Below are 54,555 nucleotides of genomic sequence, written 5' to 3' on the forward strand. Positions count from 1 at the left end.
CGCACTGTTTGCCGCGCTGGCGCACTTGATCCAGCGCAAATGGTCGCTGACGGCCTTTGTCGCACTGTCGTTTCTGCTGATTCTCAACCTGGGCTACTGGCAGGAAACCATGGAGACCCTCGCCCAGGTCACCTTCGCCACGGTGGTATGCGTTGCCATCGGCGTGCCGGTGGGCATTCTTGCCGCGCACAAACCGATGTTCTACACCGGCCTGCGCCCGGTACTCGACCTGATGCAGACGGTACCCACCTTCGTCTACCTGATCCCAACCCTGACCCTGTTCGGCCTGGGCGTAGTGCCGGGGCTGATCTCTACCGTGGTGTTTGCGATTGCCGCGCCGATTCGCCTGACCTACCTGGGCATCTGCGACGTACCGCAAGAGCTGCTCGATGCCGGCAAGGCCTTTGGCTGCTCGCGCCGGCAACTGCTGACGCGCATCGAACTGCCGCACGCAATGCCGAGCATTGCCGCTGGCGTCACCCAATGCATCATGCTGTCGCTGTCGATGGTGGTGATCGCCGCCCTGGTCGGCGCTGACGGCCTGGGCAAACCTGTGGTCAACGCACTGAACACCGCTGATATCTCCCTGGGCTTCGAAGCAGGCCTGGCGATCGTGCTGCTGGCAATCATGCTCGACCGTATCTGCAAGCAACCTGAAGCTACGGCAAGGAGTGAGGCATGAGCATCATTCGATTCGAAGACGTCGACGTCATCTTCACCAACAAGCCGCGCGAGGCGTTGTCGCTGCTCGACCAGGGCCAGACCCGCGAGCAGATTCTCAAGCAGACCGGCCTGGTGGTCGGCGTCGAAAAGGCCAACCTGGACATCCAGAAAGGCGAAATCTGCGTGCTGATGGGCTTGTCCGGTTCGGGCAAGTCGAGCCTGCTGCGCTGCATCAACGGCCTTAACACGGTCAGCCGCGGCAAGCTGTTTGTCGAGCACGAAGGCAAGCACATCGACATCGCCCACTGCACCCCGGCCGAACTGAAGATGATGCGCACCAAGCGCATCGCCATGGTGTTCCAGAAGTTCGCCCTGATGCCGTGGCTGACGGTGCGGGAAAACATCAGTTTTGGCCTGGAGATGCAAGGCAGGCCCGAGAAGGACCGGCGCAAGCTGGTGGACGAGAAGCTCGAGCTGGTTGGCCTGACCCAGTGGCGCAACAAAAAACCTGATGAGCTCTCCGGCGGTATGCAACAGCGTGTCGGCCTGGCCCGCGCCCTGGCCATGGATGCCGACATTCTGCTGATGGACGAACCGTTCTCGGCCCTCGACCCGCTGATCCGCCAAGGCCTGCAGGACGAGCTGCTGGCGCTGCAGAGCAAGCTGAACAAGACCATCGTGTTCGTCAGCCACGACCTCGACGAGGCGCTCAAGCTGGGCAGCCGCATCGCGATCATGAAAGACGGCCGGATCATCCAGTACAGCAAGCCCGAAGAAATCGTGCTGAACCCAGCCGATGAATACGTGCGCACCTTCGTTGCCCACACCAACCCACTCAACGTGCTGTGCGGACGCAGCCTGATGCGCACCCTGGACAAGTGCAAGCGCGTCAATGGCTCCGTGTGTCTGGACCCGAGTGGCGACTCCTGGCTCGACCTGGGCGAAGGCAACTCGTTAACCCGCGCACGCCAGGGCCAGAACGGCATGGACATGCAGAACTGGGCGCCGGGGCAGGATGTGGCGTTGCTCGACCGTCGCCCGACCGTGGTGCACGCCGATATCGGCATGCGCGAAGCGCTGCAGATTCGCTATCAGACCGGCAACAAGCTGGTGTTGCAGGATAACGACAAGGTGGTCGGGATTCTTGGCGATACCGAGCTGTATCACGCGTTGCTCGGCAAAAATCACGGTTGACTGCTATTGGGGCTGCTTCGCAGCCCTTCGCGGGTAAACCCTTCCCACAGGTTTTGCAGCGCCGCCGTGACCCTGTGGGAGCGGGTTCACCCGCGAAGGGCCGCAAAGCGGCCCCAATACAATGGCTCAGCGAACGACGATACCGCGCGCGGCCATGTAAGCCTTGGCCTCGGGCACGGTGTATTCGCCAAAGTGGAAGATACTCGCTGCCAGCACCGCGCTGGCATGCCCTTCCAGAATGCCGTCCGCCAGGTGCTGCAGGTTGCCCACACCACCTGAGGCAATCACCGGAATCCCCAGCGCATCGCTGATGGCCCGGGTCACGCCCAGATCAAAGCCGTTTTTCATGCCGTCCTGATCCATGCTGGTCAGCAGAATCTCACCGGCACCCAGGCCTTCCATCTTCTTCGCCCACTCGACTGCATCGAGCCCGGTCGGCTTGCGCCCGCCGTGGGTGAAAATCTCCCAGCGCGGGGTTTCGCCCGGGCCAGAGACCTTCTTCGCGTCAATGGCGACCACGATGCACTGCGAGCCAAAACGCTGCGCAGCCTCGCCGACGAACTCGGGGTTGAACACCGCCGCGGTATTGATCGAGACCTTGTCGGCACCAGCATTGAGCAGGTTGCGAATATCCTGCACGGTGCGCACGCCACCGCCCACGGTCAGCGGGATGAACACCTGGCTGGCCATGCGCTCGACGGTATGCAAGGTCGTGTCACGGCCATCGACACTGGCGGTGATGTCGAGAAAGGTGATCTCGTCGGCGCCCTGCTCGTCGTAACGACGGGCGATTTCCACCGGGTCACCGGCATCGCGGATGTTCTCGAACTTGACGCCCTTGACCACCCGGCCGTTGTCCACGTCCAGGCAAGGGATGATGCGCTTGGCCAGTGCCATGGGTTGCTCCTCAGCCTTGGTAGGTGTCGCAGAAGGCCTGGGCCTCGGCGACGTCCAGGGTACCTTCGTAGATCGCCCGGCCAGTGATGGCACCGACGATCCCCGGCGCCTTGGCGTCGAGCAGGGCACGAATGTCACCCAGGTTGTGGATGCCGCCCGAGGCGATCACTGGGATGCGCGTGGCTTCGGCCAGGGCTTTGGTGAAGGGCACGTTGCAGCCCTGCATCATGCCGTCCTTGGCGATGTCGGTGTAGACGATTGCCGACACGCCATCAGCCTCGAAACGCTTGGCCAGGTCGATCACCTGCACCGAGCTGACTTCAGCCCAGCCGTCGGTGGCGACGAAACCGTCCTTGGCGTCCAGGCCAACGATGACCTTGCCCGGAAACGCCTTGCACGCTTCGGCGACGAACTCAGGCTGCTTGACCGCCTTGGTGCCGATGATCACGTAGCTGACGCCAGCCTTGATGTAGTGCTCGATGGTTTCCAGCGAACGGATACCGCCGCCGATCTGGATTGGCAGTTGTGGGTAGCGTTTGGCGATGGCAGTAACCACTTCGCCGTTGACCGGCTGGCCTTCGAAGGCGCCGTTGAGGTCAACCAGGTGCAGGCGGCGGCAGCCACCCTCGACCCATTTGGCGGCCATGCTCACCGGGTCATCGGAGAACACCGTGGAGTCTTCCATGCGGCCCTGACGCAGGCGCACGCAAGCACCGTCCTTGAGATCGATAGCGGGAATAATCAGCATCTTGGCAACCTGTCTAATCGTTGGGGTTCAGGGCTTCTCGAGCGCCCACAGGTCGCTTTCGATGCTCTCGAACCGCTCCTTGAGGTGCAGCTGAACATCGGCAATCGCCCTGTTGTAGTAATACGGAGCCACTTCTCGGGAAAACAGGTCGAGGACCTCGGCCACCTCGAACGACCCCAGTTCAAGCTCGAAGCGGTCTTCAAGAAAGCGCTTGAGCTTGTCCAGGGCCTCGCGCTCCTGTTCGGGGGCGAGGGTCAGGATCGGTGGCTTGGTCCGCGACTTGCTCATTTACCAGCGGCCATCCCAGGCAGCGAAGTTCTGCAGCAACTGCAGGCCATGGGTATGGCTCTTCTCCGGGTGGAACTGCACGGCAAAGCGCGAGCCTTCGGCCAGCGCAGCAGCGAAGTCGACGCCGTAGTGGCCGCGACCGACTACCTGGCCAGGCTTGCCGGCATTGATGTAGTAGCTGTGCACGAAGTAGAAGCGGGCACGGTCTGGGATGTCATGCCAGAGCGGGTGCTCGATGGCATGGCTGACTTCGTTCCAGCCCATGTGCGGCACCTTGAGGTGCTCGCCCTGCTCTTGCAGGTCCTTGCCGAAGAAGCGCACCTGGCCGGGGAACAAGCCGATGCAATCGACGCCGTCGTTTTCTTCGCTGTGCTCGAGCAGCGCTTGCATGCCGACACAGATGCCGAGAAACGGCCGGTCCTGGCTGACTTCACGGACCAGGCTGTCAAAGCCCAGCCGGCGAATCTCGGCCATGCAGTCGCGAATAGCGCCTACACCGGGGAACACCACGCGATCGGCCTCGCGGATCACCGCAGCGTCGCTGGTGACCAGCACCTTGCCGGCGCCAACGTGCTCAAGCGCCTTGGCCACCGAGTGCAGGTTGCCCATGCCATAGTCGATTACGGCTACGGTCTGCATTTACAGGCATCCCTTGGTCGACGGCATTTGCCCGGCCATGCGCTCGTCCTGCTCGACCGCCATGCGCAGGGCACGGCCGAAGGCTTTGAACACGGTCTCGATCTGGTGGTGGGTGTTGTGCCCGCGCAGGTTGTCGATGTGCAGGGTGACCAGCGCATGGTTGACGAAGCCCTGGAAGAACTCCTGGAACAGGTCGACATCGAAGCCCCCGACCGAAGCCCGGGTGTAAGGCACGTGCATCGACAGGCCTGGGCGGCCGGAGAAGTCGATGACCACACGCGACAAGGCTTCATCGAGCGGCACATAGGCGTGACCGTAACGATAGATGCCTTTTTTGTCGCCAACGGCCTTGGCAAACGCCTGGCCGAGGGTGATGCCGACGTCTTCGACGGTGTGGTGATCATCGATATGCAGGTCGCCCTTGCATTCGATGTCCAGATCGATCAGCCCGTGCCGGGCGATCTGGTCGAGCATGTGTTCAAGGAAGGGCACGCCGATATCGAATCGGGCCTTGCCACTGCCATCGAGGTTGATCGAGGCCTTCACCTGGGTTTCCAGGGTATTGCGCTCGACGGAAGCCTTACGTTCGACCATCACCAGCTCCGCAAAATCATTGGGCGAAAAGGTCGACATTATAGGCCTAGAACGCGCCAGCTTGAAACGCGGATGACATATGGCAACTCACCGGGGCAAATGCAAACGCGGGTAAACCCACTGGCACCAGGGCTATAAGCACCCTGCGACAGCGAATTTACCCGCGTTTTACCCGGTTTGGCTGGCATGCAAGCCAGCCAGCGCGGTTGTCAGTGGAACAGTACGGCAGTCTTTTGCAGGGTAATCCAGATACCCCACGCCAGCGGAATCACCACCACGGCCCAGGCCAGCAGCACCAGCGGCAGGCTGCCCGGCGCGGCGTGCCATTCCAGCGAGCGAGCATTGTCGACGCCTTTGTCGTGGCTCAGCGCGCGCTCGGCCGCAAGCTCGGCATCGGTCATGAAGTACTTGTCGGCCACCGGACGCACCAGGGCGTTGCAGATAAAGCCCAGCACCAGCAGGCCGGCGAGGATGTACAAGGTCATGTCGTAGGCCGCCGCACGGGCAACCCCGGCCGCCAGTTGCGACTCGCGCAGATAGGTGATCAGCACCGGGCCGAGCACGCCAGCAGCAGCCCAGGCGGTCAGCAGGCGACCATGGATTGCACCGACCATCTGCGTACCGAACAGGTCAGCCAGGTAAGCCGGCACCGTCGCGAAACCACCACCGTACATCGACAGGATGATGCAGAACGCCGCCACGAACAGCGCCACGTTGCCCAGATGGCCCATGTTAGGCACCAGGCTGTAGAGGCCGACGCCGAGGGCGAAGAAGGCAAAGTAGGTGTTCTTGCGGCCAATGTAGTCGGAGAACGAAGCCCAGAAGAACCGCCCACCAATGTTGAACAGGCTGAGCAGGCCGGTGAAGCCGGCGGCGATTGCCGCGATCTGCGCCAGTTGCGCGCTGTTCAGCTCGCTGAAGCTCAGCTCGTTGCCGATCAGCTTGCCGGCGAACACTTCCTGCAGCAGTGGCGAGGCCATGCCGAGGATGCCGATACCGGCCGAAACGTTCAGGCACAGCACCAGCCAGACCAGCGCGAACTGTGGGGTTTTCCAGGCAACGCTGACATGCACGTGACGGTCGGTGACCATCGCGTTGGCTTTTTTCGCCGGCGGCGTCCAGCCCTCAGGCTTCCAGCCGGTTGGCGGTACGCGGTAAGTCAGAGCGCCAGCCGTCATGAACACGAAGTAGATCGCCGCCATGACCACAAAGCTCTGCCACACGCCGACTTCGACCGAGCTGCCGAAATGGCCCATCAGCGCAGTGGCCAGGGGAGCGCCGACCATCGCGCCGCCGCCAAAGCCCATGATCGCCATGCCGGTAGCCATGCCGCGCTTGTCCGGGAACCACTTGATCAGGGTCGACACTGGCGAGATATAGCCCAGGCCCAGGCCGATACCACCGATCACCCCCGAGCCGAGCCACATCAGCCACAGCTGGTGGGTCTTGATGCCGATCGCCGAGATCAGCAGGCCACCGCACCAGCACAGCGCCGAAACCAGGCCAGCCTTGCGTGGGCCGGCGTGTTCCAGCCAGCCGCCGAGCACGGCAGCCGAGCAGCCGAGGAAGACGAAGAACAGCGTGTAGATCCAGCTCAGCATCGAGATCGGCCAGTCACACTCGGCGCTGAACATCCGCGCGATGAAGCCCATGTCCGCCGAACAGGCAACCGGTGCGGTGATGCCGATGGCTTGCGACAACGGCAGCCAGAACACCGAGAAACCGTACGCCATGCCGATGCACAGGTGGATTGCCAGCGCTGCTGGGGGCACCAGCCAACGGTTGAAGCCCGGCCGGGCGATGATGCGCTCCTTGGACAGGAAGCCCGGCGCGCGCGCCGCTTCTCCCGCAGTACTGCTGCTCATGGTGTTTCCTCTTGTAAGTAGACGTTGCCTTCGGCTCTTCGGCCTGGTTGGCTGCACGCACGCTGCGATCGGACATTCACGGCATCCGCGACAATCGGTCGCGTAATGCGGCGAAAGCGGCGCAAGGTTAACCAGCTGAAACGCTCAATGGAAGCAATCTGACATCGTTATTTTTTGCCACCTGCGCAAGCCGGCTGAACTGTAGAGTAGCTGGCGGTCAGAAACTGATAAGCCTGAGTAGAACCAGGCTGCGCAACCCGGCGAAACCGATACTTAGGCAGGAAATAACCTATATCTACTGGCGGGTACTCAGGCTAACCAGCCACGGCGCTATACTCTGGCGCTTGAATTTTCATTTCGGACTACAAGGACTCGCCCATGAAAGCGTTCGGCAAAATCCTGGGGCTGGGGCTTCTCGGGTTGCTGCTGATCATCGTGGCACTGGGCTTTGCCCTGACCCACCTCTTCGATCCCAACGACTATAAAGACGAGATTCGCCAGCTGGCACGGGACAAGGCTCATGTCGAGCTGACCCTCAACGGCGACATTGGCTGGAGCCTGTTCCCATGGCTGGGCCTGGAGCTGCATGAAGCCAGCATCGCCACCCTGAACAAACCCACCGAACCGTTTGCCGACCTGCAGATGCTCGGCCTGTCGGTGCGCGTGCTGCCATTGCTGCGCCGTGAAGTGCAGATGAGCGACGTACGCGTCGAGGGCCTCAACCTGAGTCTGGTGCGTGACGAAAACGGCCACGGAAACTGGCAGGACATCGGCAAACCACTGCCGACCCAGGCCAGCACCACGCCTGGCCAGCCTGCGCCGGCGCCGAGCGAACCAACAGGCAGCGAAGAAAGCGCCAGCGAGCGCTCGGTCAAGCTGGATATCGACAGCCTGACCGTGAACAACGCCCGCGTGCAGTACACCGATGCCAAGACTGGCCAGAGCCTGACCGCCGAGAGCATCCAGCTGAGCACCGGCGCGGTCCACGAAGGAGCGAACATCCCGCTCAAGGCCAGCGCCTTCATAAGCGCCGCGCAACCGAACATCAAGGTGCGCAGCGAACTGGCCGGCGAACTGCGCTTTGATCGCAAGCTCAAGCGCTACAACCTCGAAGACATGCGCCTGTCCGGCGAAGCCTCGGGCGAGCCGTTTGCCGGCAAGAGCATGACCTTTGCTGCTCAGGGCCAATTGCTGGTCGACATGGCTGCCAATGTCGCGTCCTGGAATGGCCTGAAGGTTTCCGCCAACCAGTTGCGTGCACTGGGTGAGCTGAACGTGCGCGAGCTGGACAAGACGCCGCTGGTCGGCGGCGGTATCTCCATCGCCCAGTTCGACCTGCGCACCTTCCTCGACAGCATTGGCCAGCCATTGCCAGCCACTGCCGACCCGGCCGCCTTCAGCAAACTGGAGCTGGTCAGCCGGCTCAGCGCCAGCCCGACCAGCCTGGCTCTGGAAGGCCTGGCAGTGAAACTGGATGACAGCAGCTTCAGTGGCCGCGTAGCGGTTGAAGACTTCGCCAAGCAAGCCCTGCGCATTCAGCTCAAAGGCGACAAGTTCGACGCCGATCGCTACTTCCCGGCCAAAAGCGAGCAGGCCAAGGGCGCCAAGGCGGCGCGTCAGGCCGAGGTCCAGCAGCAGGAAGCAACCGCCGTTGCCGGTGCCGGCAGCTCGCCGCTGCCAAGCGCACCGACCCAGGTTGCCTGGAGCACCGACAAACTGCTGCCGGTCGACCGTCTGCGTGCCCTCGACCTGCAAGCCGACCTGAGCTTTGGCGCACTGACCCTGGACAAACTGCCGATCAACGATGCCCAACTCAAGGCCAGCGGCCAGGGCGGTTTGATTGCTCTGCAAAGCCTGCGCGGCGAGTTGTATAACGGCACCTTTGAAGCAACGGGCAGCGTCGACGTACGCCCGGCCGTGCCGCAGATCGGCATCAACACCAAGATCAACCGGGTCCCGGTCGAGCACTTCATCAAGTCCGACAACCCGGAACAGGCGCCGCCGGTCAAAGGCCTGCTGACCCTGAGCAGCGACCTCACCGCCAGCGGCAACAGTCAGAAAGCGCTGATCGACACCCTCAACGGCAACGCCAACTTCACCATCAACGATGGTGTGCTGGTCAATGCCAACCTTGAGCAGCAGCTGTGCCAGGCCATCGCCACCCTCAACCGCAAACAGTTGAGCGGCGACCCGCGTGGCAAGGACACTCCATTCCAAGAGCTGCGCGGCAGCCTGGTAGTGCGTAACGGCGTGGCCAGCAACCCTGACCTGAAAGCGCGCATTCCCGGCCTGACCGTCAACGGCCAGGGCGACCTAGACCTGCGCGTGCTCGGTATGGACTACCGCGTTGGCGTGGTGGTCGAAGGTGACCAACGCGCCATGCCGGACCCTGCCTGCCAGGTCAACGAGCGCTTTGTCGGCGTCGAGCTGCCACTGCGCTGCCGTGGCCCGCTGGAACTGGGTGCCAAAGCCTGCCGCCTGGATCAGGACGGCCTGGGCAAGGTCGCCGCCAAGCTGGCCGGCAACCGCCTCAAGGACAAGATCGACGAGAAACTCGATGAGAAGCTGGGCGACAAGGTCAGCCCGGAACTCAAAGACGCGCTCAAGGGGCTGTTCAAACGATGAGCCCCGAGCAATTCTCCGGCGCCGTGCTGGCATGGTATGACCAGCACGGCCGCCACGACCTGCCCTGGCAGCAAGACATCAACCCATACCGGGTGTGGGTCTCGGAAATCATGCTGCAGCAGACCCAGGTCAGCACCGTGCTGAACTACTTCGACCGCTTCATGCAGGCCCTGCCCACCGTGCAGGCCCTGGCCGAAGCGCCGGAAGACGAAGTGCTGCACCTGTGGACCGGGCTCGGTTACTACACCCGCGCCCGCAACCTGCAGAAGGCCGCGCAGATCGTCGTCAGCCAACACGGTGGCGAGTTCCCGCGCAGTGTCGAGCAGCTCACCGAGCTGCCCGGCATTGGCCGCTCCACAGCCGGCGCGATCGCCAGCATCAGCATGGGCATCCGCGCGCCGATCCTCGACGGCAACGTCAAGCGCGTGCTGGCCCGTTTCACCGCCCAGGGCGGTTATCCGGGCGAACCCAAGGTTGCCAATGCCTTGTGGGCGACAGCCGAGCGCTACACCCCACAAGCCCGGGCCAACCACTACACCCAGGCGATGATGGACCTTGGCGCAACCCTGTGTACCCGCAGCAAGCCCAAATGCCTGATCTGCCCGCTGCAGCGCGGCTGCGAAGCGCACCTGCTCGGCCAGGAAACCCACTACCCCGAGCCCAAGCCACGCAAGGCGTTGCCACAGCGGCGCACGCTGATGCCGATGCTGGCCAACCGCGAGGGCGCCATCCTGCTCTACCGGCGCCCGTCTAGCGGCCTGTGGGGCGGTTTGTGGAGCCTGCCTGAGCTGGATGACCTCAAGCAGCTCGATGACCTTGCCTATCAGCACGGCCTGCGCCTGAACGGCACACAGGCGCTGGACGGCCTTACCCATACCTTCAGCCATTTCCAGTTGGCCATCGAGCCCTGGCTGGTGCGCGTCGACCCACTGGGTACGCACGTGGCCGAGCCTGACTGGCTCTGGTATAACCTCGCCACCCCGCCGCGCCTGGGCCTCGCCGCCCCGGTCAAGAAGCTGCTGAAACGCGCGGCCGACGAATTGATTGCAGGAGAGCCGCAATGACCCGCACCGTGAACTGCCGCAAATACCACCAGGAACTGCCCGGCCTCGAGCGCCCACCGTACCCGGGTGCCAAGGGCCAGGACATCTTCGACAACATCTCCCAGCAAGCCTGGGGTGATTGGCTCAAGCACCAGACCCTGCTGATCAACGAGAAGCGCCTGAACATGATGAACGCCGAGGACCGCAAATTCCTCCAGGTGGAGATGGACAAGTACTTCTCCGGCGAGGACTACGCCAAGGCCGAAGGCTACGTTCCGCCTAGCGAATGACCCCGTAAAAGCGTAAGCGACGGAATTAATTTAAAAAATTTTCAAAAAGTCGTTGACGCAAACCTGAAAAAGTCTTTTAATGCGCCCCGTTGCCCAGATAGCTCAGTCGGTAGAGCAGAGGATTGAAAATCCTCGTGTCGGCGGTTCGACTCCGTCTCTGGGCACCAAAACACTAAAACCCTGAATCAAAAGATTCAGGGTTTTTTTATGCCTGGGATTTAATCAGCAGGCCGCAGAGCATGTGTGGCCCCGTGCTATCATCCGCGCCGAATCTGCCCTCCCTGAGCAGATAGCCCCCAAGGACGATGGTTGAGCATGGACTGCCTCCCAAGACACGCAATGTCTCAGCCCGTTTTTCACACTCGAAAATCGGAAGCGCTATGACATCCCCAAGCGAACTCATGAACAAGGTCAACCGCAAGACGCTGCACATGGTGCTGCTGACCATGGCGACCGGCGGCCTGTACCTGCTGCTGTGGCTGTACAAGACCAATCAGCACCTGCGTGAAGCCACCGGCCAAGAGGCGTGCAGTGAGACCTACATTATCTGGATGTTTGTCTGCACGGGCCTGAGCGGCCTGTTCATCAACGATGAGCAACTGGCCTTGGAAATTGCAGCCGGCTTGCTGAGCATTGCTGCCCTTGTGCTGCAAATCGTCTGGGCATTCAATGCCCGACGCATACTGCTGGCCTTCGCCCACGGCAACAACCAGATCCACTTTCGCATGAACGGCTTCAACACCTTCGTCCTCAACCTGTACTACATCAACTACTGCATCAACGAGTTGGGCGAGACTGACCAACGCCAGCAGCCCGTATACAGCCAGGCCATGCAGCCTTGACCAGCCAGTAACAGCGTATCCGCTGCGCCCGTCTGCCTGGCAGCCGTGGCGCAACGCACGCGTCGTTGACCAGTATCAACAAGCCATTGGCGCAATATCCTTAGCATGATCGGTGGACACTCGAACCGACCCGCAAGGATTTCCATGAGCGACGAATCCACCCCGCTTCTCTCCCCCGCCCCTGCTGCCGACACCAGCGCCACCCTCAGCGCAAGCGCCACACCGGCCCCGCGCAGCCGTCGCCCACGCCAGCGCAAGCCGGCCGCCAAGGTCAGCGCCGAACCGACGATTCTCAGCATCAGCCAGCAGCCCGCTGCGCTGCAGGTGGCCAGCGCACGCAAAGGCAGCAACGAGGACAGCACCTCGGCGCGCCTGCCCGCCAGCTACCCGTACCGCACCCGGCTGCGCCGCAACGAATACGAGAAGGCCAAGACCGAGCTGCAGATCGAGCTGCTCAAGGTGCAGAGCTGGGCCAAGGACACCGGCCAGCGCATTGTGGTGCTGTTCGAGGGCCGTGACGCGGCCGGCAAGGGTGGCACCATCAAACGCTTCATGGAGCATCTGAACCCCCGTGGCGCGCGCATCGTGGCGCTGGAGAAGCCATCCGAGCAGGAACAGGGCCAGTGGTATTTCCAGCGTTATATCCAGCACCTGCCGACCGCCGGGGAAATGGTCTTCTTCGACCGCTCCTGGTACAACCGCGCCGGGGTCGAGCGGGTCATGGACTTCTGCACCCCGATGCAATACCTGGAGTTCATGCGCCAGGCGCCAGACCTTGAGCGGATGCTCACCAACAGCGGCATCCTGCTGTTCAAGTACTGGTTCTCGGTCAACCGCGAAGAGCAGCTACGCCGTTTCGTCTCGCGCCGGGACGACCCGCTCAAGCACTGGAAGCTGTCGCCGATCGATATCAAGTCGCTGGACAAGTGGGACGACTACACCGGCGCCAAAGAGGCGATGTTCTTCCATACCGACACCGGCGATGCGCCGTGGACGGTGATCAAGTCGGATGACAAGAAGCGCGCGCGGATCAACTGCATCCGCCACTTCCTGCATTCGCTGGAGTACCCCGGCAAGGACCTGCGCGTGGCCCATGCGCCCGACCCGCTGCTGGTCGGCCGGGCATCGCGTGGCTTTGAAGAAGATGAGGCGCCGGCGGCCTGATCGCGACGCGTGCCTCTTGGGTTTGTCGGGCAAGTGCGATTCAATACGCGCACTTTTGCCCCTCCAAGGATTTCAGGCCCCATGGCTTCCAACACCAAGCAGCAAAAACGCGCCAAGCGCGCCGCCAGCAAAGCCAAGCAAAACCGCATGGTGCGCAGCGGCCAGGCAGTCAAGGCGAGCGCCGGTGACAGCGCCAGCGTCGAGCAGATCTTCAACAAGGCGCTGGAGTCGGACAGCTACAGCGAGCTGTTCAGCAAGATGAAAGCCGCCCAGGAGACCGGCCTGGTGGCGATGATCGCGGTGTTCCTGGTCGACCCGCTGCTGACCCTGGTGCTCAAAGGCCACAAGGAAGAGCACGCCACCGACTACATCGTGCTGGTGTTTACCGCCTACCGCACCTGGCTGGACGGCGCCGACGAAGAAACTACCATGGCCTGGCTGGAGAGCGACGAGTTCCAGGAAGCGTACGTAGCGGCCTCTGAAGTGGTAGCCAAGCAGCAGCTGCAACAGAAGCAGTTCGGCTAACTCTGCCTCAGCGGCCCCTGTAGGAGCGGCCTTGTGTCGCGAAAGGGCTGCGCAGCGGCCCCGGATTCTCAGCTTCGCCGCGGAAATTGCCGGGCCCGCTACGCGGGCCTTTCGCGACACAAGGCCGCTCCTACACCGGCAGCGTTGCGACATTAAAAAAGGCCGCGCCCTGAACCAGAGCGCGGCCTTTTTGCATTCAGCTCAACGAGCCGGCAGATCAGTTACTCAGCACAACCCGCCCAGCTGCCACGGCGGCCTTGCGCTTGCGCTGCACCAGCAGGCCGGCAGCGACCACAGCCAGGCTCAGCAGCGCGGTGGCGATGATCTCGATGCGGTGGTCTGGACGAATCGCCATCACCACCAGCACGGCGACGATAAAGGCGATGGTCACCCAGGTCAGGCCCGGGAACAGCCACATCTTGAACTCGATCTTCTCGCCGCGTGCTTCACGCTGGCTGCGCATGCGCAGTTGCGACACGGCGATCACCAGGTACACCAGCAAGGCGATCGCGCCGGAGCTGGCCAGCAGGAACTCGAACACCTGCGCTGGCGCGACGAAGTTGGCAAATACGCAGAGGAACGCCGCAGCGGTCGACAGCAGCACTGCCCAGTGCGGCGTACCCGCCTTGGTGGTGCGCTGGGCAACGGCCGGCGCATCGCCACGCTTGCTCAGCGAGAACAGCATGCGCGAGGAGGTGTACAGCGCCGAGTTGAGGCAGCTGGTCACGGCGATCAGGACGACGATGTCGACGATCAGCTTGGCATTCGGCACGCCGATCATGCTCAGCACGGTCTGGTACGAACCGGTGGCCGCCAGGGCTGGGTCGTTCCATGGCACCAGGGCCACGACCAGGAAGATCGACACCAGGTAGAACAGGCAGATCCGCCAGATCACCGAGTTGGTGGCCTTGCTGATCTGTTTGCCCGGGTCTTTCGATTCGGCGGCGGCGATGGTGACGATTTCAGTGCCCATGAACGAGAACATGGTGGTCAGCATGGCTGCCAGCACTGCGCCGAGGCCGTTGGGCATGAAGCCCTGGGTGTCGAACAGGTGGCTGACGCCACTGACCTGGCTGCCCGGCACCATACCGAACATGGCCGCGCAACCGACCACGATGAAGCCGATGATCGCCAGTACCTTGAGCAACGCGAACCAGAACTCGAATTCGCCGTAGTTCTTCACACTGAACAGGTTGGTAACGGTCAGCGCCAGAGTGATCAACAGCGAGAACGCCCACAGATCAACCGCGGGGAACCAGGCATTGAGGATCGCGGCCGCGGCGTTGGCTTCGAGCGGGATCACCAGCACCCAGAACCACCAGTACAGCCAGCCGATGGTGAAGCCGGCCCAGTGGCCGATCGAGCGATCAGCGTAAGTCGAGAACGAACCGGTGTCGGGCGATGCGATCGCCATTTCGCCAAGCATACGCATCACCAGCACCACCAGGGTACCGGCTGCCGCGTAGGCCAACAGCACAGCAGGGCCGGCCGCCGCAATGGCGTGGCCGGAGCCAACGAACAGCCCCGCGCCGATCACACCGGCGATGGACAACATGGTGACGTGACGCGATTTGAGCCCCTGAGCGAGGTCATTGGAATTGTGCTTACCGCTCATAAAACTACCTTTGTAAGGAGGTGGACTACCTGAATGACTGGCCAGCGCACCCGGGATTTAGGTAGGCGTCGCTGCATTCTGGAAATCTCCTGTGGCAATTACCGCGCCATCTCCGTGCTTGGCTCATCAGCGCCAGGCCCGACATCAATCCCGGCGGGGCCTGCAGGGCATCTGGCCAAGGCTTGACCGAATGCACATCAAACCGGCTTGTGCCGAGCAGATTACTGAAATACCCACTTACAAATGCACCAAAGGTGCTCCTTGGTAACACCCGCGCACAAAATCGAAGCGCCCAGGTGCAACCGTCAGCGCAACCTCCATTCAAGCGAAAAAGAGGGCAGTAGCCACTACGGCTAAAAACGGCTTCCCAGTGCGGTACAAAACTGGCACCATCGCGCCTTTTTTCATCAAGGCTCTGGTGCTGGGCACAAGGCCGGCGGACATCCTCGCGACGTTGCACTGCAACGATGCGACAAACTGCCCCGCCAGCGACCTGAGCCCCTTGCGACCCCGTTGGCTGTCAATGAGCCGCTATGCTAGCGTGGCGCTCGCCAGGAAGGCCGCCAACAGCTGGGAACGCACCCGAACCGAAGAGGACCGCACATGGCCCAGGCCACGCCCGCGCTGGAAATCCGCAATCTGCACAAGCGCTATGGCACCCAGGAAATTCTCAAGGGCATTTCCCTGACCGCGCGCGATGGTGACGTGATCTCGATCCTCGGATCGTCCGGTTCCGGCAAGTCCACCCTGCTGCGCTGCATCAACCTGCTGGAAAACCCGCATCAAGGGCAGATCCTCCTGGCCGGTGAAGAGCTCAAGCTCAAGGCCGCCAAGAACGGCGACCTGATCCCGTCGGACAACCGCCAGATCAACCGCCTGCGCAGCGAAATCGGTTTCGTCTTCCAGAATTTCAACCTGTGGCCGCACATGTCGATCCTCGACAACATCATCGAGGCGCCGCGCCGCGTGCTTGGCCAGAGCAAGGCCGAAGCCACTGAACATGCCGAAGCGCTGCTGAACAAAGTCGGTATCTTCGACAAGCGCCACAGCTATCCCGCGCAGCTTTCCGGTGGCCAGCAACAGCGTGCTGCCATTGCCCGTACCCTGGCCATGAAGCCCAAGGTGATCCTGTTCGACGAGCCAACTTCGGCGCTCGATCCGGAAATGGTCCAGGAAGTGCTTAACGTTATCCGCGCATTGGCCGACGAAGGCCGTACCATGCTGCTGGTAACTCACGAGATGAACTTTGCCCGCCAGGTGTCCAGTGAAGTGGTTTTCCTGCACCAGGGCCTGGTTGAAGAGCAAGGAACGCCGCAGCAGGTCTTCGAAAACCCGAACTCGGCGCGTTGCAAGCAATTCATGTCCAGCCACCGCTAACGGAGCAATACATGCAGACCTACAAGAAGTTTCTCCTGGCCGCTGCCGCCACTTTGGTGTTCTCGGCCAATGTCCTGGCCGCAGACAAACTGCGCATGGGTATCGAAGCGGCCTACCCGCCGTTCAACAACAAGGATGCCAGCGGTAACGTGGTCGGCTTCGACAAAGACATCGGCGACGCCCTGTGCGCCAAGATGAAAGTCGACTGCTCGGTCGTCACCTCCGACTGGGACGGCATCATCCCCGCCCTGAACGCGAAGAAGTTCGACTTCCTGGTGTCGTCGCTGTCGATCACCGACGAGCGCAAGCAAGCGGTTGAATTCACCGACCCGTACTACTCGAACAAGCTGCAGTTCATCGCACCGAAGAACGTCGACTTCAAAACCGACAAGGCCTCGCTCAAAGGCAAGATCATCGGCACCCAGCGCGCGACCCTGGCCGGCACCTGGCTGGAAGACAACTACGGTAGCGACGTGCAGATCAAACTGTACGACACCCAGGAAAACGCCTACCTCGACCTGATCTCGGGCCGCGTCGACGCCATCCTCGCCGACAAGTACGTGCAGTACGAGTGGCTCAAATCCAACGACGGCAAAGCCTATGAGTTCAAAGGCGAGCCGGTGATGGACAGCGACAAGATCGGCATTGCCGTGCGCAAGGGTGACGACAAGTTGCGCGACCAGCTCAACGCTGCCCTGAAAGAAATCAAAGCCGACGGTACGTACAAGAAGATCAACGACAAGTACTTCCCGTTCAGCATCGAATGATTCGCCCGACCGGCACGCCCTAGCGGCGTGTCGGTCCCTAGAACGCACCTAATCAATGAATATTGACCTGCACGGATTCGGTCCGGCCTTGATGGCTGGCACCCTGATGACGGTAAAACTGGCGCTCTGCGCCTTGCTGCTGGGGCTGATCCTGGGCCTGCTCGGCGCCCTTGCCAAGACTTCTGCCATCAAGCCACTGCAATGGCTTGGCGGCTTCTATTCGACCCTGGTGCGCGGGATTCCCGAGCTGCTGTGGGTATTGCTGATCTATTTCGGCACCGTCGGCCTGGTCAACAGCCTCGGCGACGCCCTGAACATGCCCGGCCTTGAGCTGAGCGCATTTGCCGCCGGCGTGATCGCGCTGGGCCTGTGCTTTGGCGCCTACGCCACCGAAGTGTTCCGCGGCGCGATCCTGGCGATCCCCAAGGGCCACCGCGAAGCCGGTCTGGCCCTGGGCCTGTCCAAAGGCCGCATCCTCTCGCGGATCATCCTGCCGCAGATGTGGCGCATTGCCCTGCCGGGCCTGGGCAACCTGTTCATGATCCTGATGAAGGACACCGCGCTTGTGTCGGTGATCGGCCTTGAAGAAATCATGCGCCACTCGCAGATCGCCGTGACCGTGAGCAAGGAGCCGTTCACCTTCTACATGGTTGCCGCGTGCATCTACCTGAGCCTCACCGTAGTGGCGATGGCCGGCATGTACTTCCTGGAAAAACGCGCCGCTCGCGGCTTCGTGAGGGCTGAATAATGAACTGGGAAGTCATCATCAAATGGCTGCCACGCCTGGCCCAGGGCGCGACCCTGACCCTGGAGCTGGTGGCCATCGCCGTAATCGCCGGTTTGATCCTGGCGATCCCGCTGGGCGTCGCCCGCGCCTCGCGCCACTGGTACGTGCGCGCCCTGCCCTACGGCTACATCTTCTTCTTCCGCGGCACGCCGCTGCTGGTGCAGCTGTTTCTGGTGTATTACGGCCTCGCCCAGTTCGAAGCCGTGCGCAACAGTGTGCTGTGGCCGTACCTGCGCGATCCGTTCTGGTGCACCGTGCTGACCATGACCCTGCACACCGCCGCCTACATCGCCGAGATCCTGCGTGGCGCGCTGCAGGCCATCCCCAAGGGTGAAATCGAAGCAGCGCGGGCGCTGGGCATGTCCCGCGGCAAAACCCTGTTCTACATCATGCTGCCACGCGCCTCGCGCATCGGCCTGCCGGCCTACAGCAACGAAGTGATCCTGATGCTCAAGGCCAGCGCCCTGGCCAGCACCGTGACCCTGCTCGAACTCACCGGCATGGCCCGCACGATCATCGCCCGCACCTACCTACCGGTTGAGATCTTCTTCGCGGCCGGTTTGTTCTACCTGGTCATCTCGTTCCTGCTGGTGCAAGGCTTCAAGCTGCTGGAGCGCTGGTTGCGGGTGGACGCCTGCCAAGGGCGCTAAGGCGCCCATGGCCATCCTCGAAAGCGACCAGCTACACGCTCGCTTCCACGCCCTCGACCAGTTTCTGGTCGAGCATCAAGCGCTGTGGAAGCCCAGGCCCTTCACCGCCTTGCAGCTCGACTGGGAACAGCAGTACCCAGAACTGGCCAGTTGGCTGCGCCAGTGCACCCTCGAAGACGCCGAAGCCAACCTCGACCCAAACCTGCCACCCGCACCTTATCCACAGCTGGCCGCCCAGGCTCAGCAACTGACCGCCCTGGATGAGTTGCCCGACGCAGGCTTATCGCCCGCCGGCCACCGCCTCGACGTCAACGTGCCCGGTCGCAAGTGGCAGCAGATCGAAGCCTTCAGCCGCCGCCTCGGCTTTCGTCAGCAGACCCAGCACTGGCTCGACTGGTGCGCCGGCAAAGGGCATCTCGGCCGCCGCCTGCTGCAGCCCGGCCAGCAACTGACCTGCCTCGAGTACAACCCCGAGCTGGTCGCCGCCGGCCAGGCCCTCAGCGACCACCACAAGCTGCCCGCCCAGCACCTGCAACAAGACGTCATGGCCGCCGACAGCGCCTGCTGCCTCGACCAAAGCAAAAGCGTGGTCGCCCTGCACGCCTGCGGCGATCTGCACGTGCGCCTGCTGCAGTTAGCCGCCAGCCAAGGCTGCCAACACATCGCGTTGGCGCCCTGCTGCTACAACCGCATCCAGGCCAGCGCCTATCAGGCCTTGTCCAGCCACGCTCGCGCCTCGACTCTGCAGCTCGACCACGACGACCTCGGCCTGCCCCTGAGCGAAACCGTCACCGCCGGCGCCCGCGTCCGCCGCCAGCGCGACGCCTCGATGGCCCGCCGCCTAGGCTTCGATCTGCTGCAACGCGAACAACGCCAGAACGACAGCTACCTGCCGACGCCATCGCTGCCGGTCAGCTGGCTGGACAAGACCTTCGCCGCGTACTGCCAGGACCTCGCCGCACTCAAACAGCTGCCCCTTGCCGGCAACCCCGACTGGGAGGCACTCGAAGCCGCCGGCTGGCAACGCCTCGCCCAGGTGCGCAACCTGGAGCGCGTACGCAACCTGTTCCGCCGCCCGCTGGAGTTATGGCTGGTGCTCGATCGAGCGCTGTACATGCACGAACAAGGCTACAACGTGCGCGTTGGGCTGTTCTGCGACTACGCCCTTACACCCCGCAATTTGCTCCTTTTGGCCGAGCGCGGGCGATGAGCAACCTGTGGATAAGTCTGTGCACAAGCTTTTGATGAAATTGGTAGATTTGTGGATCCAACTGGCTATTTAGGGCCGTCTGCTTATTCGCTTAAACCTTCAAGCCCAGCAAAAACAGCACTTTGCGCAAAGACCGGCGGTTACGACCAACGGTATGCCCGCACTGCAATCCTGGCATGCCGCTTGTGCATAAGCATTTTCAGAATTGTCTGAAAGCGTGATGGCCACCCGCCTTCGCCCATGCCTACTGAGTTACAATTGCCCGCAACAAAGACTGTCACCGAACGGACTTCGACATCGTGATCCCGATCAAATCCACAGCCCTGCTCAGCTTCGCCCTCGCCGTCACCGGCTGCACCAACACCACCAGCCACGCCCCCGACAAAGCCCTTGGCTGGGACACCCCCGCCATGCAACTCGGCGGCGACCGCGGCCTGCCGCTGCACGTCGCACAGCCCTGCCGCAAGCGCGGCTGCGACAACGACAAGCTGTTTTTCAACCCCGCCAAGGCCGAGCCGGGCATAAACACCATCCACCGCGGCTGGTAGGAAATTTCTCCTTTCAGGCCGGTGAGTTACGGGTTTTTGCATTGATTGCAAGGAAGTGGTTTACACGGCTGCTCGGATAGCTATAATGCGCCCCTGTGCCGGTATAGCTCAGATGGTAGAGCAACTGACTTGTAATCAGTAGGTCCCGGGTTCGATTCCTGGTGCCGGCACCATACAAAATAAGGCCTCGCATTCATGCGGGGCTTTTATTTGCCCGCTACACGTACCAAGCCACGTACCAAGGCCTGCCCGAAAGACAGCTATACTGTACAGATCAACAGTATTGACATGTTGGATAGCGACCCAATCTACAACGTGCTAACGTAACGTCGTTTCAGCTCAACAAGTCATCGTTAGCTGGAGGGGGTTATTGGACTACCCCTTAGTCACGAGGGTTGAAGGACTCGACCTTGAGGAGGTACTGATGCATCCGTCGATACAGATTGCGAATGAAATTATCCAGCGAGGAGCTCAGCAGAATCCGCCACGATTCTTCACTCCAATGCAGTTACTCAAGCTGGTCTACCTATGCCATGGGTGGATGCTTGGCCTGTACCAGCGGCCGTTGATCCAAGAAAACGTGCAGGCTTGGAAGTATGGCCCTGTTATCCCTGAGCTCTATCAGAGCCTGAAGGTTTACCGTGACGGCCAGGTGCCTGCACCTCAGCCTGTGGCGCAATTTGCGCCGCCGCTGGACGTGTACGAGTCGACAATGATCGATCAAGTGATGCAGATGTATGGGGGACATTCAGGAATTTCTCTCTCCCAGATCACGCACGCACCTAATACACCATGGTCGACAACCTTCCGCGGGGACACGTTGGGACTTGTCATCCCCAACGAACTGATCAGAGATCATTACCAGCAGCTCTACAGGGAACGTACGCAGCATGCAGCAGCACCAACCTGAGGATATGAACATCGGGGCTCGGATTATTGACATTCCGAGCCCCACTTCACCACAGGCTGCTCTCCCATCAGACAGAGGCTTGGCGAGTGAAGAACAAGCCGCAATTGCGGCCGGGGATCTCGACACAAAAGCCGCAGCAACGAAACATCATCGCGATGAGCGGTTCAGAGATCATCTGTCGAACGCCAGAATATGCATTTTTTGGCTACTAGCCGCGTCCTTCATGGGAATGCTGCTGGTACTCGTAATCCACTGGATTACTCCATTTTGCTTCCTGTCTGCATCTCAGCTGGACACCATCAAGACCATCATCGGGACAGCCCTAGCCTCCAAGATCTTCGCGGAACAGGCGAAACACGTATGACTCATCTGTATACAGCTCCCGGCAGGGACTGACCGCGGGTTTAGCTATCTAACTGTCTGAGCGAGCTCCTGAGATCGAAGACGCTGCGTGTGATAGATGTGAACGAGCGCGCGCCCACTACACTCCCCCATTCCCCAATGTACTGGCAGGCCTTCCAAAAAGAGTAACATCAGTAATCCTGACCGTTTTCTCCCCCGCAGCCCTTGATTTTCGTGGCCTCAGCTCATTTCCAAAAAGTAATTTTAAAGTAACCTATAGGTAATCAGATTACTCTTTGTTTGAGTGATATTTCTCTATCTTGAAAGCCTTTAAAATCAAGGGCTTAGCAAAATATTACCTTTTCAATTACCCTTCCATTACCTCTCTTTGTAACCGGCGAAGCCCAGTAAATACGGGGCCTCCAGCACCGGTCCTTCCCCACAGTTACGCTTGTTACTCTTTTTTCGAGGCTACCCCCTAGCCCTGCCAAATAACGCTCCAGGATAAGCGCCGCGCTGTCGAAATACCCCATCAGCGCAGGGATCCGCAGAAGATCTGGAATGCCAAGTGCCCCCACCAGCCCAACAGCCAGGCCTTTTGAGCAGCTGTGCAGGGGTGCGGAAATTCCGACACGTTTAGCCCGCAGGCGTGGCGGGGGGACGAGGGCGCGCGCCGGGGTGGAGGTGGCGCCGGCCGTCGCCGCCGAGCCTCCCAGCTGGTCACCCGCTCACCAGCCTGATACTGTTCATTCATACAGTGTTGAGTTCGACGGGGAGCAAGCCGGTGCTGATCAATGAGGAGGGGTTCGAGCTGGGCGCTGGCACGGACGAGGAGATGGTCCGGCATCAGGTGTTGCTGCTGGAACATGAGAACGAAGAAGCCTGGCGCGCCGCGGCCAAAGCAAGGTCCGACGTCCAGGCGCTGGTGGAAATCAACGCCCGACTGAATAGCCAGATAGGGGAATTGCATCTGCAATTGAGACAGGTGCAATCGAGACTGATGATGGAGGTGAACCTGCACAAGCCCATGTTCTCGACCTGGGGCGGAGCCGGCGATAAAGCCTCGCGGGGAAGGTCAGTCCCTGTCTACCCTGAGCTGTGACCCCCCGTATTTATTGGGCCAAACGTCTATTTAAAGTGGCTTGAAGACAGGTGCAGTGGTAAGATTTACTGGGTTTTTTCACGCTGAAGATCCACACACATTCGGCCTCTCGGGGTTAAAAAAAGCCGCCTCATCGGGCGGCTTTCTTGTGTCTGCAGTATCAGTTTCCGGCAGCGGCCGGCAGGTCGTAGGGCTTGAAGCGGATCACTTCCTCCCCCAGCCAATCGTTGATCTGGAGCAGCCTGGCCTGCTCGGGTTCCAGTTCATTGAGTGCCCAGACCTGAGTGGCGTCGCGCACTGACCCGAAGCCACCCGCGTTCTGCGGCACCACACCCATCAACTGTGGCGGGATGCGCAGCATCGCCAACTGGTCGTCTCGGCTGATGTTCTTGATAGTGCCGAAGTCGTCCTTGGCGGCGACCTCGCTGATCGGGATCAGCTGGATACCGTCCTTCTTCCCGTTCGGGGCGTACATGAACAGGTTGCGGAAGTTGCCCGGCCCCTTGCTGTTCTTCATCGCCTTGCGCAGGTCATCGACGAAGTCCTCGTTGTGGGCTGCGTCGGTCATGTACAGGATGAAGCCGGCATGACTGCCGTTCTGGTAATACTTGCGCCGGAACAGCGTGGCCGCCTCATTAAGCAGCGCCGACTGCAGTGCCGGCAACCACTCGGGTAGCCCGTAGACCTCCTGGTTGATATCCGCGACCCGAAGGTGGCAGACGCTCCCCGCACGGAACTGGTGTTCATCCCGCCAACTGCGGACCTGGTAGTAGCTGTCCAGGTCAGATCCGCGGCGCATGTACTTGGCCAGGCACGGGCGCAGGCCCAGTGCTTCGCGCAGCATGTTGTCGCGCTTCTCCAGGTACAGGTTGCCCGACCAACCGAGGTCCATCACGATTTGCTCGAACGCCTGGCGGCTCAGTAGCTTGTGGGGCACGAAGGTTCGGGCAAGCGCATTGCGCTTGAAGATCAGCCCAGACTGCAGATACACGCTGGCTTTTGATGAGCGAGCCAACCCCTCCAGGGAAACCGGCGGTTCGTACCACCGGCCGTTGTCATAGCACTCCAGGTAGTCCAGGACTTCGCGGCCATCGAGCACCGGAACTGGCTCCCCAAAGGTGAATGCCTCGGCCTTGGCTGCCGGGCCGACCAGCCGATCGCCCTGGTGCGCCGGCGCTGCGCCGGCCTGCTCAATAGTGCCCATCTCAGTAGATCTCCATGATTCCGGTGTTGGCCACGGTCTGGCCCTCCAGCGGCTCGTTGTGCAATGCGTGGAAGAGTGCCCAGGCCAGATCCGCATGGCCGGTGGCCTCGTTCCGGCCGGCGGTGTATGTGAACTGGCGACCGCTTGGGGTGATCGTCTTGCGGATGGCCATGAGCGACTGGGCGACGTCTGTCCAGCCCGCGTCGAACTCCAGCCGGCCCTTGCTGATGACGTCCCATGCCTTCATGACCAGGCGGGTTTTGACCTCGGGGTTGTAGGAGAAGGTGCGCAGAGCGGGGAAGAACTGGCGCACCAGCTGGGCCACGGCGCTGCCCATCCCCGTGGTGTCGATCCCGATGTAGGTCACGTTGTAGCGGCGGGTCACCTGGCGGATGGTCTCGGCCTGTGAGTTGAAGTCCATGCCGCGGAACTGATGCCGTTCCAAGAGGAAGAACTTTCCCCCCGGTACCAGGGGCGGCCCCAGTACGATCAAGCCCGCCGAGTCGCCACTCTCGGCCGGATCGTAGCCGATCCAGACCGGCCGTTCGCCGAATGGCCTCATGGCAAATGGGCTGTAGCCCGGCCAATCCCAGCTTTCCACCATGCACGGCTGCAGCATCGACAGCGGGAAAATGCTCGATCCGTCATCAACGAACTGGCACATGAGCAGGTTCTGGAACGCCGCGGGGTCGTACTCCATCCGTAACTCGTCCAGGTCGAACAGATCGCAGCCGCGGGACTCCGCGTCCATGATCGTGACGATCTGCCGCCAGATCTTGTCCTCGCCCAGCCTGCCCTGCTGCAGGACCTCGTGACTGACGTCCAACTGGATGTGCTGGGCTGTGGGCTTGCCCTTGTTGACCCGCTCGCCCGTCCACCACGGATAGGCCTGGTGCGCCATGCTGCTCGGCGTCGAGAAGTACGTCTTGCGCCACCGCTTCTGCAGGGCCATGCCTGACGCGACTTTGTTGATCTCAGTGAAGCCGTGAACCCAGAAGAATTCGTCGAAGTAGAAGTTGCCCGACCGCCCCTGGGCGGTGCGGAAGTTGGTACCGAGGAAGTGCAGCTCGGCGTTGTTCCACAGCACAATCGGGTCGCCGGTCAGCTTTACGCCCAGGACTTCATTGAGGAACGACTGCATGTAGGTCTTGAACTGATGGGCTTGGGCCTTGCTTGCGGACAGGAAGATCTGGTTGCGGCCGGTGGTGATCGCATCAATCAACGCTTCCCGGGCAAAGTAGAACGTGGCCCCGATCTGTCGGCTCTTGAGGATCATTCGGGTGCGCTGGTTGCCCGCGCGGTACCAGTCCATCTGATAGTCGAAGCAGCCGTCGCGGAAAGCTTCGACGAGCAGCTCGATCTGTTCCTCGTTCAGCTCATTGCGAACCGCCTGCTTCTTCGGGCCTTCGTTGCGCTTGGCGATGTTGGGGTTGAGGTCGGCTTCGGTACCGCCACCCTGGAAGCGCTGGATCCTGGCTTGCCGCTCCAACTGGCGGTGCAGCAGGTCGATCTCCTTGAAGTCTCCGGCACTCTTACCGTCCTTGAGGATCAGCTGCACGAGGCGGGCCTCCAGGGCGCCGCCGATACGCTCGACATTGTCCGCCCGATCCCACTCGTCCCGGGCCTTCCAGCTGTGGACGGTCTTCTCCTTTTCGTCCAGGTAATCGGCGATATCAGTGATGCGCCAACCGGTCCAGTACAGGAACTTGGCGTGGCGGCGCGAGTCGGTGGTCGGTTGGGCTGTAGTGTTCATGGCGCCGATGCTGACGCTCACGCGCGCGTTGCCCCACTGGCGCACCCTGTAGCCCGCCCTCCTACAAAGCCACCGCGTTGCCGTACAGCAGCGCTCTGCGGACCATGCCCCCATCGCTAGGCACAACGCCACTGCACTGAGGACAGCCCGAATGGCCGCAAGCACCGCACCCGCCAAGAAACTTCGTTCCGACTGGTTCCGCATCTTCGTTGAGGGTGCGACCACTGACGGCCGTACCGTAGAGCGCTCGTGGATCGAGGACATGGCCGCGTCCTACGACCCGAAAACCTACGGTGCCCGACTCAACTGCGAGCACATTCGCGGCCTCGGCCCGGACACCTTATTCGGCTCGTTCGGCGACGTGCTCGCGCTCAAGGCGGAAGAGGTTGAGATCAGCGGCGAGAAGAAGCTCGCTTTGTACGCCCAGATTCAGCCGACTGACAGCCTGATTGAGCTGAACAAAAAGGGGCAAAAGATCTACACCTCCGCTGAGGTCCGCCCCAACTTCGCCGAATCCGGCAAGGCCTACTTGATCGGCCTGGCCATCACCGACAGCCCGGCCAGCCTGGGTACAGAGGCGCTGAAGTTCAGCACTCAAAGCGGGCTGGCCAGCCGTAAGCAGCACCAGGACGATCTGTTTACCGCTGCTGAAGAAGCCTCAATGAAATTCGAGGAAGTCGTCGATACCCCAAGCATGTTCGCCTCACTGCGCGAACGGGTAGGCGAACTCCTCGGTAAGAGCAAGGAGAAAGAAGGCAAGGACGCCGCCAACTTCGCCGCCCTGGGCGAGCTGATCGACCAGCTCGCCACCCACGGCGCCGAACAGGCCGAAGCCTTCACTGCCGAGCGCACAGCCCGCGAAGAGCTCCAGGCCAAGCACGACAAGCTGTCCAACGACTTCAACGAGCTGGTCAAGCGCTTGGGCAACACCGAAGACCACACCCAGCAGCAGCGCCCACCGGTGGCAGGCGGCGACGGGCAAGTCGTCGCTGACTACTGATCCAAGCCGCTACAACATCCCCAGTTCGGAGAAACACCATGCAGAAGCAAACCCGGCTCGCCTACAACGGCTACCTGGCCCAGCAAGCCAAAATCAACGACGTCACCTCGGCAACCGAGGCCTATACCGTTGCCCCGGCTCCCGCGCAGAAGCTCGAAAGCGCTATCCAGGAGTCCAGCGCCTTCCTGAAGAAGATCAACATCATCCAGGTGGACGAGGCCGAGGGCGAAGCGATCATGCTCGGCGTCAATGGCCCGACCGCCAGCCGCACCGCGACCGGCCCAGGCAAACGCCGCCAGCCGCGTGACGTCAGCTCGCTGAAGGCAGATACCTACGCCTGTAAAAAGACCAACTTCGATACCGCATTGCCATATGCGAAGCTCGACGCCTGGGCGAAGTTCAAGGACTTCCAGACCCGCCTGTCCGGCTCGATCGCTGAGCGCCAAGGCCTGGACCGGATCATGATCGGGTTCAACGGCACCAGCGCGGCTGCGGACACCGACCTGGCAGCCAATCCGATGCTGCAAGACGTGAACATCGGCTGGCTGCAGAAAATGCGCGACCGTGCGCCTGAGCGTGTGATCGACGAGGGTGATGTTGAAGGCAAGGTGACGCTGGGCGCCACTGGCGATTACAAGACACTCGACGCCCTGGTATTCGACGCCATCCAGCTCCTGGACCCTTGGCACCGCAAGCGCTCGGACCTGGTCGCCATCATCGACCCGGCATTGCTTCACGCGAAGCAGCTGAAGGCCCTGGAGAACGGTGCGACCTCCAACCAGGAAGCCAATGCTGCCGACGAGATCATCGTCAAGACCCGTGTCGGTGGCCTGCCGATCGAGCACGACGTTCCCTTCTTCATCGAGGGCGCGGTATGGGTCGGCCCGCTGAGCGCGCTGTCCATCTACGTGCAGACCGACAAGCGTCGCCGCAACATCCGCGACGAACCTGAGTACGACCAGATCGCCGACTATCAGTCGTCCAACGAGTCCTATGTCGTTGAAGACTTCGGCGCCTGCGCCCTGGTCGAAAACATCGAGAAGGTCTAAGCCATGAGCCTGACCCTCGCCCAACGTACCCAGCTGCGCAAGCGTGCCGTCCAGGAGGCGGCACTCACCGCACCGGCCGCGCTCATGGATGGCCTGAGCACCTATGAGCTGATGCTCGCCAAGCTCCAGCAAGACCAGCTGCGCCTGCAGCAGGTCCAGTCGACCCAGCACAAAGCACTGGTCAAAGCCGAGGTGCTTGGCGAGTACAAACCCTACATCGATGGCGTGCTTACGGCTGGCCGCGGCGCTCAGGACGATGTGGTGACCACTGTCATGCTTTGGCGCTTCGATGCAGGCGATTGGGCCGGCGGCCTGGATGTCGCAGGCTACGTCTTGCAGCACGGCCTCAAAATGCCCAACCGCTTCAACCGTACAACGGGGTGCCTTGTCGCGGAGGAAGTCGCGGAGGCAGCGCTGAAGTCGCAGAAGGCCGGGGAGTCGTTCCCGATCGACGTGATGAAGCGTACCGCCGAACTCACCAAAGAGCAGGACATGCCCGATGAGGTCCGCGCCAAGCTCAAACTGGCCCTCGGCCGAGCCACCTTGGAGGGCCTGGACGCGAAAAATCCTGGTCAACCTGGCGAACTGCAGGCCGGCATTGACCTGCTCAAAGACGCAATCCAGCTGCATGAACACTGCGGCGGGAAAAAGGAGCTGGACCGCGCCCTGGCCCTGCTGAAAAAACTCGCCGGCACAGCCGGCTAACCGAGCGTCCCCCGCAACCCGGCGGCTCGGGGCTGATCAGCGGCGAATCTTTCGCCCAGTTGTGACGCCCCGACCACCGCCGACCTATTCAGAGCATCGCGATCATGAGCGCATTCGTTGCCGGCGGCCCTGCTCCGGGCGGACACATCAACAGCGATCCCTTCTGGCCATCTATCGACCTGGACAAACTGCGCGAGACTCTGCGCATCGACTCCAGCGTGACCCCTGCCCGGCTCGAAACCGCCGTTATTGCAGGCGTCATCAGCGTCAACCGCGACCTGGTCGAATGGCGAGAGGCCAAGCAGGCCAATGGGCACGCAACACTGGCTGCGGTGCCAGCCGAACAGATCCAGGGCACGTCCCAGTTGGTTTACCTGTACCTGCGCGCCGTCGAGTGTGCTGCGGGCGCTGAGGTGTGCGAGCGGTACCGTGGATACGACAGCACAGGCAGCGGCTCCAAGAAAGCAGACGAGAACGAGCCCACCATCGACGACTACCGGCGCGACCAGCGCTGGGCGGTGCGGGACTTCCTCGGGATCTCCCGCGCCACGGTGGAGCTGCTGTGATGGCCGAATTCAAAACCATCGACTGGAACGAGATCTCCCACCGCGGCCTGCTAGTGCGGATCAACCGGGAAATCATGCACCCGCTCGGCCTTGCTGTGGCTCGCGACCCGGCAACAGGACTGTCCCTGGGCGCAATCGTGTCTGATGACGGCCCATTCGTTTATGCCGAAGACGCCCCGCCCGCATGCGTTTGCCAGCACGCAGAGGGCGACGAGTAATGGCCGAGCAACTGCGGACCATACAAAACGACACCGTCGACGCCCTTTGCTGGAGGTATTACGGCCGCACGGCAGGCGTCGTTGAGACGGTGCTCGCAGCCAACCCCGGCCTGGCCGACAAGGGCACGGTGCTCCCCTCTGGCCTCCTGATCACCATGCCCGAGATCCAGACCTCCGCGCCCGAGCGCCAGATGGTGAACCTATGGGACTGACCGCCCCAACCCTCAACCACCCAAAACCATGGAAGGACCCCCATGCCTGACCGTCCCGATACCTGGGCCTTTCTTGCGACTTGGCTCGAGCACAACTGGCCAGGCGTGTATGCGGCCGTGCTGGCCGTAGTCATTGCCGCGCTGCGTGTGATGTACGGCGGCGGCTCGCTGCGCCGCACTGCGGTTGAGGCCCCGCTTTGCGGCGCCCTCGCCCTCTCAGTCAGCCACGGCCTGTCGCTGATTGGCATCCCGCTCTCTGCTGCCCCGTTCTTCGGCGGGGTAATTGGCCTGCTCGGCGTCGAGTTCATCCGGGCCGCGGCCCAGAAGTTTTTCATCCGAAAGGAGCAACAGCTATGACCACACTGCGCCACGGTGACCGCTCCCAAGCGGTTCGCGACCTGCAACGCCAACTGATCAACCACGGCGCCAAGCTTGCGGCTGATGGTGGCTACGGTGATGCCACCGAGGCAGCCGTAAGGGCTTACCAGTTGAAGGCCGGGCTGGTTTCCGACGGTATCGCCGGACCGAAGACACGCGCCGCCCTGATGGGCCTGGACGTCCAAAAGCTGCTGAAGCACGCCGACCTGGTGAGGGCATCACAGCGGCTTGGCGTTCCAGTCGCGGCGGTGTACGCGCTCAACGAAGTCGAGTCCCAGGGCTGTGGCTTCTTCGAAAATGGCAAGCCAGCGATCCTGTTCGAGCGGCATGTCATGTACGCACGCTTGCGGGTGGTGCGCACCTCGGCCGATGACCAGGAGCAGCTGCAGCAGCGCGCCGACGACCTGGTCAAGCAGGTACCGAACCTGGTGAACCCAAAATCAGGGGGATATATCGGCGGCTCATCCGAGCATCAGCGTCTGGCTCAGGCCCGTCAGCTCGACGAACAGGCCGCCCTGGAGTCTGCCAGCTGGGGTGGCTTCCAGGTGATGGGCTACCACTGGAAACGGCTCGGCTACCCGAGTGTCCAGAACTTCGTGACCGCCATGAATCGCAGCGAAGCGGACCAGCTGGAGGCCTTCGTCCGTTTCATCGAGGCTGACGCCACACTCCACAAAGCGCTCAAGGCTCTGAAATGGGCCACTGTGGCGAAGCTCTACAACGGCGCGGACTACCAGCGAAACCTGTACGACGTGAAGCTGGAGCGCGCTTTCGAGCGGCACCAGGATCGCGCATTGGCGGCCGCGTGATCGAGCTTCGCGACGGGATCCTCGCCATCGCCGTGGGCGCAGCGCTGTCCGCCGGGTTATGGGGCTGGGGGCAGCAGCTGCAGCTCGGCACCGAGCAGGAGAAGGCCCGTAGGCTGAGCAGCGAGGTGACCACGGCGAGGGAGGACGCGCGCAGAAACTTGGCTACCGCCAGCGAACTGAAATCCACGTTGGAGCGTGAGCGCCAAGGCCAGGCCCTTCTGCTCAAGCTCCAGGGTGAACTGCGGCTGGGCTTGGCCGAGCGCGAGCGAAAGATCGAGACCCTGAAACATGACAACGAAGAACTACAGAAATGGGCTGATAAGCCTCTCCCTGACGTTGCTCGCCGGGTGCGCGAGCGCCCCGCCATCACCGGCGCCGACGCTTATCGTCAATGGCTGTCCGGTGGTGGTGCCCTGCACCCTGCAGGCGACAGCCCCGACCCTCAACGGCGAACTTCTGACTGACCAGGAACGAACTGAACTGGCTTGGGCGGAGTGTGCCGCCCAGGTCGACCGCGTCTATGAACACCAGGTGATCCATGAACAAACCCAATAGTCTTCGCGAGCATCTCCTCGCCGCCGTCCCTGGGCTCAAGCCCAACCCTGATCGCCTGCTGATGTTCATCGATAGCGGCAATGTCCGGTGCACCGCGGCCGTCAGCCTGTCCTTCGAGTACGCCTACACCCTGCAGATCATCCTGACCGACTTCGCCGGCCACCCCGACAGCGTAATGCTGCCGATCCTTGGCTGGCTTAGGGTCAACCAGTCCGAGCTGCTGGCCAACCTGGACAAGTCGAAGGAAGGTCTCAAGTTCGAGGCTGACGTCCTGGATCACAGCAAGGTCGACCTCAGCATCACATTGCCGCTGACCGAGCGTGTCGTCGTTAAGCGCCTGGAGGGCGGTGCCTTCGACGTCAGCCACCCGCCCGAGCCGCAATACACGGAGTACCAGGAGCACGGTGAAGTCACGATGCTGGCCGACGGCATGCCGCTCGCGTCCTGGCAGCCACCCGCCGCCCCTGACGGCATGGCCTTGGCCGTGCCGCACCCGAGGCGCCCGAACCGTGGCTGACCTCGAAGCCCTCGAGGACTGGGCCGCTCCGCTGCTGCAGCGCATCGAGCCCGCCGGCCGGGCCAAACTGGCTCGGACCCTTGCGCAAGAGCTTCGCCGCAGCCAGCAGCAACGCATCCTGGCTCAACGCGCTCCGGACGGGACCCCGTTCACCCCGCGTAAACCCCACAAGCTGCGCGAGAAACAAGGCCGGGTGAAGCGCAAAGCCAAGATGTTCCAGAAGCTTCGCACTGCCAGCTACCTCAAGGCGAAGGGTGATGCGAAAGGGGTCACGGTTGGCTTCACCGGTCGAATTGCCCGGATCGCCCGCGTCCATCAGTACGGTCTGCGCGATCGCATCGCCCCTCGCGGCCCGATGGGCCAGTACGAGAAACGGGAACTACTGGGCTTCACCAGTGAGGATCAGGAGCGTCTCAAGGACGCCATCCTGGCGCATCTCGACCTGTAGAAGCGGTGCCTACAGCCCGCGTTGGCTGCATACGCGCGCATGAAGCGCGATTCTCGCCGGCATGAACAGTGCCGCCGACCTCAACCGCCTCGTAGAAAACCTCATCCGCCTTGGCACCGTTGCCGAGGTGCAGCACAAGCCGCCCCGGGTAAAGATCAGCTCGGGCGGCCTGCTTACAACCTGGCTGCCGTGGCTAGCCGTGCGAGCTGGCGCTGACCAGGACTGGGACCCGCCCACCGTGGGCGAGCAGGTGCTGCTGTTTTCGCCGAGCGGCCAGCTCGCCAACGGCGTGGCCCTTGCCGGCATCTTCAGCGACTCGATTCCGGCAAACGGTGACCGGGCCAAGCTGCACCGCCGAACCTACAGCGATGGCGCGGTAATCGAGTACGACAGCGATGCGCACCACCTCAACGTCACCCTGCCGGATGGAGGTACCACCAACATCGTCAGCAAAGGTGGCATCCATATCGAAGGCCCGATCACCCACGTCGGTGACTACACCCAGAAGGGCAACCAAAACGTCACAGGGCTGGTGACAGTCACCGAGGACGTCGTCGCGGGTGGGGTCAGCCTGGTTAAACACCTGCATGAGGACGTTACGCCGGGTCTCGGCAAGTCGGGAGTGCCAGTGCGATGAACCGTCAAACCGGGTCCGCTATCAGCACCAGGGCGCATATTGCCCAGTCCGCGGAAGACATCCTCACGACCCGTCCAGGTACCAGGATCGCACGGCGCGAATACGGCAGCCTTCTGCCCGAGCTCATCGATCAGCCGCTCAACGATGCGACCTGCCTGCGCCTGTACGCGGCCACCGTCATGGCGCTGCAGCGCTGGGAACCGCGCATCAGCGTTACGCAGGTGCAGCTGTACGTCGCCGACCTCAGCGGCAGTGCTGAGCTGGAGATCAACGGGGTCCTGGTCGACAACAACGAGCCATTCAGCATGCGCATGCCGCTGCAGCTAGGGGGTAGCGTATGAACACCTTCACACCGATCGACCTGAGCCAGCTCCCCGCCCCTGCGGTGGTCGAGCTGGTCGATTACGAGCAGATCCTTGCCGAGCGAAAGGCCTATGCCATCTCATTGTGGCCGGCTGACGAACAAGCTGAGATTGCCGGGCGCTTGGAGCTAGAGTCCGACCCGATCACCAAGCTGCTGCAGGAAAATGCGTATCGCGAACTGGTCTGGCGACAGCGGGTCAACGAAGCGTCCCTCGGCACCCTGCTGGCGTACGCGAAAGGTACCGACCTGGATCAGGTGGCCGCCAACTACAACGTACAGCGCCTGGTCATCCAATCGGCCAATCCGTCCGCTGTGCCCCCGGTGCCTCAGGTCATGGAGAGCGACGAGGCCCTACGCGAGCGCGCACAGATGGCATTCGAGGGCCTCAGCACTGCCGGGCCGCGCAATGCTTACATCTTCCATGCCCGATCGGCGGCTGGGCAGGTCGCTGACGCATCGGCGGCCAGCCCTTCACCAGCGGTTGCTGTGGTGACCATCCAAGCGATTGGCGGTAACGGCAGCGCCGACGCCACGCTGCTCGACCAGGTGCGGACCTACCTGAATGACGAAGACCGCCGGCCAGTGGCCGACCGGCTAACCGTCCAGGGCGCCGAGGTGCTCAATTACCAGGTCGTGGCCAAGCTGTACCTGCTGACCCAAGGCCCTGAGGTTGAGCCAATCCTTGCCGCGGCCGAGCAGAAGCTTCTGGCCTACGTGAACCAGCGCCGGCGCATCGGGATGCAGGTCTCTGAGTCCGCCATCCACGCGGCGCTCCACGTCGAGGGCGTGCGCAAGGTCGAACTGGTCAACTGGTCGGATATCAACCCCAGTCTGGCCCAGGCGCCGTACTGCACCCGCGTCACACTGACCCTGGGCGAGCAGTCATGAACCTGCTCCCGGGTAACGCCACCACCCTGGAACGCTTGGCCGCTGAGGCCCTGGGCCAGATCGAGCGCGTGCCTGTCCCGATCCGCGACCTGATCAGCCCAGAGCGCTGCCCGGTGCACCTCCTGCCCTACCTGGCTTGGGCCTTTTCGGTCGACCGCTGGGATAGCAACTGGCCCGAGTCGGCCAAGCGCAGAGCGATCCGTTCTGCGTTCTTCATCCACGCCCGCAAGGGAACCATCGGCGCGCTGCGCCGCGTGGTTGAGCCGCTGGGATACCTGATCGAGGTAGTCGAGTGGTTTAGCACCGTGCCGGAAGGCGTTCCCGGCACCTTCGGCCTGAAGATCGGTGTTCTCGAGACCGGGATCACTGAAGAGATGTACCAGGAGCTGAGTTGGCTCATTGAGGACGCCAAACCCCTCACCCGTCACCTGACGACGTTGACTATCAGCCTGGAAACCAGCGGGCACTTCTACCTGGGCGGATCGATCCAGGACGGCGACGTCCTGGACGTGTACCCGCCCATTCAGCGCGATATCGAAGTCACCGGCACCATTGGCCGGGGCGGTCGCGAACACACAATCGACACCCTGGACATTGCACATGGTTGATCAAAACTCACAGTTTTACGCCATCCTCACCAAGGTAGGCGCAGCGAAACAGGCCAACGCGGATGCACTAGGCATCCCCTGGAAAATTACCCAGATGGGCCTCGGCGATGCTAACGGTACCGACCCGACGCCGAACGCCACCCAGATCGCCCTGCTCAACGAGTGGCGCCGCGCGCCGCTGAACCAGCTCAAGGTGGACGATAAAGACGCCTCGATCATCGTGGCCGAGCAAGTCATTCCCGCCGAGGTGGGCGGTCACTGGATCCGCGAAATCGGCCTGTACGATGAAGCCGGCGATCTGGTCGCGGTGGCCAACTGTGCCCCGACCTATAAGCCTCTGCTGAGCCAAGGCTCTGGACGTACCCAGGTGGTGCGCATGAGCCTGGTGGTCAGCAGCTCCAGTAACGTTCAGCTCAAGATTGACCCCAGCGTGGTGCTGGCCACTCGTGAGTTTGTGACCGAGGAACTGGCGCGGCAGGACTTCAAGCACTCGGTGCTAGCCGCTACCACGGGTCCGATCACCCTGAGCGGCTTGCAAACGGTTGACGGTGTGGTGCTGACTGCGGGGGCACGGGTGCTGGTGAAACACCAGGCCGCAGCCAAGGAAAACGGCCTCTACCAGGTCGTGGCAAGTGGCGCTTGGACTCGTTCTGCGGATGCCGACAGCAGCGCTAAAGTCACCCCGGGTCTGCTGGTCCTGGTCGAACGTGGCACCACCAACGCTGATAGCGCCTGGCAATTGGTGACTGATGCGCCCATAACCCTTGGCGTCACTGCGCTGTCGTTTGAAATGGCGTTCGGCCGTACTGGCGTGGCTGCCGGCACTTACCGGAGTGTGACCGTAGACGCCTATGGGCGCGTAGTCAGCGCGACTAATCCGACGACCGTGGCAGGCTACGGCTTGACTGACGTCTACACCATTGCTCAGGTCAACACAGCGTTGGCCCTCAAGGCTGACAGGGCAAGTCCGGCCTTCACCGGTCTCCCAACTGCACCGACAGCGGCAGCGGGAAACAACTCGCAGCAGCTCGCCAACACCGCGTTTGTGAAACTTGCGATTGAAGCCCTGGTTGCAGCGGCACCTGGTGCCCTGGACACGCTGTACGAGCTGGCCACAGCAATTGGCAATGATCCCAATTTCGCCACCACTATTACCAACATGCTGGCCGCCAAGGCGCCGCTGGACAGTCCGGTGCTGACAGGAACACCGACGGGCCCGACTGCAGCGGCCGGCACCAACACCCTGCAGCTGGCCACCACGGCGTTTGTGCAGGCGCTGGGGGCGCTCAAGGCGAACTTGTCCAGCCCTGCATTCACCGGTACTCCGACCGCACCCACGGCAGCGGCAGGCACCAATACCCTACAGCTGGCTACCACGGCGTTTGTGCAGGCGCTTGGGCTGCTCAAGGCGAACTTGGCCAGCCCGGCGTTCACAGGCAACCCCACCGCACCAACACCGCCCCTAGCAGTCAGCAACACGCAAGTCGCCACTACCGAGTTTGTGGCGCGTGCGGTTGCCGCCCTCGTGGATTCGTCGCCAGCCGCCTTGGATACCCTCAAGGAGCTGGCGGCCGCACTCGGCAATGATCCCAACTTCTCGACAACGATCATGAACTTGCTGGCCGAGAAGATCACGGCAGCGCAGTCGACCGAGATTGCTCGCAATGTCGGGTTTCGAGCGTCTACGGCAGTGCAGCCGACAGCGACAGATTTTAACTTTGATGACATGACGGAGCGCGGTTGCAGCGACCTGCTTGTGTGGGGTGCGCACCCTAACGGGCCTGGCGTAGCCGCTTACTTCTACTTGGAGGTATTCAACTACGGGGCCTCTGGTCCTACGGGGCAAGTGCAGCAGCGGCTGACCCCATACAAGCTCGAAGCGAATTCCACCAGTTTTATCCGTACTCGCTATCAAGGGAACTGGAGTGTCTGGGGCGCGTATGTAACCGAAAACACCCTGCTCGGATTGCTGCCGACAGCTACTGCGGCGCGTGCCGGCATCTTGAAGCTGAATCACAGCACCTACAGTACAGATCAAACCAGTGCGGCAAGCGCATACGCGGTAGGGATGTTGGCGGCCGCTAAGGCGGGGGTAGACAACGTTCTGCCGCCGGATGCTATCGGCGGTTTGATCATCAGCAGCACAGTCGATGCGGTTGTGGCTGTGACGCCGGGGCGCGCCCGCGATGCAGCCGATTCCATTGATATCGCGTTAGCTGCGGCAATGACGAAGCGCCTGCAGTCGTCGGGTGCTTGGGCAGCCGGGTCTGGTGCCAATGGCCTGTTCTCTGGCGCGAAAGCCAACTCGACCTGGTACCACGTCTTTGCAATCAAAAAGGACAGCGACGGGTCGGTCGACATTGGTATCGATACATGGGCCACAGCGAATAACAGACCTGCAGCGTACAGCGCATATCGCCGGATCGGTTCCTTCCGGACTGACGCGGCGGGCAAGATTATCCCGTTCATAGCGGATCAGTTGTCGGGCGGCCGCCGTCGGTTCCGTTGGGTAACGCCTATCAACGATGCTCTTGATGGCACGTTGACCGCATCCTTCACGGCTCTGACCCTTTCGGTACCTACCAATGTGCAGGTCGATGCGGAATTCAACGCCTGGATCTATGCGAACAACATGCTCGCGTATTTCAGTCCGCTGGATACCGCGGACGTGGCCGTTGGCACTCCCAGCACCGGCGTCCTGACCGGTTTCACGGTCGGATACGGCTCCGTTACTGGCGATGCACTGGACTCGATGGGCTTCAAGCTCGACGTCAGGACCGACACCCTGGCCCGCATCCGCGCGCGCGCGAACATGTCCGGCCGCTACTCACTCACCACCTTGGGCTGGACTGAATAAGGAACCTGTATGCCATTTGTGCAACGAGATGAAGGCGGTCTGATTATTGGCCGCTATGCCAACCTGCAGCCCGGCTTTGCCGAAGAGTGGTTAGACGGCGACGAGCCTGAGATTGACGCGCTCAATGCCGCCCAGCTAGTCACGGCCGAGCGCGAATGGCGGGATCGGGCATTGTCCGATGTTCGCTGGCTGCGCGAGCGTCACCGGGATGAGCTGGACTTGGTGCGTGAAACCACGCTGTCGGCCGGCCAGTTCGCCGAGCTGCTGTCGTATCTGCAGGATCTGCGCGACTGGCCCCAGTCAGAACATTTCCCCGTGATCGAGGATCGCCCAGTCTGCCCACCATGGATCGTTCAGCAGGACCTGTAGCGAGACTGTTTACAACCTCAGCACCTCGCCCAACTCCCGCGCGCGCGGCAGCCTGTGCAGTGTCAACCCACTGCACAGGCATCCATAATGGCCGACGAATATCATCACGGCGTTCGCGTCCTCGAAATCAACGAGGGCACACGACCAATCCGCACCATCTCTACTGCCGTCGTCGGCCTGGTCTGCACTGCAGACGACGCCGATCCGGAAGCCTTCCCGCTCGATACCCCGGTCCTGCTCACCAACGTGCAAAGCGCCATTGGCAAAGCAGGCGTCACCGGCACTCTCGCCGTCAGCCTGCAGGCGATCGCTGACCAGACCAAACCGGTAACCGTGGTAGTGCGCGTGGCCACCGGCGCCACCGACGCCGAGACCACCAGCAACCTCATCGGCACCACCAACGAGAACGGCAAGTACACCGGCATGAAGGCGTTGCTGGCCGCCAAGACGCGCGTCAAGGTCACGCCGCGGATCCTGGGCGTACCTGGCCTGGACACGCAGGCAGTGGCCACCGCCCTGGTATCGGTTGCCCAGCAGCTGCGCGCTTTTGCGTACGTCAGTGCCCATGGCTGTAAGACCAAGGAAGAGGCCACGGCCTACCGTGAGAACTTCGGCGCCCGCGAAGTCATGGTCATCTGGCCCGACTTCGAGTTCTGGGACACCGTCAAAAGCAGCACTGCCAGCGCGCCGGCCGTGGCTCGCGCGCTGGGCCTGCGCGCCAAGATCGACCAGGAGGTCGGCTGGCACAAAACCCTGTCCAACATCCCCGTCAACGGTGTGACCGGCATCAGCGCCGACGTGTTCTGGGACCTGCAGAATCCTGCCACCGACGCCAACTACCTCAACAGCAATGAGGTAACCACCCTCATCAACTCGGACGGTTTCCGCTTCTGGGGCAGCCGGACCTGCACTGAAGACCCGCTGTTCGCGTTCGAAAACTACACCCGTACCGCGCAGGTACTGGCCGACACCATGGCCGAGGCGCAGCTCTGGGCGATGGACAAACCCATGCACCCCTCCCTGGTGCGCGACCTCATCGAGAGCATCAATGCCAAGTTCCGCGAGTTGATCTCCGGGGGCTACCTGATCGGGGGCGAAGCCTGGTACGACGAGGAAGCCAACAGCGAAGAAACCCTTAACGCCGGCAAGTTGTTCATCGACTACGACTACACCCCGGTCCCGCCGCTGGAAGACCTGACCCTTCGCCAGCGCATCACCAGCCGCTACCTGGCGGAATTCGCCTCTCGCATCAATAGCTGACGGAGACCCGCGCTATGGCACTGCCACGCAAACTCAAAAACATGAACCTCTTCAACGAGGGCAATAGCTACCTGGGGATGAGCAAGAGCGTCACGTTGCCGGTGCTCGCCCGGAAGATGGAGGCCTACCGCGGCGGCGGTATGAATGGCCCGGTCAAGGTCGATTTGGGCTTCTCCGACGACGGCCTGCAGCTGGAGTGGAAGCTCGGCGGGCTTGACCTCCTGGTGCTGCGCCAATTCGGCGCCGTGGGCGCCGCAGCCATCTTGCTGCGCTTCACGGGTAGCTATCAGAACGACGACACAGGCACCACGAGCGCCGCCGAAGTGGTTGTCCGTGGGCGACACGAAACCATCGACATGGGCGAAGCCACGCCCGGCGAAGACACCGAACACTCCGTCACTACCACCTGCAGCTACTACAAGCTCACCGTCGACGGTGAAGTCCTGGTCGAAATCGACCTGCTCAACTTCGTCGAGAAGATCGATGGCGTCGACATGCTGGCAGCTCAGCGCAAAGCCCTCGGCATCTAACCCCCTACCCAAGGAACACTCATGGACACCACGGAAAACACCGTCTCGGCCGAAGCAACGCCTCTGCCAGTCAACGACAACTGCGTCGAGCTGGACACGCCAGTGCGTCGCGGCGACCAGGTCATTGACACCCTCACCCTGCGCAAGCCGTCATCCGGCGAGCTGCGCGGCATTCAGCTCGCCGATCTGCTGCAGATGGACGTTGGCGCACTGATCAAGCTGCTGCCGCGCATCTGCCCGCTGACCGAAGGTGAAGTACGCGCTCTGGACCCGGCCGACCTCGTCGCCCTGGGCGTCAAGGTCACCGGTTTTTTGCTGCAGAAGCGGACGAAGACGGACGCCTCCCTGGTTGCGTAGAAGACGCCATGGCCGATTTGGCTGTGGTTTTCCACTGGGCGCCGGCCGACATGGACCGGCTGGACGTCCAGGACTTGATGGAATGGCGCGAGCGAGCGCGCAAGAGGAGCGGTAACAATGGCAAATGATCTGCGGCTGAAGGTGTTGCTGGACGCCGTGGACAAAGCCACCGCGCCGCTACGCCAGATCACTCAGGGCGGGCAGGATACCGCCCGCTCCCTCAAGGCTACCCGCGAGCGCCTCAAGGAACTCAACGCCCAGCAGAAGGACGTCAGCGCATGGCGTCAGCAGCACGCGCAGGCCCGCGAGACCGCCCAAGCGCTCGACGCTGCCCGGGCGAAGGTCAAGCAGATGGGCCAGGCGATGTCTGCAGTGGACGCTCCCACGAAGCAGATGACGGCCGAGTTTCAGGCGGCCATCAGGGCTACCAACGCACTCAAGCAGCAGCAAAAGGACGAGCAGGAGGCTTTGCGCGGGCTACAGCGGCAACTTGGCGCTGCAGGCATCGACACCCGTAAGCTCAACCAGCACAACTCCGCCCTGCGCCAGGAGATGGCGCAAACCAACCACACCATCGAGCAGCAGGAAGCGCGGCTCAAACAACTGGCGGTCGCCCAGCGCAAGGCAGCGCAGGCGAAGGCCAGGCTGGAGAAGGTCCAGGGACGAGCAGGCGCCATGGCCGGCGCCGGCGCAGCAGGGATCGCTGCAGGCGTCGGCATGGGCATGATCGGCGCGAGCATGGTGGCGCCTCAGATGGAGGTTGCGCACCAGGGCTCACTTATCGCCGCCCAGACGGGCGATTCGCCCGATCGCGCGGGGCAGTACGCCAAGATGGTGCGCAACATCCGCACTGACGGCCAAAGCACCGACATCGCCGAGATCGGCGAGGCAGTTGCTGCAGCCAAGAGCACGCTGGGCGCCCTTGGCAACGTAGGCGACCAGGAGTTGGACAGCGCTGCGCGCAAGGCCCTGGATCTGTCGAAGATCATGGGCATCGACGTCGCAGAGAGCATCCAGATGGTCGGGATCCTCATGAAGAACGGTCTGGCCAGCGACAGCGGCCAAGCGTTCGACCTGGTGGCAGCCGGCCTGCAGAAGGTCTCGACCCAGATGCGCGGCGAGATCCCCGAAATCCTCCACGAGTACTCGACCCACTTCCGCGGCATGGGCTTCAGTGGCTCCGAGGCGATGAGCCTCCTGGTCGATATGTCCAAGCAGGGCAAGTTCGCCCTGGACAAGACCGGTGACGCAATCAAGGAGTTCTCGATCCGCGGCTCGGATATGTCCAAGGCGAGCCAGGAGGCGTACTCATCGATCGGACTCAACGCCGGCAAGATGTCGACAGCGATCGCCAAGGGCGGCTCGGACGCCCGTCAGGCGCTGACGAAGACCGCCACGGCACTACTGCGAATCAAGGACCCGGCCGAGCGCGCTAACGCGGCCATCGCGCTGTTTGGTACGCCCGTTGAAGACCTTGCGATCGACCAGATCCCGGACTTCCTGAAAGCGCTGGCAGGCGGTACCACCGCCCTGGGCGACATTTCCGGCGCGGCCGACAAGATGGGTAAGACCTTCCGTGACAACCTGGGCGGCGACCTGGACAAGCTGACAGGCACCTGGAGTGCACTGATCGGCTCGCTCATGGATGGCCAAAACGGGCCGATGCGCGAGCTGGTGCAGACCATCACCGAGATCGTCGGTACCGCTCGCACCTGGATCGAGGCCAACCCCGAGCTGGCCGCCGGCATCGCCAAGGGCGCGGCAGTGGTCGCTGTCCTGGTCGCCGGCATGGGCGCACTGACCGTGGCCATGGCCAGCGTGCTCGGCCCCTTCGCCCTCGCGCAGTACGGCATGGCGATGTTCGCCGTGAAGGGCGGCACCTTGCTCCCGGTCGTGGGCCGACTCATCAGCGTGCTGTCTGGTGGCCTGCTGAGCGCGATCCGCGTCGTGTCCCTCGCTATGTGGGGCCTCGCCGCGAATCCCGTGGTACTGGCCATCGCCGCTGTGATCGCCGTTATGGCGGGCGCGGCCTACCTCATCTATCGCAACTGGGACCAGGTCAAGGCGTACTTCGCCACTGCCTGGAACGAGATCAAGGCCGGCTTCAGCGGGGGTATCGCCGGAATCCTCACCGTACTGGCCAACTTCAGCCCGGTCGGGCTGATCTATCAGGCATTCGCGGGCGTCCTGAGCTACCTGGGCATCGACATACCGGCACGGTTCACAGAGTTCGGCGGGATGATCGTCAGCGGCCTGATCAATGGCCTGACCGCGGGCCTTGGCCTGGTCAAGGACACCATCAGCAGCCTGGGCGACTCAACCATCGGCTGGTTCAAAGAGAAGCTGGGCATTCACAGCCCATCGAGGGTGTTCGCCGAACTGGGCGGGTTCACGACCGAAGGCCTGGCGCAGGGGCTCGATGCCGGTGCGAAAGAGCCACTGGACGCTGTCGCGCGGATGGGGCAGCAGTTGACCCAGGCCGGGGCGTTCGACCTCAAAGCGAACATGCCCCAGCTCGCCGGGGCACAGCCGTTGGTGGCCGATGCCACTTCGGGCATCACCATGGACAACCGCCCGCCGATCGGCGCCACGGCACCAGCCGTCAGCGACAGCCACGACATCATCAACATCAACATTCACCCCAGCCCGGGCATGGACCCTCAAGCGATCGCTCGGGCTGTCAGCGCTGAGCTGGACCGCCGTGACCGTGAGAAGTCCGCGAGCCGGCGCAGCAGCCTCACAGACTCGGAGTAACCCCACCATGATGGCAGCCCTAGGAATGTTCGTTTTCAGCCTCAGCACGCTGGCTTACCAGGAGCTGCAGCGGCAGACGGACTGGCGGCACGCTACCAGTAACCGGGTCGGCGCCCAGCCGGCGCGCCAGTTCGTCGGCCGAGGTGAGGACCAACTTACCTTGCCCGGCATTCTGCTCCCCGAGCTGGCCGGCAACCTGGTGAGCCTGGACGAGCTTCGCGGCATGGCGAACACCGGCAAGACCTGGCCCCTCGTCGACGGCACAGGCCGCATGCGCGGGCTGTATGTGATCGAGAGCCTCAGCGAGACCCAGACGCTGTTCTTCCAGGACGGTACACCGCGGCGGATCGACTTCAGCCTCACACTGAAGCGCACGGACGACGGCCGCGTCGACCTGGAGGAAGGCACCGGTAACCGCAACTCCCAAATCCTGAGGGCGGTACTGTGACCTACGAAGAACTGCGGGTCGCTGCACTCATTCGGGATGCCCGAGACAGTGCGGCCCCAGACTCCGCTTACCCTGTCCCTGCGTTCCGGCTAACCGTGGACGGCAACGACATTGCCAAGCTCGTCAGCCCGCGGCTGATGAGCCTGCAGCTCACCGACAACCGCGGCATCGAGGCGGACCAGTTCAACCTGAGCCTGAGCGACCACGACGGGCTGCTGGAGATCCCGCCGCGCGGCGCTGTGATCCTTCTATGGTTGGGCTGGAGCGACACCGGCCTGGTGTTCAAGGGCTCGTACACGGTCGATGAGACTGAACACAGCGGCGCGCCCGACGTGCTCAACATCCGCGCCCGATCAGCTGATCTCCGTGAGGGGCTCAAGACCAAGCGGGAACGGAGCTGGAATGGCACGACCCTCGCCAAGGTGCTGGGCGATATCGCCACCGCGAACAACTTGAAGCAGAGCATCACCCAGGCCGTTGGCGAGCGGGCCATAAGCCACCTGGACCAGGCCAACGAATCCGACGCCAACCTACTCACGCGCCTGGGACAGCTGCATGACTCCGTGATAACGGTGAAGTCCGGTACTCTCGTCTGCCTGCCGGCCGGTGGCGGCAAGACGCCAAGCGGCAAAGCACTCCCTCACATCACATTGACCAGGGCAGATGGCGATGGCCACCGCTTCCTGCAGGCCGATCGCGACAGCTTCGAGTCCGTCAAAGCCTACTTCTACGACGTCGGCAGCACGAAGAAGCAAGAGGTTGTGGCCGGCGCCGGGGACAAAGCCAAGGAGCTTCGCCATACCTACAGCGATCGGGAATCGGCGCTCCAGGCCGCACGATCCGAGTTGAAGCGGCTGCAACGGGGCAGTGCGACGCTCAGCTACAACTTGGCCAAGGGCCGAGCCGACCTCATCCCTGAGCTGACCTACAGCCTCCGCGGGGTCAAGGGCGAGATCGACGCTATCGTCTGGTACGGCGGGAAAGTCCAGCACAGCCTCACGGCTGACGGCGGTTACACCACGAGCTTGGAGCTGGAGAGCAAACTGCCGGACGATGAAGCCACCGAGGAGCCCAAGGCTACCGGCACCCCCACCTACACTGGCGTCACGGCGTTTTACCGTGACAAGGCCACCGGCAAAGAGACGTCAGTTGTGGCAGGTGAGTCGACGGAAACGAAGCGCATCACGCGGGTGTTCGACAACCAGGTCGCAGCGGCCAAGGCGGCCGATCGAGAGTGGAAGAAGTTGCAGGTGAAACAGAGCAGCTCATAAAAAAACCCGGCACGGATGCCGGGTTTCCACTACTGCTCCGTTACTCAGCCGACTTCGAAAGCACCTCCAAAATCCTCATCAAGTCTTCTTTTCCCTGCTCGTCCAGGTCGCGCAGAAGTTCGACAAAGAGGCGTTCCAACTGGGTAAGGCTTTCCATCATAGGTACTCCATTTCCATAGTCATATGCGGCATCTAAGACACCGCACAAAACTCAATGGAAAGTTGGAGAGTTCCCCAATATCACCTGCGGACTAAATAGGGGCGGCCATAAACCAGGTGCCCATCATGTCTGTTGACTTGACGCTCAACTTGACCTGTCCATAGGTTTGATCATTTCCCTTTAGCAGCTCAGGGAGCTTCTTGAATATGTCTCGAGAATCAGCGTCCGGCGTAGCTGCAGAGAGCGCAGCGCTGGCAATCAGCATGATTTCTAGGCCGGACATGGGCTTGCCATCACCGGCACCGATCAGCGTCACGTCGACCAGTTCGCCGGTTTCCTTGGACACTCCAGCAACCAAGGAGGCGTACGGGCCGAGGTTTGCTTTCAGAATGTTCTGGACTTCACCTTCGGTAATTTCGCTTGGATCAACTCGATAAGGTTTCTCATACTTCTCAAGAAGCTGGTTGATGCGTTGTGCGTAAGTGTCCGGCGTCATCCGCAAAGTTTTTATTTCAACTTTCGCGACGACGTTTTTCTGCTCAGGAGCGCTCGCCGCGTTTGCCTGCTCCGCCGACTTGCTTTCAACAATCCCCGTGGATACCGCAAGTGCGGCGACAAAAATCGCCATGAAACAACATGCGAAACTGCCCGCCACTTGCCTGGTTAGCCAGCCACGGCCGCGCTTTTTCATACGACCCGCGAGCCACCACCAAGTACCCACGCCAACGGCGAGGCACAAGACCCCAACCAAGTTATCCATACATCGTCCTCGACAATCGACCGGCCCCCATGGCCGGCAACAGCAATCCTTTCAGCTGATGACCATCAGCTGTTTGTTACTTCGATAAGCTCGACCTAGCAAATGCTTTAGCGGTTCGCCTAATAACGGCCTGATCGCTCTCGTCCATGGTTCGCAAGCACTCCACAAACTCGGTCTCCTCAGCGCTGAAGCTGGCAGACGGTTGCGGCGTCCTCGCCCCTGTAATCACGTACAAGACGTCGACACCCTGCTCCGCTGCAGCGGCCAAGTAATTGGCATCAGGGCTGCGGTCACCCTTTTCGTAGTTGTATTGGGTGTTTTTCGACGCCCCCGCGAGCGCAGCAAAGTCCGTCTGGTTCATACCCAGCCGCTCACGTTCTTCTTTCAGGCGTTCGCCAATTCCCACAAACGTCTCCATAGGCGATTGACATTCCCACGTACGAGGGAAATAATCGCCACAGCACCACACGAAACCACACGAAATCACACGAACCGAGACTATGCCCAACAGCTACCCCACCGAGCAAGCGTGCCAAGAGGCCCGCGCTCGTATCGCGCGACAAGGCATCTCAGCGAAGGAATGGGCCGAACAGCATGGCCTCAGCCCATCCACCGTCTACGCCGTCCTCAACGGACAGAAGAAGTGTCTTCGAGGCGAATCTCATCGAGCAGCCGTCCTGCTCGGCATCAAAGTCGGCGAAACAGAAAACTAGCCACCCTGGCCCAAGGAAGAAACCAGAACATGAAGACCCCCGTTCTAGAAACCCTGCGCCAGGTCGTAAGCGCTGTTGTCTGCGCGTATCCAGGCGGTCGAGAGTGTGCGGCTGCGCGCCTTGGCTATCAGTTGAAGCAGTTCGACAACCGCGTCTACGAGAATGCCGGCAGCCGCCCACTGAGCTACGACCAGATCCATCAGTTGGAGCAGGAAGTCGGCACCACCTACTTGCCCGAGTTCATCGCCCGCCTGTACGGAGGCATGTTCGTGCCCCTGACCAAAGCGGAGGAATTGGACAACGTGGAGCTGTTCCGGCGCTCGTTGAAAACCGACGCGAAGCTGGGGCACATCGACCAGCTCATCGCATCCTCAATTGAGGACGGCGTCATAGACGCATGTGAGGCACTGGCCATTATCCAGGCACTCACCCGTTATTTCGCGGCACGCACGGCAGAGGTAGCAGCAACCCTTCAGCTTTACGGCGCAGCAAGTGCCAGGGGGATGAAGTGAGCAGCGCCTACAAGCTCGTATGCCCCCACTGCAGCAGCAAGATGCGTATCCGCACAAGCGAAGGTACTCACATTTTCCTGCGGATCGCCTACCTGCAGTGCATGAACGAGGCCTGCGGCTTTGCTGTACGCGCTGAGTTCGAAATGACCCACGAAATGAGCCCCAGCGGCATGCCGAACCCATCAGTTCGTCTGCCTGTAGCGCCGATCGCCCTACGCCGCCAAGCCATGAAGTCCGCTGCTGCGGACAACCACCCCGACTTGCTGGACCAGCTCGACATGGAGGAAGCACACGCATGAACGCCGTTCCCCTGATCAACCACGAAACTGATTACCGAGCTGCCATGCAACAGGCTGCAGTTGCCTACCTGTTCCGACGTGAGTGCTTACACCTCTCGGGTGACGAGCAAGTCATGCGGATCTGCAGCCAATACCTCACCCATTCGCTAGAAGTCCCACTGCACCTGGTGCAGCGGATTACCGAGCTGGCCGTCGCTGAATTCGAGAGCAAGACCACCAAGCGGCTGCAAATGCTCGGAGTCTCGGCCTTGAGCGGGATTTTTCGACCGTCCTTGATTGTGCTCGACACGATCACGCAGCAGCGCCACCAAGTGCCCGCCCGCTACTTACCGCGGCGCATGGTTCAAACACGCGACATCTGAAACAACCCCGAATTAACCCCTTCCCGATGCCCCGTACTGCGTGGGTAAGGGGAAACTGCATTCAACTGGTGCCGATATGAGCAAGATCACCCTCCAAATAGAGCTGAATGAGCAACAGGCGAAGCACTACCTGGAATGGCTCAGCAGCCAATACAACCTCACCATGGCCGATGTCTGGTACTCCGATCGGTACCGCGATGTGCCAGCTGGTGAGCGTGGTCCGAAGGTGCTCGCCGATGTACCTCATCTCTTGGGCATCTGCCGCACTCGCAAGGAGCTTGAGAAACAGCTCAGCCCGGTAGCGGGGCGCGCGCTGTGACCACGACCCACCCAATGGAGAACCGGCTGCGAGAGGACGTTCTGCAGCGCCTGCAGCGTGATTTCGGCCTCAAGCACATGCCGGGCACCCAGTTCATGCGCAAGGGCAAATGCCCAGCGCACGGCTGTGGCCAGAACACGCTGTACACCTTCCACGATGCGCCATGGATGCTGATCTGCGGCCGGCCGGAAAAGTGCAACCACCGGGTGCACGTCAAGGACCTGTACGACGACCTGTTCAACGACTGGAGCAAACTCGCGCCGGCAACGGATGAGAATCCAACTGCCACCGCTCGTGCATACCTCGAATTCAACCGCGGCTTTCACGAGGAGTTGGTTAAAGGTTGGTACACGCAGGACACGTACTGGGACTCCAAGCATGGGTTCGGCAGCGCAACAGTCCGTTTCCCGCTCGACAAGGGTGGGTACTGGGAGCGCCTGATCGATCGGCCAAGCCGGTTCGGCAAGATGAAAGCGCGCTTTCGGCCAACCGGCGAAGGCAAGACAGGCTACAGCGGGGTCTGGTGGTGCCCGCCCGGCCTTGACCTGCTCCAGGTAGACGAGCTGTGGATCGTTGAGGGGATCTTCGACGCTATCGCCCTGCTGCATAACGGTGTGCATGCCGTATCGATGATGTCCAGTTCACCCCTTCCGGCTGAATCACTGAAGGATCTGCTGCGTAGCTGCCAGGAGGCAGACAAGCGCCCACCAAAATTGGTCTGGGCTCTGGACAATGAGCCTATCGCGAAAGCCAACACCCGCCGCTGGGCGAAGGAAGCCCGGGAAATGGGCTTCAAGTGCGACGCCGCGTTGGTTCCGCAGCCCGATAGCAAAAAGGTGGACTGGAACGACCTTCACCTTCGCTGGAAATACCTAGACGACGAAAAGCGCGACGACCAGGTGCAGGCCGATCTCAAGCGTGCCCGTCACGAAGGCGCCCTGCTGCTTGCAGAATCTCCAGAAGAGAAGGGGCTGCTCATGTACGACTGGCAGCCACGCAGCGAGTTTTCCTTCTCTTTTGCCAGCCGCCTCTACTGGTTCAAGTTCGACATGGTCCGGTTCGACAGAAAAATGCTCGAGCTGGAAAACCCGAAAGACCAGGAAGACATCACGCTGACCGACCGCCAGAAGCGGGATAAAGCCCTGCGCGACTCGGCATCTGTGGCCCGTATCGCCAACTGCTATTTCCAGGCGCTCTACAACATGCGCAACGAGCAGACGGACGAGGCCTGGTACTACTTCCGTATCGAGCGTCCCGGTAAGCCGGTGACCAAGAGCACCTTCACCGCAGCCCAACTCGCTTCGGCCCCAGAATTCACGAAGCGACTACTGAACGTGTCCAACGGCGGCTGGTACACCGGCAGCGCCACCCAGTTGATTCGGCTGCTTGAGCCGCAGATGGATGACCTTAAACAGGTCAACACCATCGACTGGATCGGCTACTCCAAGGAACACAAGACCTACGTGTTCAACGAGATCGCGATCTCGCAGGGCAACGTATACAAGCTCAACGAGGAGGACTTTTTCGACGTTGGCCCGCTGAGCATCAAGTCCCAGAGCATGTCGCCGAACCTGGTCATCAACACTGACCTGAATGCCTACAACGCAGGCTGGTTCGAAACGTTCTGGAAGTGCTTCGGGGTGCGCGGCACCGTTGTCCTGGTCTGGTGGCTGGCCTGCCTGCACGCCGAGCAGATCCGCCAGTTGCAAAAAACGCTGTGTTTCCTGGAGCTGGTCGGCGAAGGCGGCTCGGGCAAGTCCACCCTCATCGAGTTCCTATGGAAGCTCGTCGGCCGCATTGAGTACGAGGGCTTCGACCCCACCAAAGGTACCGCCGCCGGCCGTGCCCGCAACTTCTCGCAGGTGGCCAACCTTCCGGTGGTACTGATCGAGTCCGAGCGCGAGCAGCAGGACGGCGCGCCGGTCAAGCACTACGACTGGGACGAGATCAAAACCACCTATAACGGCCGCTCGGTGCGCTCGACCGGCGTCAAGAACAACGGCAACGAGACCCGCGAGCCGCCCTTCCGTGCCGGCGTGATGATCGCCCAGAACAACGCCGTGAACGCCTCCAACCCCATCTTGACCCGTATCGCCCAGGTACTGCTGAACAGCGAGCACCACACCCCAGAAACGAAGCTGTACGCCGAGGAGCTGGAGTGCATGCCGATGGAGAAAGTGAGCGGTTTTCTCATCAAGGCACTGCAAAAAGAGCCGGAGATCCTCCGCCTTCTGGAAGAAAAGACCAGGGGCTACGAGCAAGAGCTGCTGGCCATGCCGGAGATTCGCACGGTGCGGATCGCCAAGAACCATGCCCAGTTGCGCAGCATCGCCGATGGCCTTGCCCTAGTCATCCCGCTCGGTGAAGAGCGCAAAGCGTTGGTGCATCAAGAGCTGTGCCGGATGGCCGTACAGCGCCAGGAAACCATCAACGCCGATCACAAGATCGTTCGCGAGTTCTGGGACCTGTACGAATTCCTCAACGAGGACGGCGACGGCCTCAACCATTCCCGCAACAAGAGCCAGATCGCAGTGAACCTCAATGAGTTCGTGGAGAAGGCAGTTAACAAGCGGCAGCAGATGCCCGCACCTCTGGGCGAACTGAAGCGCCTGCTGAAGACCAGCAAGTCGCCCAAATTCGTCGAGACAAACAAGCCGGTCAACTCCGGCCGGCAGACGGACGCATTCAACAGCAGCAAAACCGTTCGGTGCTGGATCTTCCAGCCCTGACTGAATCGCCCGACGCTGCAACGCCGGGTCCAACTTCAAGGAGAAACGACGTGCACCACTACTACAAATCCGAAGCCGCCGACGTGGTGGCCACCGTCCAGGAGTTCTACTGCGCGAAAGAGGCGCTGAGCGAAAGCCTGGTTGAATTGGGGAAAGTATTTGGGGGCGCAATCGCCCCAATGCGCGATATCACCTCGCACTTCGCCGGCGGCGTGAAGCTCTCGGCCAGCCCTGAGCTGGATGTCCACTGGCGCCGCCCTGACGAGTTTGGCTACCGCTCCCTTCGCCACAAGGCGGTACCGCCGAAGGGCATTACGAAGGAGCAGCGCGCTGCGGTTCGGGCCAACCACGAGCATCTTTGGGAGCAGTGGAGAGCGCACTGCCCACCTCGTCTCGAAACCCATGATTACTGGGATCGGCTAAACGTGAACACGGGGAACCTGCTGCTCTGCGGTGGCATCCTTTTCGAACACCAGAACGTCGCCTACTTCGCCCTCGGTTTCGAGATCAACAAAGCCGACCATGAAGCGAACGTCTCAGCGGGCAAACCCACGTCCGGCTGGATCAATGGCGCCGTCGAGATCCTGCCCAGCGAATACGAGGCAGCACGCCTGGCGAGAACAGGAGCTGTGGCATGAGCAATGCTGATCTCGACAGCCTGAACATGGAGCTGGCCTTCCAGGCCTGGGCCGAGGATCGAGGCTATGACCTCAAGACCGGCACCGACGGCAACTTCACCAACATCGAGACGCGCGCGGCCTGGCTAGGCTTCGAAGCCGCCCATGGCCCAGCTGGCTGCATGTCCAGCGGGCAGCAGCTCTTTGCGCAGATAAAGGAATGCAGCGAATACGCCCACCAGACAGATCAGATGTTCCCGGTAAGCGTGGGTCAGCCAAGCCATGGTGACTACGCAGTGGTCGGCGGGCCGGGAGGGGTATACCGGCTGCGCGATGTAGACCTATTTGTCGTCACCAATGGCAAGCAAACCCAGCTCAAGTAAGCAGAAAGGAGGCGCCGAGGAGCTGCAACTCCCCGTCGCCGACCAACCCCAAGGAGAAACGACATGCAAGTAGAAACCCCCGAAGTCGGCGCCGAGAAGGCTACCACACACATTTTCAAGCAAGGCGACAAGGTGACGTTCACCGAGGTACGCCGTGGCGCGAAGTCCATCCGCTTCAGTGCCAAGGAGGCCACCGTTGTTCGCATTCTGGGCAGCACCGCGATCGTCAAATACCGCAATGGTCACAACGTCGCGATCCTGATTTCAGAGCTGACACCGGCCGGTGAACGTAACGCGCTGACACGCGCCCTGCTCGGGGAGGCGTCGGTATGAGCCAGCAGACTCGGCCACGTCTGGCCAGCCACTCGTTGGACCTGCCAAACCACTGCGATGTTTGCAATAAGGCCCGTTCCCACGGCAACCACCAGCGTTGCAGCCAGATCCGCCAGCAGCGTCAATCCGTGCTTTGGGAAGCCTACATGGCCAACGTCGAGGCCAAGCGCGCTCGGAAGGTACGCCGCCATGCTTGAGATCACTGTCAAGCCGATACTGGGCAGTTACAGCGCCCGAGCCTCTGGGCACAAGCTCACCGCAAGCCGGTCAGAAGGCCAGCTCCAGGCAGCTATGGCGCTGCTGCGCAAACTCGACCTCTGGGAAGGCCACCTGCAGGAGCAGGACGCCGTACACCTTCCGCAAGGTCACAAGCTTTTTCATTTCCACACTGCTGACGAGATCACCCCATGACGCTGACAATCCGAACTGCGGAGCGAGCAACGCGCCATGACCACCTGTAGCCAGAAACCCTGTGGGTCGATTCTAGTCGTTGGCAACGGTAAGCCAGCCGTATGATCGACCACCAGCAGCCAAGCACGGTCCTGACATTCCAGGACCTGCAGCACCTCACGGGTTACACCCGTCGGTCTGGAGTGGAGCAAGCCCTGCGAAAGCAGGGCATCCGCTGGTTCTGGGGGCGTCATGGCCCTTGGACCACAATTGACCTGGTCAACCAGGCCGGCGGCAAGACGCCGGCAACCGAGAAATATGACAGCGAGATCCTATGAGGCGGACCCGTAAACACAACCCGCACATCCCCGCGCACATTGATCAGGCCGCCATTCCGGCGGCCGTTTTTTTTGATCATCGCTGGGAGGGCGTCTGGTACACCTCCTGGCGTGATGAGGGCGGTAACCGCAAGCGGATGAACATCGCCGGCCGTACCGCAACGCTGGGCGATCTGCACCGGATCATGGAGGAAAGGAACGGCGTCGATCGGGAAAGCCTCAACCACCTGTGCAATGAGTTCCACTCCAGCGCTCAGTGCAAGCGACTCGCAAAGAAAACCCGCGACGATTACGAGTACTCCCGCAACGTGCTGCTGGCCATCCCAACCAAACTGCAGAAGCCACTGGGCGAACTTTCAGTGCGCAAGTTCACCTCGGCCCTGGTGCAGCGCCTGGTCGACCGGATCGCCGACGAGGGGACTCCCTCCAAGGCCGCGCATGTCCTTCGATACTTGCGACGGGTCATGCAGTGGGGCCGCAACCGCGGCTACCTGGAGATCAATGTCGCACTGGGCATCGAAGCGCCGGCCGAGCGCAAGCAGCGCCGCCTGCCGAATCCAAAGGTCATGGGCGAACTGATCTCACGGGCGCACGCCATGGGCCAACTCACGCGAGGCCAACCGGGGGCATGCCCTGCCTATCTGGGTTACGTCATGGAGCTGGCCTACCTCTGCCGCCTGCGCGGCATCGAGGCCGTCACCCTCACCGATGCGAACGAACTGGAGGACGGAGTCCAGACGAACCGGCGCAAGGGCAGCCGTGACAACGTTGTGTGCTGGACGCCCAGGCTCCGAGCTGCTTGGGAAGGGGCCAAGGCGTACAGACGCCGCGTATGGGCCAGTCAGTCCACCCCCATTCCAGCCGCAGCAGAGCGCCGCTTCATCATCGTCGCCGCCCACGGCGGACAACTGCAGAAGAGCAGTTTGGACAGCACCTGGCAGCGCTTCATAACCAGGGCAATCAAGGAGGGAGTCATCGCCGAGGAACACCGCTTCGCGCTGCATGACCTCAAGCGTCGCGGCATCACCGACACACCTGGCAATCGCAAGCAGAAGCAAGACGCCAGCGGCCACCGAGACGAAGCCATGCTCGATATATACGACTTCAGCCTACCCCGCGTATCCCCTTCCGCCGACTGATTCCCGCGTACCAACCCGGCCAGAGACTGCATGGTTTCTGGCTTCCCGTACGCTCAGCACGTACCAGAAAACGACGTAAGCTATTGATTTACAAGCTGTGAGCAGGGTTCTTGTAATCAGTAGGTCCCGGGTTCGATTCCTGGTGCCGGCACCATACACACACGAAAAACCCGCCTTCTGGCGGGTTTTTTCGTTTCCGGGTTCAAGACATTCCAGCGACGCCCCGCTAGTGACCTTCTAAAGCGACACGTTCAATGACATGCCGGATGGTGCCGACGTGGTCACCGAGCCACGCCAAAGCTGTGCTGCGCCCAAGAAGAGTCGTGTATTCCCCCTTGCGCGGTGGCAGAGGACCGCTGAGTGGATAACTTCAAACTAATTCTCCAGTCAGATTGAAATTCACGTTGCTCGGATGTAGGCGGAACCTGGCACCGGCTCAGCGAGGAGGACTTGAACTGGATATCTCAACCGCCCAAAGCATCAAGCTCGCCATTGTGGCGGCAACCGGACTGTCCAAAGACGCGCTGCATATCTACGTGGGCATGGCGATCTACTTGACGCTGATCGTTGGCATCCGGCGATTGCGGCCATACCTTGGCTGGCTAGCGGTTTTAATCATTGCATGTGCTGGCGAGTGGATAGATCGACGAGACGATATTGGAAGCTTCGGATACTGGCGCTGGCAGGCAAGCGCTCACGACCTTTTGAACACCTTGTTTTGGCCGACGGTGCTGACGCTGCTTTGGCTTTTAAAATGCCGCAGTAAGTAAGCGTACGCTCGTAAGACTCTCGCAATCTGCTCTATGTGGTACTTCATTCAGTGGGTCCTATGGGAAGCCCCTTGCATTAAAATCCCGCCACCATAATAATGAGATCGATTACCATTTATGCCTCGGTGTCTCTCTCATGTCGGCGCTTGATCATTCGGCTCTTCATCGGTTGTACAGCGAACATAACAGCTGGCTGAAGGGCTGGTTGCGTGTGCGTTTGGGCAACGCCGCCGATGCTTCGGACCTGGCTCAGGACACGTTTCTGCGGGTGATGACGGCGCGCAATGAC

General features: G+C 61.7%; 66 protein-coding genes, 2 tRNA genes and 2 pseudogenes (2 of these 70 only partly in view). 59 read left to right on the forward strand and 11 right to left on the reverse strand.

Annotated elements, in window-relative coordinates:
- Positions 1-682 carry the 3' portion of a choline ABC transporter permease subunit gene (choW, locus tag K3F44_RS17925; RefSeq protein WP_178080849.1) on the forward strand. It extends 167 nt beyond the left edge of the window, so the window shows 682 of its 849 coding nt (coding positions 168-849); its start codon lies beyond the left edge, outside the window; the stop codon is at positions 680-682.
- Entirely contained in the window at positions 679-1,857 is a 1,179-nt protein-coding gene (choV, locus tag K3F44_RS17930; RefSeq protein WP_101322497.1) for a choline ABC transporter ATP-binding protein, read from the forward strand. The genes choW and choV overlap by 4 nt, the downstream gene beginning before the upstream one ends.
- A 126-nt stretch (positions 1,858-1,983) precedes the next feature.
- Here the strand turns inward: choV and hisF are convergent, their stop codons facing one another.
- From hisF to K3F44_RS17960, 6 genes are all read right to left on the reverse strand, one after another.
- On the reverse strand, positions 1,984-2,754 hold the full coding sequence (hisF, locus tag K3F44_RS17935; protein ID WP_101322498.1) for an imidazole glycerol phosphate synthase subunit HisF: 771 nt from the start codon (positions 2,752-2,754) through the stop codon (positions 1,984-1,986).
- Positions 2,755-2,764: 10 nt separating this feature from the next.
- The gene (gene hisA, locus K3F44_RS17940) at positions 2,765-3,502 is read right to left on the reverse strand and encodes a 1-(5-phosphoribosyl)-5-[(5-phosphoribosylamino)methylideneamino]imidazole-4-carboxamide isomerase (RefSeq protein ID WP_101322499.1); all 738 of its coding nucleotides are present in this window, start codon (positions 3,500-3,502) and stop codon (positions 2,765-2,767) included.
- Between the two features lie 27 nt (positions 3,503-3,529).
- Positions 3,530-3,790: a DUF2164 domain-containing protein gene (locus K3F44_RS17945; protein WP_101322500.1), complete on the reverse strand. Its 261-nt coding sequence runs from the start codon at positions 3,788-3,790 to the stop codon at positions 3,530-3,532.
- Positions 3,791-4,429: an imidazole glycerol phosphate synthase subunit HisH gene (gene hisH, locus K3F44_RS17950; protein ID WP_101322501.1), complete on the reverse strand. Its 639-nt coding sequence runs from the start codon at positions 4,427-4,429 to the stop codon at positions 3,791-3,793.
- On the reverse strand, positions 4,430-5,023 hold the full coding sequence (hisB, locus tag K3F44_RS17955) for an imidazoleglycerol-phosphate dehydratase HisB (protein WP_101323128.1): 594 nt from the start codon (positions 5,021-5,023) through the stop codon (positions 4,430-4,432).
- 209 nt (positions 5,024-5,232) lie between these two features.
- Complete coding sequence (locus K3F44_RS17960) at positions 5,233-6,888, reverse strand: OFA family MFS transporter (protein WP_101322502.1); 1,656 nt, start codon at positions 6,886-6,888, stop codon at positions 5,233-5,235.
- Between the two features lie 378 nt (positions 6,889-7,266).
- Here K3F44_RS17960 and K3F44_RS17965 point away from each other — a divergent pair, with 378 nt between their 5' ends.
- The 7 genes from K3F44_RS17965 (at position 7,267) to K3F44_RS17995 (ending at position 13,377) form a co-directional block, all read left to right on the forward strand.
- Complete coding sequence (locus tag K3F44_RS17965) at positions 7,267-9,513, forward strand: AsmA family protein (RefSeq protein WP_101322503.1); 2,247 nt, start codon at positions 7,267-7,269, stop codon at positions 9,511-9,513.
- Entirely contained in the window at positions 9,510-10,577 is a 1,068-nt protein-coding gene (mutY, locus tag K3F44_RS17970; RefSeq protein ID WP_181108065.1) for an A/G-specific adenine glycosylase, read from the forward strand. The genes K3F44_RS17965 and mutY overlap by 4 nt, the downstream gene beginning before the upstream one ends.
- A complete protein-coding gene (locus tag K3F44_RS17975; protein WP_101322505.1) occupies positions 10,574-10,846 on the forward strand; it encodes an oxidative damage protection protein in 273 nt (90 codons plus the stop codon). Before mutY ends, K3F44_RS17975 begins: the two co-directional genes overlap by 4 nt.
- Before the next feature lie 91 nt (positions 10,847-10,937).
- Positions 10,938-11,013: transfer RNA gene (locus K3F44_RS17980), tRNA-Phe, on the forward strand.
- Between the two features lie 213 nt (positions 11,014-11,226).
- Positions 11,227-11,688, forward strand: coding sequence for a DUF4234 domain-containing protein (locus K3F44_RS17985; RefSeq protein ID WP_220632694.1), 462 nt, complete (start codon positions 11,227-11,229; stop codon positions 11,686-11,688).
- A 144-nt stretch (positions 11,689-11,832) separates the two neighbouring features.
- Complete coding sequence (gene ppk2, locus K3F44_RS17990) at positions 11,833-12,852, forward strand: polyphosphate kinase 2 (RefSeq protein WP_220632695.1); 1,020 nt, start codon at positions 11,833-11,835, stop codon at positions 12,850-12,852.
- A gap of 81 nt (positions 12,853-12,933) precedes the next feature.
- Entirely contained in the window at positions 12,934-13,377 is a 444-nt protein-coding gene (locus K3F44_RS17995) for a hypothetical protein (protein ID WP_101322508.1), read from the forward strand.
- A gap of 217 nt (positions 13,378-13,594) precedes the next feature.
- On the opposite strand, the gene gabP is transcribed toward K3F44_RS17995, so the two are convergent.
- A complete protein-coding gene (gabP, locus tag K3F44_RS18000; protein ID WP_101322509.1) occupies positions 13,595-14,992 on the reverse strand; it encodes a GABA permease in 1,398 nt (465 codons plus the stop codon).
- Positions 14,993-15,595: 603 nt separating this feature from the next.
- Between gabP and K3F44_RS18005 the strand changes: the two genes are divergently transcribed.
- The 10 genes from K3F44_RS18005 to K3F44_RS18050 all read left to right on the forward strand — a co-directional run bounded on the left by K3F44_RS18005 (position 15,596) and on the right by K3F44_RS18050 (position 22,685).
- Positions 15,596-16,369: an ABC transporter ATP-binding protein gene (locus K3F44_RS18005; RefSeq protein ID WP_101322510.1), complete on the forward strand. Its 774-nt coding sequence runs from the start codon at positions 15,596-15,598 to the stop codon at positions 16,367-16,369.
- 11 nt (positions 16,370-16,380) lie between these two features.
- Entirely contained in the window at positions 16,381-17,136 is a 756-nt protein-coding gene (locus K3F44_RS18010) for an ABC transporter substrate-binding protein (RefSeq protein ID WP_220632696.1), read from the forward strand.
- Between the two features lie 55 nt (positions 17,137-17,191).
- Positions 17,192-17,884, forward strand: a complete 693-nt coding sequence (locus tag K3F44_RS18015; protein ID WP_220632697.1) for an ABC transporter permease — start codon at positions 17,192-17,194, stop codon at positions 17,882-17,884.
- Positions 17,884-18,573, forward strand: a complete 690-nt coding sequence (locus tag K3F44_RS18020; RefSeq protein ID WP_101322513.1) for an ABC transporter permease — start codon at positions 17,884-17,886, stop codon at positions 18,571-18,573. The genes K3F44_RS18015 and K3F44_RS18020 overlap by 1 nt, the downstream gene beginning before the upstream one ends.
- Positions 18,574-18,580: 7 nt before the next feature.
- Positions 18,581-19,783: a methyltransferase gene (locus K3F44_RS18025; RefSeq protein WP_220632698.1), complete on the forward strand. Its 1,203-nt coding sequence runs from the start codon at positions 18,581-18,583 to the stop codon at positions 19,781-19,783.
- Between the two features lie 299 nt (positions 19,784-20,082).
- On the forward strand, positions 20,083-20,331 hold the full coding sequence (locus K3F44_RS18030; RefSeq protein ID WP_371411557.1) for a hypothetical protein: 249 nt from the start codon (positions 20,083-20,085) through the stop codon (positions 20,329-20,331).
- Between the two features lie 97 nt (positions 20,332-20,428).
- Positions 20,429-20,504 (forward strand) — tRNA-Thr (locus tag K3F44_RS18035).
- 251 nt (positions 20,505-20,755) lie between these two features.
- Positions 20,756-21,241 carry a Panacea domain-containing protein gene (locus K3F44_RS18040; RefSeq protein ID WP_220632699.1) on the forward strand — a complete coding sequence of 162 codons (486 nt, stop codon included), beginning with the start codon at positions 20,756-20,758 and terminating at the stop codon, positions 21,239-21,241.
- Entirely contained in the window at positions 21,222-21,605 is a 384-nt protein-coding gene (locus tag K3F44_RS18045) for a hypothetical protein (protein WP_220632700.1), read from the forward strand. The genes K3F44_RS18040 and K3F44_RS18045 overlap by 20 nt, the downstream gene beginning before the upstream one ends.
- Before the next feature lie 762 nt (positions 21,606-22,367).
- Positions 22,368-22,685 (forward strand): hypothetical protein, encoded by a 318-nt coding sequence (locus K3F44_RS18050; RefSeq protein WP_220632701.1) that lies wholly within the window; start codon positions 22,368-22,370, stop codon positions 22,683-22,685.
- Between the two features lie 160 nt (positions 22,686-22,845).
- Here K3F44_RS18050 and K3F44_RS18055 read toward each other — a convergent pair whose 3' ends face one another.
- Together K3F44_RS18055 and K3F44_RS18060 are read right to left on the reverse strand one after the other, a co-directional pair.
- Positions 22,846-23,889: a phage portal protein gene (locus K3F44_RS18055; RefSeq protein WP_220632702.1), complete on the reverse strand. Its 1,044-nt coding sequence runs from the start codon at positions 23,887-23,889 to the stop codon at positions 22,846-22,848.
- Between the two features lies 1 nt (position 23,890).
- On the reverse strand, positions 23,891-25,642 hold the full coding sequence (locus tag K3F44_RS18060) for a terminase ATPase subunit family protein (RefSeq protein WP_220634203.1): 1,752 nt from the start codon (positions 25,640-25,642) through the stop codon (positions 23,891-23,893).
- Between the two features lie 151 nt (positions 25,643-25,793).
- Here K3F44_RS18060 and K3F44_RS18065 point away from each other — a divergent pair, with 151 nt between their 5' ends.
- The 25 genes and pseudogenes from K3F44_RS18065 to K3F44_RS18180 all read left to right on the forward strand — a co-directional run bounded on the left by K3F44_RS18065 (position 25,794) and on the right by K3F44_RS18180 (position 44,442).
- Positions 25,794-26,642, forward strand: a complete 849-nt coding sequence (locus K3F44_RS18065; RefSeq protein ID WP_220632703.1) for a GPO family capsid scaffolding protein — start codon at positions 25,794-25,796, stop codon at positions 26,640-26,642.
- A 38-nt stretch (positions 26,643-26,680) separates the two neighbouring features.
- The gene (locus tag K3F44_RS18070) at positions 26,681-27,691 is read left to right on the forward strand and encodes a phage major capsid protein, P2 family (RefSeq protein WP_220632704.1); all 1,011 of its coding nucleotides are present in this window, start codon (positions 26,681-26,683) and stop codon (positions 27,689-27,691) included.
- 3 nt (positions 27,692-27,694) lie between these two features.
- On the forward strand, positions 27,695-28,396 hold the full coding sequence (gene gpM, locus K3F44_RS18075; protein WP_220632705.1) for a phage terminase small subunit: 702 nt from the start codon (positions 27,695-27,697) through the stop codon (positions 28,394-28,396).
- Positions 28,397-28,500: 104 nt separating this feature from the next.
- The gene (locus K3F44_RS18080) at positions 28,501-28,962 is read left to right on the forward strand and encodes a head completion/stabilization protein (protein ID WP_220632706.1); all 462 of its coding nucleotides are present in this window, start codon (positions 28,501-28,503) and stop codon (positions 28,960-28,962) included.
- Entirely contained in the window at positions 28,962-29,180 is a 219-nt protein-coding gene (locus K3F44_RS18085) for a hypothetical protein (RefSeq protein WP_220632707.1), read from the forward strand. Before K3F44_RS18080 ends, K3F44_RS18085 begins: the two co-directional genes overlap by 1 nt.
- On the forward strand, positions 29,180-29,392 hold the full coding sequence (locus K3F44_RS18090; protein ID WP_220632708.1) for a tail protein X: 213 nt from the start codon (positions 29,180-29,182) through the stop codon (positions 29,390-29,392). The genes K3F44_RS18085 and K3F44_RS18090 overlap by 1 nt, the downstream gene beginning before the upstream one ends.
- 42 nt (positions 29,393-29,434) lie before the next feature.
- Positions 29,435-29,749 carry a phage holin, lambda family gene (locus K3F44_RS18095; protein ID WP_220632709.1) on the forward strand — a complete coding sequence of 105 codons (315 nt, stop codon included), beginning with the start codon at positions 29,435-29,437 and terminating at the stop codon, positions 29,747-29,749.
- Complete coding sequence (locus K3F44_RS18100) at positions 29,746-30,579, forward strand: N-acetylmuramidase family protein (protein ID WP_220632710.1); 834 nt, start codon at positions 29,746-29,748, stop codon at positions 30,577-30,579. The genes K3F44_RS18095 and K3F44_RS18100 overlap by 4 nt, the downstream gene beginning before the upstream one ends.
- Positions 30,465-30,995, forward strand: a pseudogene (gene lysB / locus K3F44_RS24865) (Rz-like lysis system protein LysB); the annotation flags it as partial. The gene K3F44_RS18100 and the pseudogene lysB, both read left to right, overlap by 115 nt.
- Positions 30,916-31,134 (forward strand): Rz1-like lysis system protein LysC, encoded by a 219-nt coding sequence (gene lysC, locus K3F44_RS18105; RefSeq protein ID WP_409077651.1) that lies wholly within the window; start codon positions 30,916-30,918, stop codon positions 31,132-31,134. The pseudogene lysB and the gene lysC, both read left to right, overlap by 80 nt.
- The gene (locus tag K3F44_RS18110) at positions 31,118-31,651 is read left to right on the forward strand and encodes a phage tail protein (protein ID WP_220632712.1); all 534 of its coding nucleotides are present in this window, start codon (positions 31,118-31,120) and stop codon (positions 31,649-31,651) included. Before lysC ends, K3F44_RS18110 begins: the two co-directional genes overlap by 17 nt.
- A complete protein-coding gene (locus K3F44_RS18115; protein WP_220632713.1) occupies positions 31,644-32,099 on the forward strand; it encodes a phage virion morphogenesis protein in 456 nt (151 codons plus the stop codon). The genes K3F44_RS18110 and K3F44_RS18115 overlap by 8 nt, the downstream gene beginning before the upstream one ends.
- Before the next feature lie 61 nt (positions 32,100-32,160).
- Positions 32,161-32,736, forward strand: coding sequence for a phage baseplate assembly protein V (locus tag K3F44_RS18120; protein WP_220632714.1), 576 nt, complete (start codon positions 32,161-32,163; stop codon positions 32,734-32,736).
- Positions 32,733-33,077, forward strand: a complete 345-nt coding sequence (locus tag K3F44_RS18125) for a GPW/gp25 family protein (protein WP_220632715.1) — start codon at positions 32,733-32,735, stop codon at positions 33,075-33,077. Before K3F44_RS18120 ends, K3F44_RS18125 begins: the two co-directional genes overlap by 4 nt.
- On the forward strand, positions 33,074-33,988 hold the full coding sequence (locus K3F44_RS18130) for a baseplate assembly protein (protein ID WP_220632716.1): 915 nt from the start codon (positions 33,074-33,076) through the stop codon (positions 33,986-33,988). The genes K3F44_RS18125 and K3F44_RS18130 overlap by 4 nt, the downstream gene beginning before the upstream one ends.
- A complete protein-coding gene (locus K3F44_RS18135; protein WP_220632717.1) occupies positions 33,985-34,596 on the forward strand; it encodes a phage tail protein I in 612 nt (203 codons plus the stop codon). Before K3F44_RS18130 ends, K3F44_RS18135 begins: the two co-directional genes overlap by 4 nt.
- Positions 34,589-35,662, forward strand: a pseudogene (locus K3F44_RS25160) (phage tail protein); the annotation flags it as partial. The gene K3F44_RS18135 and the pseudogene K3F44_RS25160, both read left to right, overlap by 8 nt.
- A 1,800-nt stretch (positions 35,663-37,462) precedes the next feature.
- Positions 37,463-37,822, forward strand: coding sequence for a phage tail assembly chaperone (locus K3F44_RS18145; RefSeq protein ID WP_220632719.1), 360 nt, complete (start codon positions 37,463-37,465; stop codon positions 37,820-37,822).
- An 87-nt stretch (positions 37,823-37,909) separates the two neighbouring features.
- Positions 37,910-39,082 carry a phage tail sheath protein gene (locus tag K3F44_RS18150; protein WP_220632720.1) on the forward strand — a complete coding sequence of 391 codons (1,173 nt, stop codon included), beginning with the start codon at positions 37,910-37,912 and terminating at the stop codon, positions 39,080-39,082.
- A gap of 14 nt (positions 39,083-39,096) precedes the next feature.
- Positions 39,097-39,612, forward strand: a complete 516-nt coding sequence (locus tag K3F44_RS18155) for a phage major tail tube protein (protein WP_220632721.1) — start codon at positions 39,097-39,099, stop codon at positions 39,610-39,612.
- 21 nt (positions 39,613-39,633) lie between these two features.
- Positions 39,634-39,969 (forward strand): phage tail assembly protein, encoded by a 336-nt coding sequence (locus K3F44_RS18160; RefSeq protein ID WP_220632722.1) that lies wholly within the window; start codon positions 39,634-39,636, stop codon positions 39,967-39,969.
- An 8-nt stretch (positions 39,970-39,977) separates the two neighbouring features.
- The gene (locus tag K3F44_RS18165; protein ID WP_220632723.1) at positions 39,978-40,097 is read left to right on the forward strand and encodes a GpE family phage tail protein; all 120 of its coding nucleotides are present in this window, start codon (positions 39,978-39,980) and stop codon (positions 40,095-40,097) included.
- A complete protein-coding gene (locus K3F44_RS18170; protein WP_220632724.1) occupies positions 40,087-42,723 on the forward strand; it encodes a phage tail tape measure protein in 2,637 nt (878 codons plus the stop codon). Before K3F44_RS18165 ends, K3F44_RS18170 begins: the two co-directional genes overlap by 11 nt.
- 7 nt (positions 42,724-42,730) lie before the next feature.
- Entirely contained in the window at positions 42,731-43,171 is a 441-nt protein-coding gene (locus K3F44_RS18175; protein WP_220632725.1) for a phage tail protein, read from the forward strand.
- A 95-nt stretch (positions 43,172-43,266) separates the two neighbouring features.
- Positions 43,267-44,442, forward strand: a complete 1,176-nt coding sequence (locus tag K3F44_RS18180) for a phage late control D family protein (RefSeq protein ID WP_409077652.1) — start codon at positions 43,267-43,269, stop codon at positions 44,440-44,442.
- Positions 44,443-44,693: 251 nt separating this feature from the next.
- On the opposite strand, the gene K3F44_RS18185 is transcribed toward K3F44_RS18180, so the two are convergent.
- The gene (locus K3F44_RS18185) at positions 44,694-45,362 is read right to left on the reverse strand and encodes a hypothetical protein (RefSeq protein WP_220632726.1); all 669 of its coding nucleotides are present in this window, start codon (positions 45,360-45,362) and stop codon (positions 44,694-44,696) included.
- 76 nt (positions 45,363-45,438) lie between these two features.
- Positions 45,439-45,768, reverse strand: a complete 330-nt coding sequence (locus K3F44_RS18190; RefSeq protein WP_220632727.1) for a helix-turn-helix domain-containing protein — start codon at positions 45,766-45,768, stop codon at positions 45,439-45,441.
- Between the two features lie 94 nt (positions 45,769-45,862).
- Between K3F44_RS18190 and K3F44_RS18195 the strand changes: the two genes are divergently transcribed.
- From K3F44_RS18195 to K3F44_RS18265, 15 genes are all read left to right on the forward strand, one after another.
- Positions 45,863-46,075: a DNA-binding protein gene (locus K3F44_RS18195; RefSeq protein WP_220632728.1), complete on the forward strand. Its 213-nt coding sequence runs from the start codon at positions 45,863-45,865 to the stop codon at positions 46,073-46,075.
- Positions 46,076-46,104: 29 nt separating this feature from the next.
- Positions 46,105-46,587: a YmfL family putative regulatory protein gene (locus K3F44_RS18200; protein WP_220632729.1), complete on the forward strand. Its 483-nt coding sequence runs from the start codon at positions 46,105-46,107 to the stop codon at positions 46,585-46,587.
- The gene (locus tag K3F44_RS18205; protein ID WP_220632730.1) at positions 46,584-46,886 is read left to right on the forward strand and encodes an ogr/Delta-like zinc finger family protein; all 303 of its coding nucleotides are present in this window, start codon (positions 46,584-46,586) and stop codon (positions 46,884-46,886) included. Before K3F44_RS18200 ends, K3F44_RS18205 begins: the two co-directional genes overlap by 4 nt.
- Positions 46,883-47,248, forward strand: coding sequence for a hypothetical protein (locus K3F44_RS18210; protein ID WP_220632731.1), 366 nt, complete (start codon positions 46,883-46,885; stop codon positions 47,246-47,248). Before K3F44_RS18205 ends, K3F44_RS18210 begins: the two co-directional genes overlap by 4 nt.
- A gap of 76 nt (positions 47,249-47,324) precedes the next feature.
- Positions 47,325-47,567 carry a hypothetical protein gene (locus K3F44_RS18215; protein ID WP_220632732.1) on the forward strand — a complete coding sequence of 81 codons (243 nt, stop codon included), beginning with the start codon at positions 47,325-47,327 and terminating at the stop codon, positions 47,565-47,567.
- Between the two features lie 14 nt (positions 47,568-47,581).
- Complete coding sequence (locus K3F44_RS18220) at positions 47,582-50,296, forward strand: toprim domain-containing protein (RefSeq protein ID WP_220632733.1); 2,715 nt, start codon at positions 47,582-47,584, stop codon at positions 50,294-50,296.
- Between the two features lie 50 nt (positions 50,297-50,346).
- A complete protein-coding gene (locus tag K3F44_RS18225; RefSeq protein ID WP_220632734.1) occupies positions 50,347-50,934 on the forward strand; it encodes a hypothetical protein in 588 nt (195 codons plus the stop codon).
- A complete protein-coding gene (locus tag K3F44_RS18230; protein ID WP_220632735.1) occupies positions 50,931-51,296 on the forward strand; it encodes a hypothetical protein in 366 nt (121 codons plus the stop codon). Before K3F44_RS18225 ends, K3F44_RS18230 begins: the two co-directional genes overlap by 4 nt.
- Positions 51,297-51,359: 63 nt before the next feature.
- Positions 51,360-51,629, forward strand: a complete 270-nt coding sequence (locus K3F44_RS18235; RefSeq protein ID WP_220632736.1) for a hypothetical protein — start codon at positions 51,360-51,362, stop codon at positions 51,627-51,629.
- A complete protein-coding gene (locus K3F44_RS18240; RefSeq protein ID WP_220632737.1) occupies positions 51,626-51,826 on the forward strand; it encodes a hypothetical protein in 201 nt (66 codons plus the stop codon). Before K3F44_RS18235 ends, K3F44_RS18240 begins: the two co-directional genes overlap by 4 nt.
- Positions 51,819-52,040: a hypothetical protein gene (locus K3F44_RS18245; protein ID WP_220632738.1), complete on the forward strand. Its 222-nt coding sequence runs from the start codon at positions 51,819-51,821 to the stop codon at positions 52,038-52,040. Before K3F44_RS18240 ends, K3F44_RS18245 begins: the two co-directional genes overlap by 8 nt.
- 101 nt (positions 52,041-52,141) lie before the next feature.
- Positions 52,142-52,357, forward strand: coding sequence for a DUF4224 domain-containing protein (locus K3F44_RS18250; RefSeq protein WP_220632739.1), 216 nt, complete (start codon positions 52,142-52,144; stop codon positions 52,355-52,357).
- Complete coding sequence (gene xerC / locus K3F44_RS18255; protein ID WP_220632740.1) at positions 52,354-53,496, forward strand: tyrosine recombinase XerC; 1,143 nt, start codon at positions 52,354-52,356, stop codon at positions 53,494-53,496. Before K3F44_RS18250 ends, xerC begins: the two co-directional genes overlap by 4 nt.
- A gap of 455 nt (positions 53,497-53,951) precedes the next feature.
- A complete protein-coding gene (locus K3F44_RS18260) occupies positions 53,952-54,266 on the forward strand; it encodes a hypothetical protein (RefSeq protein ID WP_220634205.1) in 315 nt (104 codons plus the stop codon).
- Positions 54,267-54,402: 136 nt separating this feature from the next.
- Positions 54,403-54,555, forward strand: the 5' portion of a protein-coding gene (locus K3F44_RS18265) for a sigma-70 family RNA polymerase sigma factor (protein ID WP_220632741.1). The gene runs 348 nt beyond the window's last position; the window shows 153 of its 501 coding nt (coding positions 1-153); its start codon is at positions 54,403-54,405; its stop codon lies off the right edge, out of view.

The organism is Pseudomonas sp. S07E 245, from assembly GCF_019599025.1.
GTDB classification, from domain to species: domain Bacteria; phylum Pseudomonadota; class Gammaproteobacteria; order Pseudomonadales; family Pseudomonadaceae; genus Aquipseudomonas; species Aquipseudomonas shirazensis.

Coding starts and splice junctions, on each gene's coding strand:
- choV (WP_101322497.1), top strand. CDS start 679: ATGAGCATCATTCGATTCGAAGACGTCGACGTCATCTTCACCAACAAG.
- hisF (WP_101322498.1), bottom strand. CDS start 2,754: ATGGCACTGGCCAAGCGCATCATCCCTTGCCTGGACGTGGACAACGGC.
- hisA (WP_101322499.1), bottom strand. CDS start 3,502: ATGCTGATTATTCCCGCTATCGATCTCAAGGACGGTGCTTGCGTGCGC.
- K3F44_RS17945 (WP_101322500.1), bottom strand. CDS start 3,790: ATGAGCAAGTCGCGGACCAAGCCACCGATCCTGACCCTCGCCCCCGAA.
- hisH (WP_101322501.1), bottom strand. CDS start 4,429: ATGCAGACCGTAGCCGTAATCGACTATGGCATGGGCAACCTGCACTCG.
- hisB (WP_101323128.1), bottom strand. CDS start 5,023: ATGGTCGAACGTAAGGCTTCCGTCGAGCGCAATACCCTGGAAACCCAG.
- K3F44_RS17960 (WP_101322502.1), bottom strand. CDS start 6,888: ATGAGCAGCAGTACTGCGGGAGAAGCGGCGCGCGCGCCGGGCTTCCTG.
- K3F44_RS17965 (WP_101322503.1), top strand. CDS start 7,267: ATGAAAGCGTTCGGCAAAATCCTGGGGCTGGGGCTTCTCGGGTTGCTG.
- mutY (WP_181108065.1), top strand. CDS start 9,510: ATGAGCCCCGAGCAATTCTCCGGCGCCGTGCTGGCATGGTATGACCAG.
- K3F44_RS17975 (WP_101322505.1), top strand. CDS start 10,574: ATGACCCGCACCGTGAACTGCCGCAAATACCACCAGGAACTGCCCGGC.
- K3F44_RS17985 (WP_220632694.1), top strand. CDS start 11,227: ATGACATCCCCAAGCGAACTCATGAACAAGGTCAACCGCAAGACGCTG.
- ppk2 (WP_220632695.1), top strand. CDS start 11,833: ATGAGCGACGAATCCACCCCGCTTCTCTCCCCCGCCCCTGCTGCCGAC.
- K3F44_RS17995 (WP_101322508.1), top strand. CDS start 12,934: ATGGCTTCCAACACCAAGCAGCAAAAACGCGCCAAGCGCGCCGCCAGC.
- gabP (WP_101322509.1), bottom strand. CDS start 14,992: ATGAGCGGTAAGCACAATTCCAATGACCTCGCTCAGGGGCTCAAATCG.
- K3F44_RS18005 (WP_101322510.1), top strand. CDS start 15,596: ATGGCCCAGGCCACGCCCGCGCTGGAAATCCGCAATCTGCACAAGCGC.
- K3F44_RS18010 (WP_220632696.1), top strand. CDS start 16,381: ATGCAGACCTACAAGAAGTTTCTCCTGGCCGCTGCCGCCACTTTGGTG.
- K3F44_RS18015 (WP_220632697.1), top strand. CDS start 17,192: ATGAATATTGACCTGCACGGATTCGGTCCGGCCTTGATGGCTGGCACC.
- K3F44_RS18020 (WP_101322513.1), top strand. CDS start 17,884: ATGAACTGGGAAGTCATCATCAAATGGCTGCCACGCCTGGCCCAGGGC.
- K3F44_RS18025 (WP_220632698.1), top strand. CDS start 18,581: ATGGCCATCCTCGAAAGCGACCAGCTACACGCTCGCTTCCACGCCCTC.
- K3F44_RS18040 (WP_220632699.1), top strand. CDS start 20,756: ATGCATCCGTCGATACAGATTGCGAATGAAATTATCCAGCGAGGAGCT.
- K3F44_RS18045 (WP_220632700.1), top strand. CDS start 21,222: ATGCAGCAGCACCAACCTGAGGATATGAACATCGGGGCTCGGATTATT.
- K3F44_RS18055 (WP_220632702.1), bottom strand. CDS start 23,889: ATGGGCACTATTGAGCAGGCCGGCGCAGCGCCGGCGCACCAGGGCGAT.
- K3F44_RS18060 (WP_220634203.1), bottom strand. CDS start 25,642: ATGAACACTACAGCCCAACCGACCACCGACTCGCGCCGCCACGCCAAG.
- K3F44_RS18065 (WP_220632703.1), top strand. CDS start 25,794: ATGGCCGCAAGCACCGCACCCGCCAAGAAACTTCGTTCCGACTGGTTC.
- K3F44_RS18070 (WP_220632704.1), top strand. CDS start 26,681: ATGCAGAAGCAAACCCGGCTCGCCTACAACGGCTACCTGGCCCAGCAA.
- gpM (WP_220632705.1), top strand. CDS start 27,695: ATGAGCCTGACCCTCGCCCAACGTACCCAGCTGCGCAAGCGTGCCGTC.
- K3F44_RS18080 (WP_220632706.1), top strand. CDS start 28,501: ATGAGCGCATTCGTTGCCGGCGGCCCTGCTCCGGGCGGACACATCAAC.
- K3F44_RS18085 (WP_220632707.1), top strand. CDS start 28,962: ATGGCCGAATTCAAAACCATCGACTGGAACGAGATCTCCCACCGCGGC.
- K3F44_RS18090 (WP_220632708.1), top strand. CDS start 29,180: ATGGCCGAGCAACTGCGGACCATACAAAACGACACCGTCGACGCCCTT.
- K3F44_RS18095 (WP_220632709.1), top strand. CDS start 29,435: ATGCCTGACCGTCCCGATACCTGGGCCTTTCTTGCGACTTGGCTCGAG.
- K3F44_RS18100 (WP_220632710.1), top strand. CDS start 29,746: ATGACCACACTGCGCCACGGTGACCGCTCCCAAGCGGTTCGCGACCTG.
- K3F44_RS18110 (WP_220632712.1), top strand. CDS start 31,118: ATGAACAAACCCAATAGTCTTCGCGAGCATCTCCTCGCCGCCGTCCCT.
- K3F44_RS18120 (WP_220632714.1), top strand. CDS start 32,161: ATGAACAGTGCCGCCGACCTCAACCGCCTCGTAGAAAACCTCATCCGC.
- K3F44_RS18125 (WP_220632715.1), top strand. CDS start 32,733: ATGAACCGTCAAACCGGGTCCGCTATCAGCACCAGGGCGCATATTGCC.
- K3F44_RS18130 (WP_220632716.1), top strand. CDS start 33,074: ATGAACACCTTCACACCGATCGACCTGAGCCAGCTCCCCGCCCCTGCG.
- K3F44_RS18135 (WP_220632717.1), top strand. CDS start 33,985: ATGAACCTGCTCCCGGGTAACGCCACCACCCTGGAACGCTTGGCCGCT.
- K3F44_RS18145 (WP_220632719.1), top strand. CDS start 37,463: ATGCCATTTGTGCAACGAGATGAAGGCGGTCTGATTATTGGCCGCTAT.
- K3F44_RS18150 (WP_220632720.1), top strand. CDS start 37,910: ATGGCCGACGAATATCATCACGGCGTTCGCGTCCTCGAAATCAACGAG.
- K3F44_RS18155 (WP_220632721.1), top strand. CDS start 39,097: ATGGCACTGCCACGCAAACTCAAAAACATGAACCTCTTCAACGAGGGC.
- K3F44_RS18160 (WP_220632722.1), top strand. CDS start 39,634: ATGGACACCACGGAAAACACCGTCTCGGCCGAAGCAACGCCTCTGCCA.
- K3F44_RS18165 (WP_220632723.1), top strand. CDS start 39,978: ATGGCCGATTTGGCTGTGGTTTTCCACTGGGCGCCGGCCGACATGGAC.
- K3F44_RS18170 (WP_220632724.1), top strand. CDS start 40,087: ATGGCAAATGATCTGCGGCTGAAGGTGTTGCTGGACGCCGTGGACAAA.
- K3F44_RS18175 (WP_220632725.1), top strand. CDS start 42,731: ATGATGGCAGCCCTAGGAATGTTCGTTTTCAGCCTCAGCACGCTGGCT.
- K3F44_RS18185 (WP_220632726.1), bottom strand. CDS start 45,362: ATGGATAACTTGGTTGGGGTCTTGTGCCTCGCCGTTGGCGTGGGTACT.
- K3F44_RS18195 (WP_220632728.1), top strand. CDS start 45,863: ATGCCCAACAGCTACCCCACCGAGCAAGCGTGCCAAGAGGCCCGCGCT.
- K3F44_RS18200 (WP_220632729.1), top strand. CDS start 46,105: ATGAAGACCCCCGTTCTAGAAACCCTGCGCCAGGTCGTAAGCGCTGTT.
- K3F44_RS18210 (WP_220632731.1), top strand. CDS start 46,883: ATGAACGCCGTTCCCCTGATCAACCACGAAACTGATTACCGAGCTGCC.
- K3F44_RS18215 (WP_220632732.1), top strand. CDS start 47,325: ATGAGCAAGATCACCCTCCAAATAGAGCTGAATGAGCAACAGGCGAAG.
- K3F44_RS18220 (WP_220632733.1), top strand. CDS start 47,582: ATGGAGAACCGGCTGCGAGAGGACGTTCTGCAGCGCCTGCAGCGTGAT.
- K3F44_RS18230 (WP_220632735.1), top strand. CDS start 50,931: ATGAGCAATGCTGATCTCGACAGCCTGAACATGGAGCTGGCCTTCCAG.
- K3F44_RS18235 (WP_220632736.1), top strand. CDS start 51,360: ATGCAAGTAGAAACCCCCGAAGTCGGCGCCGAGAAGGCTACCACACAC.
- K3F44_RS18240 (WP_220632737.1), top strand. CDS start 51,626: ATGAGCCAGCAGACTCGGCCACGTCTGGCCAGCCACTCGTTGGACCTG.
- K3F44_RS18245 (WP_220632738.1), top strand. CDS start 51,819: ATGCTTGAGATCACTGTCAAGCCGATACTGGGCAGTTACAGCGCCCGA.
- K3F44_RS18250 (WP_220632739.1), top strand. CDS start 52,142: ATGATCGACCACCAGCAGCCAAGCACGGTCCTGACATTCCAGGACCTG.
- xerC (WP_220632740.1), top strand. CDS start 52,354: ATGAGGCGGACCCGTAAACACAACCCGCACATCCCCGCGCACATTGAT.